54 protein-coding genes and 3 pseudogenes (2 of these 57 cut by a window edge) are annotated in these 57,671 nt (G+C 45.3%); 11 read left to right on the top strand and 46 right to left on the bottom strand.

The features are described from left to right. The 3 genes and pseudogenes from Vgang_RS03160 to gdhA all read left to right on the top strand — a co-directional run. A protein-coding gene (locus Vgang_RS03160) for a dihydrodipicolinate synthase family protein (RefSeq protein WP_108745532.1) crosses the window boundary here: on the top strand, nt 1-251 show its 3' portion. Its footprint begins 4 nt before the window's first position; the window shows 251 of its 255 coding nt (coding positions 5-255); the start codon falls outside the window, past its left edge; it ends in the stop codon at nt 249-251. Next, nucleotides 211-552, top strand: a pseudogene (locus tag Vgang_RS03155) (transposase); the annotation flags it as partial. The gene Vgang_RS03160 and the pseudogene Vgang_RS03155, both read left to right, overlap by 41 nt. A gap of 233 nt (nt 553-785) precedes the next feature. Then, entirely contained in the window at nt 786-2,138 is a 1,353-nt protein-coding gene (gene gdhA, locus Vgang_RS03150) for an NADP-specific glutamate dehydrogenase (RefSeq protein ID WP_105903743.1), read from the top strand. 63 nt (nt 2,139-2,201) lie between these two features. Here gdhA and Vgang_RS03145 read toward each other — a convergent pair. Continuing rightward, nucleotides 2,202-2,579, bottom strand: a pseudogene (locus Vgang_RS03145) (IS5 family transposase); the annotation flags it as partial. A gap of 3 nt (nt 2,580-2,582) precedes the next feature. Continuing rightward, a pseudogene (locus Vgang_RS03140) lies at nt 2,583-2,744 on the bottom strand (Arm DNA-binding domain-containing protein); the annotation flags it as partial. A 553-nt stretch (nt 2,745-3,297) separates the two neighbouring features. Here Vgang_RS03140 and sul2 point away from each other — a divergent pair. Beyond that, the gene (gene sul2, locus Vgang_RS03135) at nt 3,298-4,113 is read left to right on the top strand and encodes a sulfonamide-resistant dihydropteroate synthase Sul2 (RefSeq protein WP_001043260.1); all 816 of its coding nucleotides are present in this window, start codon (nt 3,298-3,300) and stop codon (nt 4,111-4,113) included. Between the two features lie 86 nt (nt 4,114-4,199). Beyond that, nucleotides 4,200-4,502 (top strand): phosphoglucosamine mutase, encoded by a 303-nt coding sequence (locus Vgang_RS03130; RefSeq protein WP_000251875.1) that lies wholly within the window; start codon nt 4,200-4,202, stop codon nt 4,500-4,502. Between the two features lie 175 nt (nt 4,503-4,677). On the opposite strand, the gene Vgang_RS03125 is transcribed toward Vgang_RS03130, so the two are convergent. From Vgang_RS03125 to tetR, 6 genes are all read right to left on the bottom strand, one after another. Then, the gene (locus Vgang_RS03125) at nt 4,678-6,171 is read right to left on the bottom strand and encodes an IS91-like element ISCR2 family transposase (RefSeq protein WP_001120888.1); all 1,494 of its coding nucleotides are present in this window, start codon (nt 6,169-6,171) and stop codon (nt 4,678-4,680) included. Between the two features lie 111 nt (nt 6,172-6,282). After that, nucleotides 6,283-6,588 carry a LysR family transcriptional regulator gene (locus tag Vgang_RS03120; RefSeq protein WP_001255015.1) on the bottom strand — a complete coding sequence of 102 codons (306 nt, stop codon included), beginning with the start codon at nt 6,586-6,588 and terminating at the stop codon, nt 6,283-6,285. Nucleotides 6,589-6,615: 27 nt separating this feature from the next. Then, nucleotides 6,616-7,830, bottom strand: coding sequence for a chloramphenicol/florfenicol efflux MFS transporter FloR (floR, locus tag Vgang_RS03115; protein WP_000214122.1), 1,215 nt, complete (start codon nt 7,828-7,830; stop codon nt 6,616-6,618). 216 nt (nt 7,831-8,046) lie between these two features. Further along, the gene (locus Vgang_RS03110) at nt 8,047-8,931 is read right to left on the bottom strand and encodes a DUF3363 domain-containing protein (protein WP_001447541.1); all 885 of its coding nucleotides are present in this window, start codon (nt 8,929-8,931) and stop codon (nt 8,047-8,049) included. A gap of 30 nt (nt 8,932-8,961) precedes the next feature. Next, entirely contained in the window at nt 8,962-10,455 is a 1,494-nt protein-coding gene (locus Vgang_RS03105) for an IS91-like element ISCR2 family transposase (protein ID WP_001120888.1), read from the bottom strand. Between the two features lie 178 nt (nt 10,456-10,633). Next, nucleotides 10,634-11,236: a tetracycline resistance transcriptional repressor TetR gene (gene tetR, locus Vgang_RS03100; protein WP_000113092.1), complete on the bottom strand. Its 603-nt coding sequence runs from the start codon at nt 11,234-11,236 to the stop codon at nt 10,634-10,636. Between the two features lie 80 nt (nt 11,237-11,316). On the opposite strand from tetR, the gene tet(59) reads away from it, so the two are divergent. After that, entirely contained in the window at nt 11,317-12,519 is a 1,203-nt protein-coding gene (tet(59), locus tag Vgang_RS03095; protein WP_001031679.1) for a tetracycline efflux MFS transporter Tet(59), read from the top strand. A gap of 378 nt (nt 12,520-12,897) precedes the next feature. Here the strand turns inward: tet(59) and Vgang_RS03090 are convergent, their stop codons facing one another. Then, a complete protein-coding gene (locus tag Vgang_RS03090; RefSeq protein ID WP_001120888.1) occupies nt 12,898-14,391 on the bottom strand; it encodes an IS91-like element ISCR2 family transposase in 1,494 nt (497 codons plus the stop codon). 931 nt (nt 14,392-15,322) lie between these two features. On the opposite strand from Vgang_RS03090, the gene Vgang_RS03085 reads away from it, so the two are divergent. Beyond that, entirely contained in the window at nt 15,323-16,306 is a 984-nt protein-coding gene (locus tag Vgang_RS03085) for a DUF4917 family protein (protein ID WP_031430547.1), read from the top strand. A 122-nt stretch (nt 16,307-16,428) separates the two neighbouring features. After that, a complete protein-coding gene (locus Vgang_RS03080; protein WP_031430545.1) occupies nt 16,429-16,896 on the top strand; it encodes a hypothetical protein in 468 nt (155 codons plus the stop codon). A 124-nt stretch (nt 16,897-17,020) separates the two neighbouring features. On the opposite strand, the gene Vgang_RS03075 is transcribed toward Vgang_RS03080, so the two are convergent. The 9 genes from Vgang_RS03075 to Vgang_RS03035 form a co-directional block, all read right to left on the bottom strand. Beyond that, nucleotides 17,021-18,541: a hypothetical protein gene (locus Vgang_RS03075; RefSeq protein WP_031430544.1), complete on the bottom strand. Its 1,521-nt coding sequence runs from the start codon at nt 18,539-18,541 to the stop codon at nt 17,021-17,023. 186 nt (nt 18,542-18,727) lie between these two features. Next, the gene (locus Vgang_RS03070) at nt 18,728-18,982 is read right to left on the bottom strand and encodes a hypothetical protein (protein WP_031430542.1); all 255 of its coding nucleotides are present in this window, start codon (nt 18,980-18,982) and stop codon (nt 18,728-18,730) included. Nucleotides 18,983-19,002: 20 nt separating this feature from the next. Further along, complete coding sequence (locus Vgang_RS03065) at nt 19,003-19,200, bottom strand: hypothetical protein (protein WP_031430540.1); 198 nt, start codon at nt 19,198-19,200, stop codon at nt 19,003-19,005. A 55-nt stretch (nt 19,201-19,255) separates the two neighbouring features. Next, the gene (trbL, locus tag Vgang_RS03060) at nt 19,256-20,548 is read right to left on the bottom strand and encodes a P-type conjugative transfer protein TrbL (RefSeq protein ID WP_102887441.1); all 1,293 of its coding nucleotides are present in this window, start codon (nt 20,546-20,548) and stop codon (nt 19,256-19,258) included. 202 nt (nt 20,549-20,750) lie between these two features. Beyond that, the gene (gene trbJ, locus Vgang_RS03055; RefSeq protein WP_102887443.1) at nt 20,751-21,524 is read right to left on the bottom strand and encodes a P-type conjugative transfer protein TrbJ; all 774 of its coding nucleotides are present in this window, start codon (nt 21,522-21,524) and stop codon (nt 20,751-20,753) included. A gap of 236 nt (nt 21,525-21,760) precedes the next feature. After that, nucleotides 21,761-23,521: a TraI/MobA(P) family conjugative relaxase gene (gene traI / locus Vgang_RS03050; RefSeq protein ID WP_105903380.1), complete on the bottom strand. Its 1,761-nt coding sequence runs from the start codon at nt 23,519-23,521 to the stop codon at nt 21,761-21,763. Beyond that, on the bottom strand, nt 23,518-23,892 hold the full coding sequence (gene traJ, locus Vgang_RS03045; protein WP_105903379.1) for a conjugal transfer transcriptional regulator TraJ: 375 nt from the start codon (nt 23,890-23,892) through the stop codon (nt 23,518-23,520). The genes traI and traJ overlap by 4 nt, the downstream gene beginning before the upstream one ends. An 815-nt stretch (nt 23,893-24,707) precedes the next feature. After that, complete coding sequence (locus tag Vgang_RS03040) at nt 24,708-25,703, bottom strand: replication protein RepA (protein ID WP_031430529.1); 996 nt, start codon at nt 25,701-25,703, stop codon at nt 24,708-24,710. Nucleotides 25,704-25,715: 12 nt separating this feature from the next. After that, entirely contained in the window at nt 25,716-25,943 is a 228-nt protein-coding gene (locus Vgang_RS03035; protein WP_001069954.1) for a helix-turn-helix transcriptional regulator, read from the bottom strand. A gap of 85 nt (nt 25,944-26,028) precedes the next feature. On the opposite strand from Vgang_RS03035, the gene Vgang_RS03030 reads away from it, so the two are divergent. After that, nucleotides 26,029-27,066, top strand: coding sequence for a transcriptional regulator (locus Vgang_RS03030; protein ID WP_105903378.1), 1,038 nt, complete (start codon nt 26,029-26,031; stop codon nt 27,064-27,066). Between the two features lie 92 nt (nt 27,067-27,158). Here Vgang_RS03030 and Vgang_RS03025 read toward each other — a convergent pair whose 3' ends face one another. The 6 genes from Vgang_RS03025 to guaB all read right to left on the bottom strand — a co-directional run bounded on the left by Vgang_RS03025 (nt 27,159) and on the right by guaB (nt 35,006). Further along, nucleotides 27,159-28,877, bottom strand: a complete 1,719-nt coding sequence (locus Vgang_RS03025; RefSeq protein WP_031430523.1) for a DUF2326 domain-containing protein — start codon at nt 28,875-28,877, stop codon at nt 27,159-27,161. Further along, nucleotides 28,868-29,092, bottom strand: a complete 225-nt coding sequence (locus tag Vgang_RS03020) for an ABC-three component system middle component 6 (protein WP_000926259.1) — start codon at nt 29,090-29,092, stop codon at nt 28,868-28,870. Before Vgang_RS03020 ends, Vgang_RS03025 begins: the two co-directional genes overlap by 10 nt. After that, complete coding sequence (locus Vgang_RS03015) at nt 29,079-30,050, bottom strand: ABC-three component system protein (RefSeq protein ID WP_031430519.1); 972 nt, start codon at nt 30,048-30,050, stop codon at nt 29,079-29,081. The genes Vgang_RS03020 and Vgang_RS03015 overlap by 14 nt, the downstream gene beginning before the upstream one ends. A gap of 147 nt (nt 30,051-30,197) precedes the next feature. Then, the gene (locus Vgang_RS03010) at nt 30,198-31,403 is read right to left on the bottom strand and encodes a tyrosine-type recombinase/integrase (protein WP_031430517.1); all 1,206 of its coding nucleotides are present in this window, start codon (nt 31,401-31,403) and stop codon (nt 30,198-30,200) included. Between the two features lie 307 nt (nt 31,404-31,710). Beyond that, on the bottom strand, nt 31,711-33,288 hold the full coding sequence (gene guaA, locus Vgang_RS03005) for a glutamine-hydrolyzing GMP synthase (protein ID WP_105903377.1): 1,578 nt from the start codon (nt 33,286-33,288) through the stop codon (nt 31,711-31,713). 254 nt (nt 33,289-33,542) lie between these two features. Next, complete coding sequence (gene guaB / locus Vgang_RS03000; RefSeq protein ID WP_105903376.1) at nt 33,543-35,006, bottom strand: IMP dehydrogenase; 1,464 nt, start codon at nt 35,004-35,006, stop codon at nt 33,543-33,545. A gap of 336 nt (nt 35,007-35,342) precedes the next feature. On the opposite strand from guaB, the gene xseA reads away from it, so the two are divergent. Continuing rightward, nucleotides 35,343-36,692 carry an exodeoxyribonuclease VII large subunit gene (xseA, locus tag Vgang_RS02995; protein WP_406708291.1) on the top strand — a complete coding sequence of 450 codons (1,350 nt, stop codon included), beginning with the start codon at nt 35,343-35,345 and terminating at the stop codon, nt 36,690-36,692. A 19-nt stretch (nt 36,693-36,711) separates the two neighbouring features. Here xseA and Vgang_RS02990 read toward each other — a convergent pair whose 3' ends face one another. The 20 genes from Vgang_RS02990 to trmJ all read right to left on the bottom strand — a co-directional run bounded on the left by Vgang_RS02990 (nt 36,712) and on the right by trmJ (nt 55,526). Next, nucleotides 36,712-36,954 carry a zinc ribbon domain-containing protein gene (locus Vgang_RS02990; RefSeq protein WP_105903374.1) on the bottom strand — a complete coding sequence of 81 codons (243 nt, stop codon included), beginning with the start codon at nt 36,952-36,954 and terminating at the stop codon, nt 36,712-36,714. A 355-nt stretch (nt 36,955-37,309) separates the two neighbouring features. Further along, nucleotides 37,310-38,806, bottom strand: a complete 1,497-nt coding sequence (gene der, locus Vgang_RS02985; RefSeq protein WP_105903373.1) for a ribosome biogenesis GTPase Der — start codon at nt 38,804-38,806, stop codon at nt 37,310-37,312. A gap of 235 nt (nt 38,807-39,041) precedes the next feature. Then, entirely contained in the window at nt 39,042-40,208 is a 1,167-nt protein-coding gene (gene bamB / locus Vgang_RS02980; RefSeq protein WP_105903372.1) for an outer membrane protein assembly factor BamB, read from the bottom strand. A 29-nt stretch (nt 40,209-40,237) separates the two neighbouring features. Beyond that, nucleotides 40,238-40,855: a YfgM family protein gene (locus tag Vgang_RS02975; RefSeq protein ID WP_105903371.1), complete on the bottom strand. Its 618-nt coding sequence runs from the start codon at nt 40,853-40,855 to the stop codon at nt 40,238-40,240. 24 nt (nt 40,856-40,879) lie between these two features. Next, nucleotides 40,880-42,148 carry a histidine--tRNA ligase gene (gene hisS / locus Vgang_RS02970; protein ID WP_105903370.1) on the bottom strand — a complete coding sequence of 423 codons (1,269 nt, stop codon included), beginning with the start codon at nt 42,146-42,148 and terminating at the stop codon, nt 40,880-40,882. 28 nt (nt 42,149-42,176) lie between these two features. Further along, nucleotides 42,177-43,298: a flavodoxin-dependent (E)-4-hydroxy-3-methylbut-2-enyl-diphosphate synthase gene (ispG, locus tag Vgang_RS02965; protein WP_105903369.1), complete on the bottom strand. Its 1,122-nt coding sequence runs from the start codon at nt 43,296-43,298 to the stop codon at nt 42,177-42,179. Between the two features lie 7 nt (nt 43,299-43,305). Then, entirely contained in the window at nt 43,306-44,274 is a 969-nt protein-coding gene (gene rodZ / locus Vgang_RS02960) for a cytoskeleton protein RodZ (protein ID WP_105903368.1), read from the bottom strand. Beyond that, nucleotides 44,264-45,025 carry a type IV pilus biogenesis/stability protein PilW gene (gene pilW / locus Vgang_RS02955; protein WP_105903367.1) on the bottom strand — a complete coding sequence of 254 codons (762 nt, stop codon included), beginning with the start codon at nt 45,023-45,025 and terminating at the stop codon, nt 44,264-44,266. The genes rodZ and pilW overlap by 11 nt, the downstream gene beginning before the upstream one ends. 45 nt (nt 45,026-45,070) lie before the next feature. Beyond that, entirely contained in the window at nt 45,071-46,189 is a 1,119-nt protein-coding gene (locus Vgang_RS02950; RefSeq protein WP_105903366.1) for a bifunctional tRNA (adenosine(37)-C2)-methyltransferase TrmG/ribosomal RNA large subunit methyltransferase RlmN, read from the bottom strand. A 165-nt stretch (nt 46,190-46,354) separates the two neighbouring features. Then, nucleotides 46,355-46,783, bottom strand: coding sequence for a nucleoside-diphosphate kinase (gene ndk, locus Vgang_RS02945; RefSeq protein ID WP_105903365.1), 429 nt, complete (start codon nt 46,781-46,783; stop codon nt 46,355-46,357). Nucleotides 46,784-46,858: 75 nt separating this feature from the next. Then, complete coding sequence (pepB, locus tag Vgang_RS02940; protein WP_105903364.1) at nt 46,859-48,157, bottom strand: aminopeptidase PepB; 1,299 nt, start codon at nt 48,155-48,157, stop codon at nt 46,859-46,861. 513 nt (nt 48,158-48,670) lie between these two features. Next, entirely contained in the window at nt 48,671-48,862 is a 192-nt protein-coding gene (gene iscX, locus Vgang_RS02935; RefSeq protein WP_105903381.1) for a Fe-S cluster assembly protein IscX, read from the bottom strand. Between the two features lie 32 nt (nt 48,863-48,894). Then, a complete protein-coding gene (fdx, locus tag Vgang_RS02930) occupies nt 48,895-49,233 on the bottom strand; it encodes an ISC system 2Fe-2S type ferredoxin (protein WP_105903363.1) in 339 nt (112 codons plus the stop codon). A 111-nt stretch (nt 49,234-49,344) separates the two neighbouring features. After that, nucleotides 49,345-51,195, bottom strand: coding sequence for a Fe-S protein assembly chaperone HscA (hscA, locus tag Vgang_RS02925; protein ID WP_105903362.1), 1,851 nt, complete (start codon nt 51,193-51,195; stop codon nt 49,345-49,347). Nucleotides 51,196-51,247: 52 nt separating this feature from the next. Then, complete coding sequence (gene hscB, locus Vgang_RS02920) at nt 51,248-51,763, bottom strand: co-chaperone HscB (RefSeq protein ID WP_105903361.1); 516 nt, start codon at nt 51,761-51,763, stop codon at nt 51,248-51,250. A 241-nt stretch (nt 51,764-52,004) separates the two neighbouring features. After that, on the bottom strand, nt 52,005-52,328 hold the full coding sequence (iscA, locus tag Vgang_RS02915) for an iron-sulfur cluster assembly protein IscA (RefSeq protein ID WP_105903360.1): 324 nt from the start codon (nt 52,326-52,328) through the stop codon (nt 52,005-52,007). 171 nt (nt 52,329-52,499) lie between these two features. Next, nucleotides 52,500-52,883, bottom strand: coding sequence for a Fe-S cluster assembly scaffold IscU (gene iscU / locus Vgang_RS02910; protein ID WP_105903359.1), 384 nt, complete (start codon nt 52,881-52,883; stop codon nt 52,500-52,502). 34 nt (nt 52,884-52,917) lie between these two features. Continuing rightward, complete coding sequence (locus Vgang_RS02905) at nt 52,918-54,132, bottom strand: IscS subfamily cysteine desulfurase (RefSeq protein WP_105903358.1); 1,215 nt, start codon at nt 54,130-54,132, stop codon at nt 52,918-52,920. Nucleotides 54,133-54,169: 37 nt separating this feature from the next. Further along, nucleotides 54,170-54,694, bottom strand: a complete 525-nt coding sequence (iscR, locus tag Vgang_RS02900) for a Fe-S cluster assembly transcriptional regulator IscR (RefSeq protein WP_105903357.1) — start codon at nt 54,692-54,694, stop codon at nt 54,170-54,172. Nucleotides 54,695-54,788: 94 nt separating this feature from the next. Then, entirely contained in the window at nt 54,789-55,526 is a 738-nt protein-coding gene (gene trmJ, locus Vgang_RS02895; RefSeq protein ID WP_105903356.1) for a tRNA (cytosine(32)/uridine(32)-2'-O)-methyltransferase TrmJ, read from the bottom strand. A gap of 177 nt (nt 55,527-55,703) precedes the next feature. On the opposite strand from trmJ, the gene suhB reads away from it, so the two are divergent. Beyond that, nucleotides 55,704-56,507, top strand: coding sequence for an inositol-1-monophosphatase (gene suhB / locus Vgang_RS02890; protein ID WP_105903355.1), 804 nt, complete (start codon nt 55,704-55,706; stop codon nt 56,505-56,507). A gap of 172 nt (nt 56,508-56,679) precedes the next feature. Here the strand turns inward: suhB and secF are convergent, their stop codons facing one another. Both secF and secD read right to left on the bottom strand, forming a co-directional pair. After that, a complete protein-coding gene (gene secF / locus Vgang_RS02885) occupies nt 56,680-57,630 on the bottom strand; it encodes a protein translocase subunit SecF (protein WP_105903354.1) in 951 nt (316 codons plus the stop codon). 9 nt (nt 57,631-57,639) lie between these two features. Continuing rightward, nucleotides 57,640-57,671, bottom strand: partial view of a protein translocase subunit SecD gene (gene secD, locus Vgang_RS02880; protein WP_105903353.1) — the end only. It continues 1,819 nt past the right edge of the window; the window shows 32 of its 1,851 coding nt (coding positions 1,820-1,851); its start codon lies beyond the right edge, outside the window; it ends in the stop codon at nt 57,640-57,642.

Genomic DNA, 57,671 nt, shown 5'->3' with positions numbered 1-57,671 from the left:
TTTTTGGACTCTCCGCATTTCCCTTGACACCGCTATACAATAACTCTGTTGATGAAGCAGCCTTTATTGGTCTTATTCAACGTTTAGTTGATACTAAGGTCAATTCTATTGATGTATTAGGTTCTACTGGTAACTATGCCTACCTCACAAGAGAAGAGCTAAAACGAGTTGCGCAGATTGCAGTTCAACACGCGGAAAATATACAGTTCAGTCTCTGGCGATGGTGCATACGATACGAAGGGTTGCCATAACGTGTTACAAAGAAAAGGCATTACTCCGTTAATACCGCCACGTAAAAATGCTAGCTTCTGGGATGATGGACACCCAAGAAACGAAGCAGTAAAAGCGTTAAAAAGTGATACGTTGGCTCAATGGAAAATTAACTCTGATTATCACGACCGTTCTCTATCTGAAACGGCAATGTCACGATACAAAGGGCTAACGAGTGGCCAATTGAGCTTAAGGAATTATAATGCTCAAGTAGGTGAAGCGCTTGCCAATGTCAAAGCCATGAACAAAGTAATAGGACTAGCTATGCCAGTTCGAAACTAATGCTGATAGAACGTAGGCAAGATATGTCCTTCACCGGATTTGTTCAACAACGCCATGCGACATTACCAAAAGTTGCAGGCTCACTCGTATCCAGAATTACGGATAATTTTCAGATATTGAAACCTGCATCTTCAAGTTGAATAGGTATAGCCATTGAGAATTGGTCAAAATCACTATTTAATGGGAATACATTCATATAAACTGATTGCTTATTCATATCAAGGAAGAGGACTATGTCACACATACACGATACTATTGTTGCTTTACAACACAGTAGCCCGGCTCAAAAAGAGTTTTACCAAGCCGTAGAAGAAGTATTAACTTCTCTCGCTCCAGTCATAGAAAGCAATAATAAATATAAAGAACAAGCGATTATCCAAAGAATCGTAGAACCAGAACGTCAAATCATGTTTCGAGTTCCTTGGGTCGATGACGCAGGGAATGTGCAAGTAAACAAAGGCTACCGCGTCGAGTTTAACTCCGCGTTAGGTCCATACAAAGGCGGACTGAGGTTCCATCATTCAGTGAACGCGAGCATCATAAAGTTCCTCGGCTTTGAACAGATTTTTAAAAACGCGCTTACTGGCCTTCCAATTGGTGGCGGAAAAGGCGGTTCAAATTTCGATCCTAAAGGAAAATCTGACGGTGAAATCATGCGATTTTGCCAATCATTTATGAACGAGTTATACCGCCACATTGGTCCCGTTACCGATGTTCCTGCTGGCGATATCGGCGTCGGTGCGCGTGAAATTGGTTATATGTTTGGTCAATATAAACGATTGACGGGCCGCTACGAAGGAGTACTTACAGGCAAGAGCCTTCTTTGGGGGGGCTCACTTGTTAGAAAAGAAGCAACGGGATACGGAACCGTATATTTTGCGGAATGCATGCTCAATGACCGTAATGATTCACTAAAAGGCAAAACTTGCCTCGTTTCTGGCGCAGGTAACGTCGCTATCTATACAATTGAAAAGCTATACCACATGGGAGCAACCCCAGTAACATGCAGCGATTCTAGAGGCACGATTTATCATGAACACGGTATTGATCTGCAGCTCCTCAAGCAACTAAAAGAAGTGAAAAGAGCAAGTTTAGAAGAGTATTTAGACACTTACCCTGAAGCAGAGTATACGCCGTTGGGTGACTATCCTAATGAAGGGCATGCTGTATGGCGATATAAAGCTGACGCCGCATTCCCTTGCGCGACCCAAAATGAACTGACGTCAAACGATGCTCTTGCTCTTATCGATAATGGGTGTGTTTTGATTAGTGAAGGCGCAAACATGCCAACCACTCGTGATGCGGCCAATATCATCGTGGATTCCGAAATGGCTTATGGGCCAGCGAAAGCAGCCAATGCAGGCGGCGTTGCAACCAGTCAGCTTGAAATGGCACAAAATGCCAGCATGCAAAACTGGACCTTCGAGCAAGTCGATAGCCAGTTGCAGACCATCATGAAAAACATCTTTATTAATGCAAATGAAACCAGTCGAGAGTTTGGTCAACCTGGTAATTTAGTTTTAGGCGCAAACATTGCCGGCTTTAGAAGAGTCGCTGATGCGATGATCGAGCAAGGCATCGTTTAGTTCACAATAGCCAGCAGCCGGACTGCTGGCTTAACACTATTCGGCGATACACTGCGCTTTGACAAAGAGCTTCTGACAACCTACTGCTAAATTGCGAGTGTGTCCTTGTTCCCAGAAGGTAGTCCCTTCTCGTGGCGGGATAAGCGGAACCGCTCGCTTGAACCGTATAGCATCATGGCAATTCCTTGTGTCATAAGCGCCATCGCCTGATATCTCAATGATTTTACGACGTGTCTGCTTGAGTAAGTTGGGGAGCACTTCGGCATCAGTTACGTTAGATAAGCTCAGCTCTGCTGCGACTATTTCGTGGGTGCTTGTATCTACCGCGATATGCAGCTTACGCCAGACTCTTCGCTTCCCATCAGTTCCATGCTTCTTGACCTTCCATTCACCTTCGCCATAAACCTTGAGGCCAGTGGCATCAATTGCCAGATGTTGTATCTAGCGACCAAAGGTAATGGTTTCTTGTCTGCCATTGATTGAGTAGTTGTAGCGAAAAGAAATAGAGCCCGCTGTGGTCACAGCAACATAGAGGCCATCACGGTCATTGACTTTGTAAAGCTTATCTTTGGGTTTGAGATTGCGTAGCTTGGTATCAGTGAGCATGTTTCGACCTATTACTCTTGTTTGATACCATGCTGAAAAACCTCTAAAAAACTAGAGATTAATCTATCGGGCGTAATCCATGGCATTACCGATGAATCATACCCATCAAAATACCACGGTCAAACCGTGCTTGGTGTTGCCAGACATTGCCAAAAATAACTAAGCCAAAAACAAAAAAAGTCCGCAATTACGCGGACTTAAGTATGATTTAGTGCTTGTTAATACCAGACCTTTCTTAAAGGAGCATTATTCCCACTCTATTGTAAACAAGACATTTTTATCTTTTATATTCAATGGCTTATTTTCCTGCTAATTGGTAATACCATGAAAAATACCATGCTCAGAAAAGGCTTAACAATATTTTGAAAAATTGCCTACTGAGCGCTGCCGCACAGCTCCATAGGCCGCTTTCCTGGCTTTGCTTCCAGATGTATGCTATTCTGCTCCTGCAGCTAATGGATCACCGCAAACAGGTTACTCGCCTGGGGATTCCCTTTCGACCCGAGCATCCGTATGAGACTCATGCTCGATTATTATTATTATAGAAGCCCCCATGAATAAATCGCTCATCATTTTCGGCATCGTCAACATAACCTCGGACAGTTTCTCCGATGGAGGCCGGTATCTGGCGCCAGACGCAGCCATTGCGCAGGCGCGTAAGCTGATGGCCGAGGGGGCAGATGTGATCGACCTCGGTCCGGCATCCAGCAATCCCGACGCCGCGCCTGTTTCGTCCGACACAGAAATCGCGCGTATCGCGCCGGTGCTGGACGCGCTCAAGGCAGATGGCATTCCCGTCTCGCTCGACAGTTATCAACCCGCGACGCAAGCCTATGCCTTGTCGCGTGGTGTGGCCTATCTCAATGATATTCGCGGTTTTCCAGACGCTGCGTTCTATCCGCAATTGGCGAAATCATCTGCCAAACTCGTCGTTATGCATTCGGTGCAAGACGGGCAGGCAGATCGGCGCGAGGCACCCGCTGGCGACATCATGGATCACATTGCGGCGTTCTTTGACGCGCGCATCGCGGCGCTGACGGGTGCCGGTATCAAACGCAACCGCCTTGTCCTTGATCCCGGCATGGGGTTTTTTCTGGGGGCTGCTCCCGAAACCTCGCTCTCGGTGCTGGCGCGGTTCGATGAATTGCGGCTGCGCTTCGATTTGCCGGTGCTTCTGTCTGTTTCGCGCAAATCCTTTCTGCGCGCGCTCACAGGCCGTGGTCCGGGGGATGTCGGGGCCGCGACACTCGCTGCAGAGCTTGCCGCCGCCGCAGGTGGAGCTGACTTCATCCGCACACACGAGCCGCGCCCCTTGCGCGACGGGCTGGCGGTATTGGCGGCGCTGAAAGAAACCGCAAGAATTCGTTAACTGCACATTCGGGATATTTCTCTATATTCGCGGTTCAGCAGGCATGTCCCCTTTGAGGGCGACCCGACGACAGGATAATCGACCTTATGGTGCGCAAATATTTCGGCACAGACGGTATTCGTGGCAAAGCCAACGAAGGCGCGATGACGGCGGAAACCGCCTTGCGCGTCGGCATGGCGGCTGGCCGTGTCTTTCGTCGCGGTGACCACCGCCATCGTGTCGTGATCGGCAAGGATACGCGCCTGTCGGGCTATATGCTTGAACCCGCGCTCACAGCCGGTTTCACCTCGATGGGCATGGACGTATTCCTTTTTGGCCCGCTGCCGACAACGTATAGGAAGAATAAACGCCCTTTTCACCCAAGTCCAACAGCTTTGGACCGCAGTTGACTCTTTCGACACCCCTGCGATGCAACCCAATCCGGCTGACGGGGAGCCAGCAACGCTGAAAATTTACCCTCCTCTTTCCCACTAGCGGCTCCTTTTCCGACAACCAGCACGGCGGATCCCTGCCGCGGCGCTGTGAACGCAGCATTTTGATTGGTATCGTTGGCCTTCAGGCTCGTCAGTCAAACAGACCCAGGAGCAGCTCAGCCGGTGGCGCCCGGCTTTCGGGTAACGCCCTGGTCCCGCTGGTTTCGGCTTTGTGCTTCAGGTGATCAAGGATCTGCTTGATCACTATAGGGTCTTCAATGCAGGCGATGACTTTCATGGCGCCGCCGCAGCCGCTGCAGGTCTCGATGTCGATATTGAAAACACGCTTGAGCCGTTGCGCCCATGTCATCGACGCTCGCCGTTGTGCTGGTGTTGCCGGTTCATCAGCCACCCTGACCTTGTTGCCCCTGCCCCGTTTTGCCGGCGTGACCAACGCCCGGTGCCGACTGTTGGGTGCGAACACCCCGTGGAAGCGGGTTAGGTTGACTCTGGGCTTCGGTACCAGGGCGGCCAGCCTTGCAATGAAATCCAATGGTTCGAAAATGACGTGCGTGGTGCCGTCCCGGTACGGCGTCTTGAGCTGGTAGCGCACGTTGCCGCCTCGTGTTAACGACAGCCGCTTCTCGGATACCGCCGGGCGGCTGATGTACCGGCACAGCCGTTCGAGCTTCTTGCGTTCATCGGCCCTGGCCGCCACGCCGGCGTGCAGGCTGGACCCGGCTACCTTGCCAATCCCGTCACCGAACGGATCACCACTGGTCGGCAGAGTTTGCAAAGTGAACACCTTTCGCCCCGCCTGTGAACCGACAGCGATACGGTAAGTGATCGAGTGCCCCAGCAGGGGTGTCATCGGGTCGTCATCCACCGCATCCGAGGCCAGATAGCTGTTTTCGACATCCCGTTCCAGCAGGCCTTGCCGTTCCAGATAGCGACCCACCCGGTGGGCGATGGTGTGCGTCAGCTGGGTGAGCTCTGGGCTGGTCGGCGCCTTGACCCAGCGGAAACGCGCTGAGCCGTGGGATTGCTCGACATACACACCGTCGAGAAACAGCATGTGGAAGTGAACATTCAGATTGAGCGCCGATCCAAAACGCTGGATCAGGGTGACCGCGCCCGTCTTGGCCACTTGGTGGGTATGGCCCGCTTTCTTGACCAGGTGCGTGGCAATGACGCGGTAAACGATGCCCAGCACCCACCCCATGATCTCGGGCCGGCTGGCAAACAGGAAACGCAGCTGAAACGGGAAGCTCAACACCCACTGACGCATGGGTTGTTCAGGCAGTACTTCATCAACCAGCAAGGCGGCACTTTCGGCCATCCGCCGCGCCCCACAGCTCGGGCAGAAACCGCGACGCTTACAGCTGAAAGCGACCAGGTGCTCGGCGTGGCAAGACTCGCAGCGAACCCGTAGAAAGCCATGCTCCAGCCGCCCGCATTGGAGAAATTCTTCAAATTCCCGTTGCACATAGCCCGGCAATTCCTTTCCCTGCTCTGCCATAAGCGCAGCGAATGCCGGGTAATACTCGTCAACGATCTGATAGAGAAGGGTTTGCTCGGGTCGGTGGCTCTGGTAACGACCAGTATCCCGATCCCGGCTGGCCGTCCTGGCCGCCACATGAGGCATGTTCCGCGTCCTTGCAATACTGTGTTTACATACAGTCTATCGCTTAGCGGAAAGTTCTTTTACCCTCAGCCGAAATGCCTGCCGTTGCTAGACATTGCCAGCCAGTGCCCGTCACTCCGCGGTCTTCACTGCGTGATCGAGTTGATCGACACCCGCCGTGACACGCTCCATGAAGTGCCTGCCTGCGTCTGTTAGCCGAACGCCCCGCGCATGGCGCTCAAATAGCAGGACACCAAGGTTATCCTCCAGCGCTTTCACACGCGCGCTGACGCTCGACTGGCTGATACCAAGTGCCTTGGCCGCATGCCGAAAATTCAGATGCTCGGCGACGGCGATGAACTGAACAAGGGAAATGAGCGGTATCCTGCCAGACAGGATACCGACATTCACGAGGTTTCGATGGTTAGTGCGCCGCATCGGAGCGGGCCTGCTACCAGTCGTCGGTTAGACGACTGGCGACTTCTCGGTGGCAGCCCCACGGAGCCGAAGGAGCACCAGCCCCAACGAAACCAGTACCGCCATCGCCGTGGCGTAACAGATCACGGGCCACGCTGTGTCACCGTTTAAAAGTGCCACCGCCAATGTCCCGACAATGCTGACTATCAGGCTTTGAACGCAGAAGTAGAACGCGACCGCTGATCCCGCGATGTCGTCGAACTCTGCCAAAGCGCCGTTCGCGGTAACGGACACCGTGAAGACAATACCGACCGCGACAACCCACATCGGTAGGATGAAGGTGAGGAATGACGGCGAGCCGTAAAGTTCGCCGATCCCCAACAGGACCGCTCCGCAAACAAGCAACGCCATCCCACGCGCCACGCATCCTGCGATGCCCCATCTGGCGACAAAGGACTTCGCGAAACGGGTTGTCACGATCATTACAAGCGCGACAGTGGCGAAGGCAAAGCTGAATCCGATCTCGGAATATTCCGCTTGGCCTATGAGCACACGGGGAGCCGTCGAGAAGAAGACGAAGTAGGTGCCCATACCGGCGCTAAAGCCGACAGTGTAAACCCAAAAAGCCGGACTCGCGAAGATCGGCAAGACAGATCGGCGCGTCTTGACTTGATCCAGAGGGCGGGTTTCGTGCCACCTGAAACCCGCATTTAGGAGTGCGAGCATCGCCAGTATAGCCAAAGTAATGAATATCGCCTGCCATCCCAAGAACTCGCCGATCAATACTCCGGCGATAGGGCCGAGCGCAGGCACGAACGCCAGCATCGAACTGAAAAGGCCGTAGATGACGACACCCTCAGGACGGTTGGCATAAACGTCGCGAACCGTCGCGAACGTCGCCACCAGCATGGCCGACGCGCCCACTGCTTGAAGTAGACGGAAAGCGACAAAGGCCGGTGCAGTTGAAGACCAAGCTGCTCCCAGAGACGCAATGACGAAAGCCGTTGCGCCCGCAAGTAGAATTGGCCGTCGCCCGATTCTGTCTGAGAGCGGACCAAAAATCACCTGGCCCACGCCGAGCATCACCATATAGAGGCTCAACGTGAGTTGGATCATAGCGGGCGTCGTGTTCAGGATGCCGGGCATCGCTGGAACGACAGGGAGATAAATATCCATCGCCAGTGAAGCGAGGATGTCGAAAGGAGCCATCAGCAGCAGTGCTGCCGGCAGCGTATAGGCCCACGCGGGGCGTGTGGTGGTCATGACGAATCAACCCTCGATTAAGGAATACCGGGCGACGTCTGCTCGTCAGCAATCAGATGAGACTAGCCTTACAGAGCGCCGCAACAACAATACTGGTTGTTGCGGCTTACTTGTCTGCTGACTTGGAATTTCCCATCTGATTACTCCACGCTTACGAATATGAATTGCTACATTTTATCCGATTATCTTTTGCTTCGCAATGCGGCATGGGCGCACTCAGCGTTCCAGCCCCCTCTGCCGCCCTAACTGCCACGACACCGACCCGCCCTGCACGATGCCCATAACCTCGCGGCCGAGTTGGCGGTCGATGATCGGCCGCCACGGGACAAGGGTGAACTCATGGGATTTCTCGACCACGGCGAACTTGCCGCTCGATAGATGCACGGTTCCGGTAAACTTGCCGCTGACGCTCTCGCCGTCCGTGGCGGCGCGGAACGGCAGGCCCTTACTCAAAGCCATATCCGATCCGACGCCGGCTACCTCGCGCTCCCGCAGGATGGCGAGAAGGTTGCGCCGGTAGAAGACGCGGCTGTCCCGGCTGCGGGTGGCGTCGCCCTGTTCGATATGGTGCTCGCGGCGCTGGTCCATGGCTTCGCGGACTTGTTGCCCGAAGCCGGTTGGCGCAAGGTCGGCCGTCTCGCCGTGGATCAGCCGCCGGTCCAGCCAGGTCGCGCCGTCCGATCCGATCTGTTTGTTCAGATCGACCGGGGAAAGGACGCGAACGCTGGCCTGACTGTCTCGGCCGGCGTCATGGGCGGCGGCACGGCTGACCAGATCATCGGGGATGCGCCATTGGTCGGCGTCGATCCGCTCGACGATACCGGCCCGGCGTAGCGCCTCCAGCCGGCGCACATGGGCATCGACATAGCCCTCATAGTCGCCGCCTGGAACGCGGCACGTATAGGAAGAATAAACGCCCTTTTCACCCAAGTCCAACAGCTTTGGACCGCAGTTGACTCTTTCGACACCCCTGCGATGCAACCCAATCCGGCTGACGGGGAGCCAGCAACGCTGAAAATTTACCCTCCTCTTTCCCACTAGCGGCTCCTTTTCCGACAACCAGCACGGCGGATCCCTGCCGCGGCGCTGTGAACGCAGCATTTTGATTGGTATCGTTGGCCTTCAGGCTCGTCAGTCAAACAGACCCAGGAGCAGCTCAGCCGGTGGCGCCCGGCTTTCGGGTAACGCCCTGGTCCCGCTGGTTTCGGCTTTGTGCTTCAGGTGATCAAGGATCTGCTTGATCACTATAGGGTCTTCAATGCAGGCGATGACTTTCATGGCGCCGCCGCAGCCGCTGCAGGTCTCGATGTCGATATTGAAAACACGCTTGAGCCGTTGCGCCCATGTCATCGACGCTCGCCGTTGTGCTGGTGTTGCCGGTTCATCAGCCACCCTGACCTTGTTGCCCCTGCCCCGTTTTGCCGGCGTGACCAACGCCCGGTGCCGACTGTTGGGTGCGAACACCCCGTGGAAGCGGGTTAGGTTGACTCTGGGCTTCGGTACCAGGGCGGCCAGCCTTGCAATGAAATCCAATGGTTCGAAAATGACGTGCGTGGTGCCGTCCCGGTACGGCGTCTTGAGCTGGTAGCGCACGTTGCCGCCTCGTGTTAACGACAGCCGCTTCTCGGATACCGCCGGGCGGCTGATGTACCGGCACAGCCGTTCGAGCTTCTTGCGTTCATCGGCCCTGGCCGCCACGCCGGCGTGCAGGCTGGACCCGGCTACCTTGCCAATCCCGTCACCGAACGGATCACCACTGGTCGGCAGAGTTTGCAAAGTGAACACCTTTCGCCCCGCCTGTGAACCGACAGCGATACGGTAAGTGATCGAGTGCCCCAGCAGGGGTGTCATCGGGTCGTCATCCACCGCATCCGAGGCCAGATAGCTGTTTTCGACATCCCGTTCCAGCAGGCCTTGCCGTTCCAGATAGCGACCCACCCGGTGGGCGATGGTGTGCGTCAGCTGGGTGAGCTCTGGGCTGGTCGGCGCCTTGACCCAGCGGAAACGCGCTGAGCCGTGGGATTGCTCGACATACACACCGTCGAGAAACAGCATGTGGAAGTGAACATTCAGATTGAGCGCCGATCCAAAACGCTGGATCAGGGTGACCGCGCCCGTCTTGGCCACTTGGTGGGTATGGCCCGCTTTCTTGACCAGGTGCGTGGCAATGACGCGGTAAACGATGCCCAGCACCCACCCCATGATCTCGGGCCGGCTGGCAAACAGGAAACGCAGCTGAAACGGGAAGCTCAACACCCACTGACGCATGGGTTGTTCAGGCAGTACTTCATCAACCAGCAAGGCGGCACTTTCGGCCATCCGCCGCGCCCCACAGCTCGGGCAGAAACCGCGACGCTTACAGCTGAAAGCGACCAGGTGCTCGGCGTGGCAAGACTCGCAGCGAACCCGTAGAAAGCCATGCTCCAGCCGCCCGCATTGGAGAAATTCTTCAAATTCCCGTTGCACATAGCCCGGCAATTCCTTTCCCTGCTCTGCCATAAGCGCAGCGAATGCCGGGTAATACTCGTCAACGATCTGATAGAGAAGGGTTTGCTCGGGTCGGTGGCTCTGGTAACGACCAGTATCCCGATCCCGGCTGGCCGTCCTGGCCGCCACATGAGGCATGTTCCGCGTCCTTGCAATACTGTGTTTAGCAAAAATGCAAGCCGATGAACAACTCGCGATGGCAACAGCTAAAAAATTGGTAGAACAAAAACGCCAAATTGAAAAACAATGTTCTAAATAAATCCACCACTCGCACAAATCCCCCCTATTGTGCGAGCCTAAAAACACAGACACCTTATCACTGCTTTTCGAAACCATTAATCAATGCTTCTAAACCAAATAAAAAAGCCTCTGTGCCATCATCTTGATCCATAATTTGCAAAGCATCTTTTAATAGTCGAGGCATCGTATCATCTGCTATTTGTTGCCTATCATTAAGTGCTGCGATATGTTCTTGCTGCTCTAACACAGAACCTAACGTAAAATGACCAACCGCGCTTATTGCATATAACCCACATTTTAATGAAAAACCATTGTCCACCATAAACTGCAACTGCATTTCTACGGTGTCATATTGGTCTGAACTCGGGCGAGTCCCTAAATGCACTTTTGCGCCATCACGGTAACTTAATAATGCATCACGAAAGCTCAATGCATTATTACGTAAAAATTGTTGCCACGTTTCCCCAACTGCGGGTAATGAATGACGATGATTACGCTTTAGCATTTCAACAGATAATGCATCCAACAATGTGCGCTTGTTCTTCACATGCCAATATAGTGTAGGCTGCTCTACGCCCAGTTTTTGAGCTAGTTTTCGCGTTGTCAGCCCTTCCATTCCCACTTCATTTAGCAACTCTAATGCCACTGTGATGATGGTTTCTTTATCTAATCGCGCCATACTGCCCTCTCTTTTTTTCTATTGACACTCTATCACTGATAGGGATATATTCCAACTCTATCAATGATAGAGAAAAAACGATGAATAAATTTGCGATCACCGCTTTAACGATCACCGCCCTAGATGCTATGGGGATCGGCTTGATCATGCCTGTATTGCCTACATTGTTACGTGAATACGTGTCGGCTGAAAATTTAGCAAATCATTACGGTATCCTGCTGGCACTGTATGCCATCATGCAGGTTTTTTTTGCTCCTCTACTTGGCAAATGGTCTGATAAATTCGGGCGCCGACCAATATTACTACTATCTCTTGCAGGCGCTGCTGTGGATTACACTTTGCTTGCATTATCTAGCTCACTTTGGATGCTATACGTTGGGCGATTAATTTCTGGAGTTACTGGCGCAACAGGTGCGGTCGCCGCTTCTGTTATTGCTGACAATACTGCTTCACAAGAGCGTACTAAGTGGTTTGGACGCTTAGGGGCGGCTTTTGGTGTCGGGTTAATCTCTGGCCCTGCAATTGGCGGCTTTACAGGGCAATTCTCAGCTCATCTTCCTTTTATTATTGCTGCCATTTTAAATGCGCTCTCTTTTTTAGTTATTATGTTGATATTTAAAGATAATAAAATCAAAAATACTGAAAAAAACACCACAGAAACAGCAGAAAATTCGCGACCTTTCCTGCAAGTGATCAAGCCAGTCATACTATTGTTATTTATCTTTTTTATGACTCAAATGATAGGGCAAATTCCAGCAACGACATGGGTGTTATTTACGGAACATCGTTTTCAATGGGGCAGTATGGAGATCGGCCTATCTTTAGCGGGGTTAGGCATCATGCATGCCTTGTTCCAAGCATTTGTAGCGGGCGCAATCGCCAAGAAATTCAATGAAAAAGTGACGATTATTGTGGGCTTTGTTGTTGATGGAGCAGCATTCATTATTTTGTCATTATTGACAAAGGGTTGGATGATTTACCCTACATTAATCTTACTCGCCGGCGGCAGTATTGCGCTACCAGCCTTACAGGGGTTAATGTCAGCTCAAGTCAATCAAACTAACCAAGGTAAGCTACAAGGCGTTCTAGTCAGCTTAACCAATACGACGGGGGTGATCGGCCCATTATTATTTAGCTTTATTTTTGGTCAAACACTGGCAAGTTGGGATGGCTGGATATGGATGATTGGTGCGATAATGTATGTTTTATTGATTGTATTTATTTTATCTTTTTATAGAAGCACCAAAAAGATAGTTAAAATAGCGAAGCTACCAGCGAGCTAAGTTTTAGCATATCAATATTAAGTGCTATGATACCCCTATCAGATTTGCTTTTAGCACAAGATATTAAGAGACAAACCCTATGACATTACCCCCTAAAAAACCAAGAACAAAACCTGCGGAAGAAAGGCTAGATGACCTAATGAACGTATAGGAAGAATAAACGCCCTTTTCACCCAAGTCCAACAGCTTTGGACCGCAGTTGACTCTTTCGACACCCCTGCGATGCAACCCAATCCGGCTGACGGGGAGCCAGCAACGCTGAAAATTTACCCTCCTCTTTCCCACTAGCGGCTCCTTTTCCGACAACCAGCACGGCGGATCCCTGCCGCGGCGCTGTGAACGCAGCATTTTGATTGGTATCGTTGGCCTTCAGGCTCGTCAGTCAAACAGACCCAGGAGCAGCTCAGCCGGTGGCGCCCGGCTTTCGGGTAACGCCCTGGTCCCGCTGGTTTCGGCTTTGTGCTTCAGGTGATCAAGGATCTGCTTGATCACTATAGGGTCTTCAATGCAGGCGATGACTTTCATGGCGCCGCCGCAGCCGCTGCAGGTCTCGATGTCGATATTGAAAACACGCTTGAGCCGTTGCGCCCATGTCATCGACGCTCGCCGTTGTGCTGGTGTTGCCGGTTCATCAGCCACCCTGACCTTGTTGCCCCTGCCCCGTTTTGCCGGCGTGACCAACGCCCGGTGCCGACTGTTGGGTGCGAACACCCCGTGGAAGCGGGTTAGGTTGACTCTGGGCTTCGGTACCAGGGCGGCCAGCCTTGCAATGAAATCCAATGGTTCGAAAATGACGTGCGTGGTGCCGTCCCGGTACGGCGTCTTGAGCTGGTAGCGCACGTTGCCGCCTCGTGTTAACGACAGCCGCTTCTCGGATACCGCCGGGCGGCTGATGTACCGGCACAGCCGTTCGAGCTTCTTGCGTTCATCGGCCCTGGCCGCCACGCCGGCGTGCAGGCTGGACCCGGCTACCTTGCCAATCCCGTCACCGAACGGATCACCACTGGTCGGCAGAGTTTGCAAAGTGAACACCTTTCGCCCCGCCTGTGAACCGACAGCGATACGGTAAGTGATCGAGTGCCCCAGCAGGGGTGTCATCGGGTCGTCATCCACCGCATCCGAGGCCAGATAGCTGTTTTCGACATCCCGTTCCAGCAGGCCTTGCCGTTCCAGATAGCGACCCACCCGGTGGGCGATGGTGTGCGTCAGCTGGGTGAGCTCTGGGCTGGTCGGCGCCTTGACCCAGCGGAAACGCGCTGAGCCGTGGGATTGCTCGACATACACACCGTCGAGAAACAGCATGTGGAAGTGAACATTCAGATTGAGCGCCGATCCAAAACGCTGGATCAGGGTGACCGCGCCCGTCTTGGCCACTTGGTGGGTATGGCCCGCTTTCTTGACCAGGTGCGTGGCAATGACGCGGTAAACGATGCCCAGCACCCACCCCATGATCTCGGGCCGGCTGGCAAACAGGAAACGCAGCTGAAACGGGAAGCTCAACACCCACTGACGCATGGGTTGTTCAGGCAGTACTTCATCAACCAGCAAGGCGGCACTTTCGGCCATCCGCCGCGCCCCACAGCTCGGGCAGAAACCGCGACGCTTACAGCTGAAAGCGACCAGGTGCTCGGCGTGGCAAGACTCGCAGCGAACCCGTAGAAAGCCATGCTCCAGCCGCCCGCATTGGAGAAATTCTTCAAATTCCCGTTGCACATAGCCCGGCAATTCCTTTCCCTGCTCTGCCATAAGCGCAGCGAATGCCGGGTAATACTCGTCAACGATCTGATAGAGAAGGGTTTGCTCGGGTCGGTGGCTCTGGTAACGACCAGTATCCCGATCCCGGCTGGCCGTCCTGGCCGCCACATGAGGCATGTTCCGCGTCCTTGCAATACTGTGTTTACATACAGTCTATCGCTTAGCGGAAAGTTCTTTTACCCTCAGCCGAAATGCCTGCCGTTGCTAGACATTGCCAGCCAGTGCCCGTCACTCCCACTCGAATATCAACGGACACAAAATACATCGGAATAACAGCTAGTTAGAAATGCAACCTTTCTCGATACCATCATCTATACCATGCGTAGAATTTTTTTGATTTTTTGCGTCTCGTCGGCGTTTTAGTTCTACTTTGGCCCAAGCTGAGGATTCTTGCATATCACGACGAAGCTCTTGTATCTCTTCAACACTAAGCCGTCGTGGACCCGAGGTAATTCTATCCATCTTGTGCCTCCAACTTGTCGCAGTACATTTTAAAACGCATCAAAACATGAGTTACCAGCAAGAAACCTTGGGGATATTTTTAGATTGTTTTTCATACACATCTTGAAAGCCATCAATACTGCCCAAAGATTATACAACGAGGAATAACCTCGTTAAATAAAAGGATCAAATCATGGGTTTGAAACCAGGACCAAAACCAATAGCCAAGTCGACTGGTAAACCAGATCAACGTCGACGTGACAACAAAAAAACTCCAGGAAACACTCCGGGCTTAAAGCCGAGTAAATCCTCGACCAAGTAAGGTGTCACCAATGCCGAGTCAGAGTAAGTGGTACTGACTCTTGTTGTTAAATTTCTAAATCGCAAGCACCCTTAGCCAATGTGAAACATTACATGCCCGTTCAACATATATACCCTAGAATGCCATCTAAATTATCAATCTACACGATCTGTTTGCTGAAACATACTAACTAAGTGCTCAGCATTATCATAAAACTTTACAGATGATTTTTTTATTTTGGTGTGGTTGCATTGTGTTGAGTTAATTGCTTGAAAAATATAATTACATAACAAAAAGGATGCATCGATGCCACTACAGACTTATGAAGATACTCTTCAGCAACTAGAAGAAAGGGAGCAGCCGTCAATACTGCTTGCTAATGGCTTTTCTCGGGCATGGAACAATAGAACATTCAATTATGAAAATTTGTTCGATGAAGCCAACTTTAGAGACAGCGACCGAGAGCTGAGAGAAATATTTGATCGTTTTGATACTTTTGATTTTGAAAAAATAATGCATGCTCTGCAATCAGCGGAAAAAGTTTGCGAAACCTATGACGTGAACATAGATATCATTGAACAGATTCAAGCTGACCAAGAGCAGTTAAAAGACTCACTTATTGAGGTAATTGCTAATACTCATCCTCACCGCCCCGGAGCCATTGCGGATGATAGTTTCACCTTAACTAGAAGATTCCTCACTCGTTTCAACAATATATTTTCTCTCAATTACGACTTACTTTTGTATTGGGCTGTAAACAAATGGAATCTACCTCCCTTTAGACCAGATCGATGGTGTGGTATGAAAGATGGTTTTAATGGCGATGAATGGCAACAACGTACTCAAAACTTGCACTTTCTACACGGGGGCCTCCATCTCTACAATACTGAGCAAGGTATTTATAAACGGGTTTATGACCAAGAAGATTGGGATGCGATCGTTGACCAAGTAAGACGATGGTTAGATGCAGGAGAGTTTCCCCTTTTTGTGTCTGAACCCACCTACCAAAAGAAGCTTGAGAAAATCAAACATAACCCATATCTAAATGCTTGCTACCAAGCGTTGGGTGAACTGAGAGGCACTCTCTACATTCATGGTCACTCAATAGCTCATAACGACAGACATATATTCGATCAGATTAATCGTAGTAGAGTAAACAAAGTCTTCATCAGTATCTTTGGAGATGAGAACCAGGACTTAAACCGAGAAGTAATGGCAAACGCAGATAGATTTCTTGACCGTCGCATAGATATAGAATTCTATGATGCCGCATCCACACCTATTTGGTAGCCGTTGATAAAGATGCATCTAAAACAATCCTGACAGCATCCAAAAATCACCAAATAAGAGCGACTATGTTTCAAGAGAGAAACTCATGTCATTCGTTATTTATCAATTAAGGGAGAAGAATATTGTCTTGGATAGAAGAATACCTAAGAGATTACACAAAGGAACGGGACAAGTTATTCAAAGAGCGTTGGTTTACAGCAAAAAGTTGGTTTGCTCGGTCTAAAGAATCTACTAAGTATCAAGAGCTAGAAATACTGCTAAGTATCGAGAAAGAATTTAACTCTAAGTGGTTGAAACATTTAAAGCATGCAGTGGTTAGATATAAATTGAAGGAGGATGATATAGCTGAAGCGAAGTTGCTTATAGACACTCATATATCCAAACATAAAGAGCGAGACTTTTTCCTCATTATTGTTGGTGTCCTGTTCGCTGCTTCTATAAAAGCCTTGGGGAATGACATCCTTTTTAGTTCAGCGGTTGTTCTCACAGCTCTTTTTCTTGGCTATGAACGCTTGTTTGGTAGTACGACAAAAAATAGCTTAGAAGAGTTTAAAGCGATACTGAATGTTGCATCGCAGCCTAAAACATAGCAAATTACCATGAATTAAATTTTATTAATCAAGTACCTATATAAAATACGATATATAATAAAAGCGGGCAGGTGTACCATTGCCAGCCCGTGAGCTTTATCACAAGACATTATGATACTTAACATCAAAAATATTTATCAATCATAGCTGATAGTTCAAAGTCATCCCTACTTATATTGTGTCTAAGACCTTTCACTATTCTCTCTAGTTTTTCATCTTTGACCCCATATTGATATCTAGCTAAGACAATATGAGAAATATATTCACATTGAGAAAAATAACCTTCTTTATCAAATTCTCTCATTGTTCTCAAAACTATACTCAAATAATAACTTTTCTTATCTTCATTAAACTTATCACTAGCTAAAACCTCATTCAGCATTAAAGCATATGACTCAATAATAAGATAAGAATCATACTTTAAAGTTTGTTTCATTCTGTCTTTAACCATTTCAAGCCAAGAACTTGTTACAGAAAATGATTCATAAATTAACCTGTCGTATCTAGTTGGAAATTCACAATCAATATCATCGACAAGGCTGTAATCAAGTTGTTCTACTATATTCTTAACAAATAGAAATATTTTATTTGGATATAAATGGTGCTCATATGCTTGTTCAACTGAAGCTCTTATCATAACGTCAAAAAAATGGATCGACATATAAATAGGGCAACTGAATGCTTTATCGGTATCGTAGTAATTTATGTGGGGAACATTGTAGGAATTATCCTTCCCAGTTAATTCAATAAAATCAGAGACATAATCATAAATTGATTGATAAACTTCCATATCATGGGCAACAGAAACATCAGAAAACAACTCTGTTAATAGTACATTCGTTGGATCTAATTCATAGCAGTCTGTTGTAGTAATGCATTGACATAAAGCTAACTCTCTATAAAGAGGACTAACCGAATTGCTAATCAAAAATTTAAAGAACTCGTGTCTGTACATTGACTCTGAACAAAAATCTTTAGTCAAAATTTTCACACCAAGAACTGGATTAGCAATTGCTAAATGATGCATATAAGATCTAGATTTATATAAGTAGAGAAAGTACTCTTTCACCTCATTTGAAAGCCAATAAGTTTTTGGAAAAAAATTGGAAACCTTGCTCCTTAATTCATTAATTTTAATTTCAATCCGTGATTTTTCATTCTGCCTAAATTCAAATATTATCAGTTCTGATTTTGGCTCTATTAAATTTCCAAAACGAACGAAAACTGATTTATATAAACAATATCTTCTTAATTGGAAATAATATTTATCGACGAAAAATGAAACATCCTTGAAATTATTATCTTTTAGTAATTGGCTAGTTGTTAAATTTAACTTACGAAAATTCTTTCTACTTATTCTAGAGCCATTTATCTTTAATATTGCGTACAATATGGCCACAATAGATACTAATAACAACGAGCTTTCTTTATCAAAACCGAATAACCAACTAAATGGTAAAGCCATGTTATTATTGATCAGGACATCAAGAAACAATAAATAAAGGCTAGAAACTGACAAGATAAAAACTATTATCCAATCAATAATTGTCATTCGAATAACTAAATCAAGGATAACTCTCCTTGGGAGAAGAGCAGCTCCCGTAAGTAGAACTGCGATAACCGTAAGTAAGCCTGATGCATCCATTTTTCTATTTTTCCATAAAGATCAAACTAATATAGTTTCCTTTAATTGAAATGTGAACTCAACAGCTACTTGATATATCACTTGCTCAACTTCGATATTATGTGTGGTTGCCATGTGTCACCTCTCGGTCAGGTGGTATGTGGAAATGCGGGCCGGTGCACCATCACCGGCCCGTGTGCTTTCTAACTACTTGCGTCGACCAACCGGCCAGCGTCTCATTTTGTCGATTTGATCGACCGATCTCGTCATGTCCTTGTAGGCACGCCCGGCCAGCTTGTTTTGGAATACCTCCATTTTGTCGGCAATGGCTTTCATCTTCGGCCCGTGCCTGATGTTGTGCAACCACTGCCCAAAAAAATAGAAGGCAAGCATCACAATGAACATCACGGCGAAGAAACCAAATAACTCCGCAAGGTTTTGAGGTGGAAAGCTAAACTCCATAATGAGTAATCCTTATCTAGTTAGGTCATGCGACCTTTTTTAACAAAACTGGCAACCTCTTCGTTGCGCTCCTGCTGGCGTTCCTGGGCATACGACACATAGTCCTCAACGTCGAAGGTGTGCTTTTCCAGATCGCGCTCTTGCCATTCTGCGTGTGCTTGTCGGGCTTCTTCCTGGTCCTCACTGGATAATCCATCAAAGCCGCCGGTTTGATTCATCCAGCCAGTGCTGCCACCGCCTAAGTTATCGTTGTCAAATGCAGGGGAAGCGTCGTCAGTCGCCCTCCTGGTCATCGCTATCCCCGTCATCTTTCGTGCTGTTTCGGATCGAGCTAGCTAGACGACCTCCTGTAGTGCCGCTGATTCTATCCCCGGCCATATCACCCATTCCCTTCATCAAATTCGCACCGGTATCCGCTGCAATACGCCCCGCTTTTACAGCGCTACCTTTAAAACCGCCAGAGGATTCGCCACCACTAGAAGATTGACCGGAAGCTTGGGTAAAGGAGCCAGCTTCATCAGAATCGCCGCCGCCGCTAAATGCACCGCCCAGGCTCGACATAACGTCAGTATTATTCGCTACGTTCTCGCCTGCTTTTGCAAATGCAGCCTGAATAGCAGACGCTCCGCCGGCGGTAGCCATTGCGGCACCGGCAGCCATACCACCAGTAGCAACAGCCGCTCCGGCCATCGCCCCAGCACTGATACTGCCAGCACCTGCCGCCGCGCCGCCTCCAGGGACTAGGCTGGCAATCACATTGGGAACAGAGTGAATGAGCATCACGAGAACCAGTGAAACGACAAAGATCACCAACAGTTCACGCATAGGGGCATCATTGGATAGATCGGTATAGAAACCGTCCATGATCGACATAGCAATGCCAATGAGCAACGTCATTGTCATCAACTTCAAAGCAACGCCCAATACGCTTTTGAAGTAGTTGATTGCTATATCTGAAGTCCAACGCGAACCACCAAACCCCAGCACGAAAACACCGGCATAGATCAATATCCAAGCCGTCACCAAGGCCAACAACACATTGGCCGCCACTACCGCCATACATGCCAAAATTGCCAGCGTGATTAAGAAGATAGACAGGTTATCTATAGGGCTTGTGATGCTGTAGGACTCACCAGCTTTCACAATAATGTCGAACGCAATACTAATAGGCTCTGACGGGGTTAGATCTCTCGGAAGGCCACCGGCTTGAGCACCGATCATTCTCAACGAGTCGATGATTGACGTCGCAAAGTCTGGGCCGTTTCTGAGCAACCAGAGAAAGAAACCAAACGTCAGGATGAAGCGGACGAACTCGGCAAAAAACTCCCTTATATCCGCTTGTTTAAGGATTAAGGTCCCACCAGTCCAAACAAGGGATATAGTGCCCAGCGTCCAGAATAACCAGGCGGCATAGTTTGTAATTACCGTGCCCCAAGTAGCACTGGCCGTCATGAAACGCACGGCCACTTCATCCAAGACACCATTAGGCTCAATGGCCGCTGACGCAGTTTGCGAAGTCAGTACAACTGCCAGGAGCATAACAAACCGAATGAATAGCTTGCTCATGATTAGAACCCCTTGTTCTTAGAGCGATCAGTGGGCTCGCCCATATCCCAAAAGCAATGTCCTTCTTCCCTCTGCTCTTTCGTTAGGTTTGGGTTGTCACAGTCGATCGTTACAGGCTTGGGCCCGTCATCTTCACCGCATCCCACCAGAACGAAGGAGGCCAACGCACTAACGATAAAAACTCGTGTGATATTTTTCATAATTAAAATCCCCTGTTTTCCGAACGGTCGGTTGGCTCGCCCATATCAAACAACCTTTCACGGGACGCTTGATATTGAGCTTCGCGATCAGCATCCGCCTGCATTCGAGTGCCAACGGCATTCTGCTGAGCGATCAGCAAGCTGCGGATTTGCAGGAGCTGGTTGGCCTGGTTGCTAGCGAGCTGGTTAGCATAACCAATCGCAGCCAGTTGGCCGTCCGCGCTCTGAGCACCAGATTGCAGGCGGTTAAGCTGACGGGCATCGGCTTCCAAGTTATCTTGCTGTTGTTCCAGACTCCTAAACAGTGCGTCATTGGCCTTTTTCTGCGATTCAGACGCAAGACGTCGGTTCTCGGTCATTGCGGCCCGTTCAGCATCACTGCACCCCACTGACGAGAAGCAAGGCGAACTGCGGTAATAGGCCACGTCCTGGAACTTACCCAAGTACGCATCGAGGCTGCCGATCTGGTTTTGGTAATAGGCGAGTGTGTTGGTCGCCTGGTTCAGATCGTTGATGGTGCGTTGCGCTTGGTCCCAAATATAAGAAGCCGGGGCCATCGAGTTTTGCAGCATATTTTCATACTGCTGCAACTGGGTTTGATACTGCTGAATTTGCTTAGTAGTCTGTGTAACAGCTTCCATTGCCGACATGATGTTCTGAACTAGATTCGTACCATCAGCAACCGGAATCCCCGCATATACAGGATTAGAAAGGTTTAACGCCAAGGAGATGGCGAGCACGGGAATTTTAGCCGCTAAAATTTTTCGTTTTAGCATGGTTAATTACTCTTAGTGGTTATGACTAAAAGTTGCATTCACCAACCTGTAGGGCTCGCTCCCTACTCCTGCCGTTACCAGCGGTGAATGTGGGCCTTTTCAGAGATAGATCGCCACTTACTATCCCGGCGCCCGACCTGCGCGACACCGTAAAACGCGCGGCCAAATAGGGTTAAACATCGGTGTTATTACCAACCGAAGCGGTTAGGGCTTCCGTCGATTCCTTTGCCATCACATCAACGTGATCGGCTCTTATGTTGTCGTTTCGCCTTTTTAGCTGCCTGCTCAGCTTGGAGCTTAGCTTTACGCTGCTCTAGTGCTGGCATGACCGCCGTTTTTTCAGGTACAGGACCTGACTGCATCGCTAAGACCTCTAACTGAGATAGGTTTTGCAACCAGCCACGGCGTGAAGGTGGCACTTTGCCAATTGGTAACACGCCAGGCTTATCAGACCGCTTGGCCCTTTTATTCTGGGCCATTAATGCCTGACGGCGGCGTTCTAGTCCTTGATCGGCAAATTTGATAGACAGATTGCCATCTGCTGCCGCCTTGATTACTCGCGCCTTGAACTCAGGCGAACCATTCACGGTAATACAATTACCGTAACGCTCCATTGCTACCTTTAGCGCAGCTAGAACACTGGTTTGATTGGAAGCCGTCGACACTTGTAGACGCTCACCATCATCACGCACGGCGCTGTTACCTGCTCGATAAATAATGGTGCCTTTTTTCGTAATCGTATCGACCATTGCTTTGGGCTCGGCCTGAACTGCATCCCCATTTAGTGTGTTGCCTTTAAGCTTTTGTGCAGCCTCTCGGCTACGTAGCGCTTTGAGGGCTTCGCTATCTCCCTGCAATGCCTGGCTCTTTAACCAATCCGCCCAGGCTTGGCGTTTATTGCTTTGATATATCGTTTGCCGTTGCTCTTGGTAACGCTTGTGAATGCGCTCAAGCTCGCTTTTCAATGCATTGCTGGCCTGTTTGTACAAAAGCTTCTTAGTAAGCTTATTGCTACCGGTTAACTTAATCGCTGCGCGACGGCCACGCCCTTTCCTCTTGGCGTTATCAACCTGTCGATCTTTATCACGACGAGCCTGTTCAAGGGCTTGCGTTTTACTCTCTGCGGCATGTTTCTGCTCTGCTTGATAACGGACATATAGCTCGGTGGTATTCACCTTCAAGCGAACAGGTCGGTGTGTATATTGGCGGCTCGGCTTAACAGAATCCGATGCAGTCGCTTCAAAGGGACCAAGGCGCGCTTCGAGTTTGGGTTTAGAAAACTCACGCCCCAAGGTGCTCGCTTTGATGATCGCTTCACCGTCGGCAACGATCACTAGACCATTTCCTCTGGTTCTTAACTGCAAACCATTGTCCTGCATGACCTGGTGCAACGCCTGCCAGCTATTGGCTGATTTAATCTCGTCCATGCATTCGCGCTTCACCCACCCCACTAAGCTTTCAATACCCGAATGCCGCTCCATATCCATCGCACGTGATTCCGCCCCGCACTTGCGCGGTATATGATTATCCGGCTGCAAACCAAAGTCCTGCTCGATGGACTCGCACATTTCCGCTAGCTTCTTATGCGGGTAGTACGGCTCATGGATTGTGTTGCGAGTAGGGTGAATCTTGTTAATTGCGATATGGATATGTTGATTGTCCGTATCGTTGTGCACAGCACTGACACGCTGATATTCTCCATAGCCCAAGCCTTGGCAAATGCGCTCTTCTATCGCGGCCAAAGTATGCGCTTCTAACTGTTCACCATTAGGGAAGCTCACTATCAGGTGGTAGGTTTTATCACTCTTCGCTCGCGTGTTCGCGAATTGAGTTGCTAACACTTCGCTGATCGCATCGCGCACGGTTTTCGCTTCACAGTTATTTAAACGAACGTTACCAAGTCGATGCTCTTTGCTCTGGTGATCGGTGATGTAATTCACCAAGCCCGCAAAGTCAGATTTCCCCTGCGAACGCATCGGTACGTGCTTGACTATCATTGATCGGCCCTCGGCCGAAGAATGGATTCCATAAGCGAGCTCATTTGATCTTGCGTCGCTTCAATACGATTAAGCACCGCTAAGATTGTATTGGCCCCAACATGTGCCACCTTGGCATCATTACTAAGCCATAACTTCAGCAATCCACCCAGACGTCCTAAGTCACCATTAACCCGCACTAACTCGCGTACATGCTCTGCATCGGTAATTCCCTGGATACGATAGCCTTGGCCGACTTCGCGCAAATAGGTCGAAGCACTGAGCCCTGCCTGTGCTGACATGGATTCGATCAACGCACGCTCCTCTGGCAGACAGTAAACCTTAATCGGTGGGCTGTTCTTTCTAGTGCTCTTGTTCGTATTGCTCGCCATGTTTGTCTCCTATTTCAGGCCCCGCAGGGCAGGATCAACGTTGAGTGCCGAAGGTGCGAATAAGTCATAAGTGAAGAGGCTTCGCCATGCTTGCATGGAGGGCCTACTTCACACATCCTGCCCGCATTTCAACTTTGGTTTTATCACGGAAAGTTATGCATGCCCTTGTGCATTTCTCTGCATTTAACTGTTTATTCCCGTGTAAACCATGTTTACCCGATAAGTCCGATACTTATAGCGATATGACAGCGCACTTATAATGATTCAATAGCGCTAAAATAGCGGTCTACAGCGATTTATGCGTGTTGGCTTTACTCCAATATCACGACACAGAAAAACACAGCTTTCCTAACACTTTCCGCTCTAGGCTAAATTCAAAGCCTTCGTGTTTAACTGCCCCTCAAGTGTCAATGAATGTTTAGACGCCAAGAAAAAAAGAATAAAAAACACTTTATTTTCATGTAGTTGAAAATACATAACTTCCCAAAAAATGATTTCATTGACAGTTTTAAGCAGTTTATTTTTATAAATCTTATCCACAATATTTGTTTGCTTAACTACAGGTTAATTTTTATATAGGTATACCTACAGGAAAGTACTATAGGGAGTTCTACAACCACCTGTTATTAAAAAACTTTTTGGCACTTTGCGGGACAGAACATGCGCACTCCGGGACAAAACATGCGTAAGCCGGGACAGAACATGCGCAAAATACCCCCTTTAAAGCGGGACAGAACATGCGTGGATAACTTTCTAAATACCCAGGCTTAATAACATCTAGAATGGTGCGTACATACTGTTTCATACCGTTCACTCTATCGCTTTGTCCGTCGAGGTACTTGTGGAGCACTTGGTTTCAAAAGCAATCCTTTTTCGGTTGAAGTAGCATCTAGCTCTGGCCATGCATACTGAACCTTTTTAAGCCCATCGAGAAACCGTTTTCTGAAATCTCGATGTCCCTGAGGAGTATTAGGGTAATTGGCTCCTATTTGGTCCATTAGTCCTTCCCAGGGAATGACTGTTGAACGTTTTAAATAGCTGACTCGGTATGTTGCCCAGCAATATATATCGAGAGCCATAGGAGAACGCTTAATCAACCGTAATACCCTCATATCTAGAGGAACTGGTTTATCTGTTATCAGTTGAAAAAACTTTGGCGACAGATCTACCCAAGAGCCCCATAATGAATTTTGATCTGGATGCTTTGTGCTCCACCATATATGTGAAACATCCGCTACTCTGGCACCAATCTCATCCTCAGAAATATATTCATCACCTTCATTATGTTCCGTAAACATAACGCTAATGGTGGTTTTAAAAAGTTTGCTCATCTGCTCACGCAAACGCGGAATAGAACCATCTTTCCCCCCAGTTCCCGATAACCCTAGTTCGGCCATAAAGCTTCTCTGAGAATTCCCTAATTCAAGCCTACGCGCCTCTGTCTCACCGATATAACCCTTATCCAATCTGGACTTGTTTCTTACTGCTTGAGTGGTCATCCAAACCAGAAGCAAACGTGCATAGCAACCGTAAGGCAAACCTACAGATGAGGGGGCCATCATGTGCATTGTGAAATTACCATTCTTCCGACTCCACTCATTCGATTCTGGCTTACTGTGCGGTATGGTTGCTTGAATCAGAAGCCGAGCAATAAAACCGAGTTCATTAGCCTCCTGAGCACTGCACTCCTGGATTGCTATGATGTTGTCTATATATTTCGTGCTTAGCTCTAGTTTACCGCTGGCACCCGAGGCACTTTTTTGCCGAATAGTTCCCCTAGCCTGAACATCCGTTACATCTTTAAGCGTCATGTGAACTCAGACTTACCAAATAAAACCAGGTCTTGCGGCTTTTAACGCAGACCTGCGCTTTTCTTCTATCCAGTTCTCCACTTCAGCCAGGTCCCAAGCAACACTTCGGCTGGTCAGAACAATACGACGAGGAAACTCACCGCGCTGTTCCAGGTTATAGATGGTTCGATCAGACAAAGGGATCATGCTGAGTAAGGTTTTGCGATTTATCAGCGTTTTGTTTGTCATTGATGGATTCATAACCTTCTCCTTTTCAACATTCTTGGGTTGATAATGCCAGGAGCTGCCTGTAGATTAGGCTAATCATTGGACAAAAAAGTTGGATATGAAAATATTTGAAACTGAGATGGATGCGTCAGAACGACTAGGTCCGTTTTATATTCCTGTATGGGAGAATTCTGACAACTCTGTGGCAAATGCCATTCGCATTTTTAGGGAGAAATGGCATTCATACTCGGAAGAGTCTAAAAGCCACAGCATCATAAACTTGATTAAACAGGTGATTGATCCCGTGGTATCGGAATACTTGAGTAGCCTTCCAAACCAGTATTTGTCCTATTGCCCTATCTCAAGAGAAAAGTGTAACTATAGTGCTCTCATCAAGTTGAGAGGTTTTCGTTATACGGCCGACCAAATTCACTTTTATTTACGCGACTTTGTTGATAAGAGCTCCCACACAGAGCAAGACATACTATTCATATCGACTCAGGATATGCTCAAATCATTGTTTATGATTTGTGAAGGAAAGAAACCTAATAGATCAAAACTAGCGCCTGATATCAGTTTAAAGTCGGATAAAAAAACACGACTGTGTGCCTTGTGTGGAAGCCCAACAGAGTTTTCACAGTTCATGCATACATGGACGAAACACGGATATATTGAGAGAGAAAACAATGATCGTGACAATGATGAAAAAGACGGAAAGAAAAAGCGACCAGATCTGAGTACGAATTACTGTCTAAACCATCGTCCCAAGCTTCATGGCCGATGGAACTCTCTATATAAGCAAGCCAAGCGCTCTGCAGAACAATTTGAGAAAGAAGTCTTGAGATTACGACGCCAAATCGCTCATCCAGACCGTCATAACGCTAAGTCCGGAGATAGATTAATTGATGAGTACTTTTATCACTTCATGCTGAACTCTTCACTGGCCCCAACTAATGTACCCGAACTGCGCAATTTAGCGCGCAAGATGGTAGATTCTCGGATAACGGACAATAAAAAACGCATGCTGGTTCTTCGCAAACAGAACAAATCTAATGAAGATATTGGTATATTGCTGGGTGAAATCACGGGTAAGCTTTTGTCAAACCAGGCAGTTTATAAAGCCTTGGGAACCATACGTGATGAGTTTAAACTATGAATATCCAAACCCTGTCAGAATCTTAGAAGGTAAGGTTAGGATAAGATCATCGACTAACCTTATCCTTAGTAACTATATCAATCGTTAAAAACTTAATCTTCTAAATACTCAATTCTAAATAATTTATCACTCTCAGATAGTTTAACCACAAAATAATCTTCATTATTTAGAGAATCTGGCAATTTATCTTTCAAAATTGACGCAACAAATTGAACGTTATTTTTATCAACTAAATCAGCTATTTTTACTAGTTGATTATCATGCATTAGCTCTTTTTTATCATTTAATAAAAAATGCATACACGGTATATTTTCTTCATCTGCAAAAAGAGTATAAGCAATGTCAAAACAAGAAATTTCACCCTGTTTTTTTCCTGAGCTAAAATTAGTATTAAACGCAGAGAACTTGTATAATCTCTGACCTTTTTTATTTATTATTTTATCATATTTTAAAGCGTACTTTTCACCATAGAGATTCTGGGACGTGGCTGAAAAATGCTTATTAAATCTGTTAACCTGCTGTTTAACCACTGCCTCAAATTCATCAGAAAACAATTCATTATCTATATCACTTAATTGTGACTCATAATTTTGTATATTTTCTTCAACCTCTATCAATTGACTTATAATACTTTCAAACTCGCCTTTATCACGATACTTATCATTAAGTTTCGATATTAGCACTTCAAGATCCTCAAAGGAGGAACTTTTCGACACCAGTTCTGCTAAATCTTTTTCCACTTTCAAAAAATTATTTAATTCATGATTTTTTGACTTTATTTTACTTTCTATTATTGGAAGTTCTTTTGTAATATAAGAAATTCGTTCATTCACCATTTTATTATGGTAACTTACTAACTCACCGAAAGTCTTATTTAATTTACCTAAATTATTAGAAGCTTGATTATAGATTGATTCCAATTGAGATAAATCAATATAAGAAGCAGTAGAAGATAACTCTGATTTTGTTTCTTCTATTAAATCTTTCCTTAAATTAAGGTTACCCAAATCATTACTTACGCGGTTAATTTCATATCTAACTTTGTTTAGTTTATTAAGATCTCTTTCAAAGTTCTCGTTAATGTTTAATGAAGATTTTTTTCTATCTAACTCATCAATTTCAGTCTCAACAATAGCAAGCGCAGCTTCGTACGCTGATTTTGTTTGTACTTTTTCCAATCGATTTTTAAACACATTTTCTTGATGTATATCTTGAAGAATCTTCTGTTTAGAGCTTCCCTGAGAAAAATCACACCCTAATAAATACAGATATAAAGTTTCATATTCTGCATCACTAGTATAATTATCGAGTGTTTTTAATGTATTAGATACACTGAGATCACTATAGCGAATATTATGTGATATAATTTGACGAAATGTTGGTTTTTTCCCAACTTGGCTAGGAAAAAATATTTCCGTGAGTTTATCTTCAAATTCGCTCTCGGTATATTTAATCCCATCTATTTTTCTTATAATTTTACTTCTAGCGAGAAAATTCCTTTCTATAACAACTGTTCTTGAGTTCTCATCGTCTAAATTTTCTGATAAATAGAGAAATATTGATACATTATTATCCACTAGGTAGCCTTTGACTAGTGAATAGATCTCTTTTTTATTCTCAGGGTCTTCATATATGATTTTTGGCTTGGCTCCAAGACAAAAATCAATCAACTTCAATACGGTAGTTTTTCCGACACTATTACCAGTTACCTGACCATCACTCTCATCAACAACAAGATTTAACCCCTTATGGAAAGGTATCTCACGAATAATATGAGATGGAGTGGCTATAATAATTTTTTTTATAAACATAATTCAACGTCACCCGAGTTTAAAACCGCCACATCAATCAAATATAACCAATCTAGACATAATATAAACAATGGAAATGATATAGTTTTTACTTCTCTTACTTTTTCATAAAGCTCTAATAACTCTACTTTCTTATATTCTTGAAGAATTTTAAGAACAATAGCTCCGTTGTAATAAACACTATTATCTGGATGAATATTATCAGGAAGCAGCATAACTATATCCTTCCGGGTTATCCATTATTTTACATCTAACAAATGCATCTACAACTAGTATATCTATACATAACTCAAGTTCATCTATAGGAATCTCACTGTAATTAGCACTTTCAATAACTTTATTCTTTAGCACTTCAATGACATTAAAGAATATTTCATCTGAATCAGAAGCTCCTTTCTTAGACTTAATATACTCTCTCTTAATTGTCGCCAAAACAGAACTACTTTTGTTACTACCTTGACTATCAAAAACAGAATATTTAGAATCAACTCTCCCATGGAACAGGCTATATTCTTCTATCAAATCTTTAGCGCTATCTAATTCATTATGAGATATTTTTCTTTCTATTTCAAACTGTTTGACAGTAGACTCACCCACATTACCATGCCAATTTTCTTTTGCTAGAATATTTATAATAATAGCAAGATTAGAGTCTAACTTCGCAACATCAACACCATTGCCTAACTCACCTTTAATGAAACTATAAACAGACATTTGTCCAGCTATATCTTTTTGTAAAATCTCATTCAATATTGATGTTATATCAATAATATCTCGTGATGGTGAAAAAGAAATTCCATGTGGATTTTTAAATTTACTCTTCCTTAAATTTGACGCATCTTTTGATATTGAAATAAACTTAAATTTATAACTTAAGTAATTTTTTATTATTTCTTTTTCTAAAGCAGACTCGACTTTGTTTTTTGTGCAAGTAGAAGACACTTGGATAATTATTTTGTTTTTATGATCAATTAAGTCAATAGCTTCAACATTCTGTAAAACCTTATTGAGGTTTTCAAGTTCATAACCGTATAATAAATTCAAAAGATGTAAGTAGAAGCTTTCTGAGTGCATATGCAAATGCAACATATTTAGCTTACCGTTGGTTTCGATTCTGTAAGCTAAGGTATGAATTTTTTCATCAATATAGTTATAATATGCTGTTCTATTCATTTATTTTTCTAGCCGAAGTCTGTTTTAAGAACATATGCGTTTAAACAATGGTTAAGTTATAAAAACTTAGTACTCAATATAACAGTTTTCACCTTGAATTTATACGGCAAAGTAACTCATCTTAGCAAAGAGTAAGTGACATACAAATCAATGAGATAAATATGTTTTCATTGTCCACTCATCAATCATATCTGCCCAGTCCTGTAGCATTGATGCACGTTGCTCTCGATATTCAGCTTTGTTGTAAACTGCCCTCACCCCTTTCTGTTCGTGCGCCAGGCATTTTTCTATCCAATCCGTGTTGTATCCAGCTTCATGCAGCAGTGTACTCGCTGTTCTACGTAGGTCATGCGGTCCAAACTTACTTAAGGACTGACCATCTTTCTGAGCAGCTTTATACGTCAATGCCAATACTCGATTCATCGTTGCACTACTCATTGGGGCATCTGAGTCATAACGGGAAGGAAGAATGTAATCAGATCCACCGGCAAATGTCTTCAAGGCGATCAAAATATCCATCACCTGGCGTGACAAAAACACCAGATGCGGGTTACGTCGTTTCATCCTTTCTTTAGGGATTGTCCACAACGCTTCGCTAAAGTTAATTTCACTCCAAGTTGCATTGGTTAACTCGCTTTTACGTACCATAGTCAGCAAAAGCAACTTTACCGCAGCACGAATCGAAGGCGTGGTTCCTACCTTTTCCATATAGCGGTACATCAAACCGATCTCAGCAGGTGTTAATGTTCGGTCTCTTGGCTCAAACCGAGCGATACTTGCAGGCCTCACCAAATCTGCCGGGTTCTCAACTTTCTGCCCTCTCTCAATTGCCCACCGATACACCTGGAGTACAATATCACGCGTGTGTACAGCCGTTGCGGGCGCGCCACGCTCTACTATCGCATCAGTCAGTGCTCGCAGATCTTCATGGGTGATTTCGGTCAGCTTCTGATTGCCAAATTTGCCCTCTAACTCTCGTGCATAGACTGAGCGACGCATATCCCGGGTAGATTCGGCCATCTGATAGCCACGCAGCCATTTCTGAGCCCAGGCACCAAAGGTTTCAGCATCTTTCGTTCTCGCCTTAGCACGTGCTTTCTCTTTGGCCGGTGACTTTCCATCAGTAACCATTCGCTTCGCTTCATTGAGACGCTCACGCGCTTCAGCTAACGTGATGCCTCCTACTCCGTAACGACCAAAGGTAATAGTTTCTTGTCTGCCATTGATCGAGTAGTTGTAGCGAAAAGAGATAGAGCCTGCGGTAGTGACAGCAACATAGAGGCCATCACGGTCATTGACTTTGTAAAGTTTATCTTTGGGTTTGAGATTGCGTAGCTTGGTATCAGTCAGCATGTTTCGACCTTTTATTCTTGTTTGATACCATGCTGAAAAACCTCTAAAAAAATAGAGATTAATATTTATAAAACAGATAGATATGTAAATTTAATACCATGTCCCATCAAAAACACTCAGCATGGTATCGGGCGTAATCCATGGCATTACCGATGAATCATACCCATCAAAATACCACGGTCAAACCGTGCTTGGCGTTGCCAGACATTGCCAAAAATGACTAAGCCAAAAGCAAAAAAAGTCCGCAATTACGCGGACTTAAGTATGATTTGGTGCCTGTTAATGCCAGACCTTTCTTAAAGGAGCATTATTCCCACTCAATCGTTGCTGGTGGCTTACCAGAAATATCGTATACCACACGTGAAATGCCATCGATTTCGTTGATGATGCGGTTCGAGACTTTACCTAGGAAGTCGTAAGGTAGGTGTGCCCAATGCGCAGTCATAAAGTCGATGGTTTCTACCGCACGTAGCGATACAACCCAATCGTATTTACGGCCATCGCCCATTACGCCAACTGAACGTACTGGTAGGAATACAGTAAATGCTTGCGATACTTTGTGGTAAAGATCCGCAGCATGTAGCTCTTCAATGAAGATCGCATCAGCGCGGCGCAGTAAGTCACAGTATTCTTTCTTCACTTCACCCAGAACACGTACGCCTAGGCCAGGACCTGGGAATGGGTGACGGTAAAGCATGTTGTATGGCAAACCTAGCTCCAAACCAATTTTACGCACTTCGTCTTTAAACAATTCACGTAGAGGCTCAACCAAGCCCATTGCCATATCGTCTGGCAAGCCGCCTACGTTATGGTGAGATTTGATCACGTGAGCTTTACCGGTTTTCGATGCCGCTGACTCAATCACATCTGGGTAGATTGTACCTTGTGCCAACCATTTCGCGTTTGATAATTTCTTCGATTCTTCATCAAAGATTTCAACGAAAACGCGGCCAATGATCTTACGTTTGGCTTCTGGCTCAGCTTCACCGCCTAATGCATCTAGGAAACGGTTTTCAGCATCAACGTGAACAATGTTTAGTCCAAAGTGATCACCAAACATTTCCATCACTTGCTCTGCTTCGTTCAAACGTAGTAAGCCGTTATCAACAAATACACAAGTCAGTTTGTCGCCAATCGCGCGGTGGATAAGCATTGCCACTACCGATGAATCCACACCGCCAGATAGACCTAGGATCACTTCGTCATCGCCCACTTGCTCTTTAATGCGAGCCACTGCGTCTTCGATGATAGAAGATGGGGTCCATAATTTTTCACAGCCACAGATGTTCAGAACAAAGTTCTCAAGCATACGTAGACCTTGGCGAGTATGAGTTACTTCTGGGTGGAATTGTACACCGTAAAAACGTTGTTCTTCATTCGCCATTGCCGCGTATGGGCATGTATCAGTTTGAGCAACTTTGGTAAATGTAGAAGGAATCTCAACCACTTTGTCACCGTGGCTCATCCAAACATCAAGCAATGGTTTGCCGTCTTCAGCAATCGCATCTTCAATGTTTTTGAATAGCTCACACTCTTCAACCATTTTTACTTGCGCGTAGCCAAATTCACGCTCGTTTGAACCCGCGACTTTACCGCCCAATTGCTCAGACATGGTTTGCATGCCGTAACAAATACCAAATACAGGTACGCCAGCGTTAAAGACATATTCAGGTGCACGAGGAGAGCCGGCTTCCGTTACGCTCTCAGGGCCACCAGAAAGAATAATACCGTTTGGATTGAACTCACGGATATCCGCTTCATCCACATCCCAGCTCCATAGTTCACAGTACACACCGATTTCGCGGATACGGCGAGCAATCAATTGAGTGTATTGAGAGCCAAAGTCTAAAATTAAAATACGCTGAGCATGAATATTGGTCGTCATTCGTTTTCTCTAATAATCATTTCAAGGTTGAAAATGGTGTGAGTTTCGAGTTTCGAGTTTCGAAAAGCATACCTTTGCATTTCTAGCTCAACACTCAACAGCTCACACCTTTATAAATTCTTTTACTATGCAAATTTTTAATTTATCACGCCGGAATTAAGTTCAAGAACAAGGTGAATGCGCGGAGTTGACGAGAGTCAATGAGCACATTCGACACAGCTATTGAACTTAATAACCAGTAAAAAATAAAAATTTTAACCTAAGCGGTAATTCGGTGCCTCTTTAGTAATCTGCACGTCATGTACATGCGATTCTTGCATGCCTGCGCCAGAAATACGGACAAATTCGGCTTTAGTACGCATATCTTCAATCGTTGCACTGCCGGTTAAGCCCATGCTTGAACGCAAACCACCCATTTGCTGGTGGATGATTTCTTTTAGGCGACCTTTATAAGCGATACGACCTTCGATACCTTCTGGAACCAGTTTATCCGCAGCGTTATCTGACTGGAAGTAACGATCTGATGAACCTTGAGACATTGCGCCCAAAGAGCCCATGCCACGGTACGCTTTGTAAGAACGACCTTGATACAAGATCACTTCACCCGGCGCTTCTTCTGTACCTGCAAACATTGAGCCAACCATCACACAAGATGCGCCAGCCGCGATTGCTTTACAGATATCGCCTGAGAAACGGATACCGCCATCAGCGATAACTGGAATGCCAAACTCAGCCGCCGCGCTGGCTGCTTCTGAAATCGCCGTAATTTGAGGAACACCGACACCCGTTACGATACGAGTGGTACAAATAGAACCAGGGCCGATACCCACTTTAACCGCATCCACACCCGCTTCAATTAACGCGCGCGCACCCGCTGCAGTCGCCACATTACCACCGATAATTTGTAGATCAGGGTATTTAGCGCGGGTTTCTTTAATGCGATCCAATACGCCTTGAGAGTGGCCGTGAGATGAATCGATAAGTAGAACGTCAACACCCGCTTCAACGAGGGCTTTAACTCGCTCTTCGTTGCCTGCGCCAGCACCAACAGCGGCACCAACACGTAGGCGACCACGCTCATCTTTACAAGCGTTTGGTTTACGTTCTGCTTTTTGGAAATCTTTTGCTGTGATCATGCCAGAAAGCTGGAATGCGTCGTTAACAACAAGGACTTTTTCAACACGATGCTCTTGCATGCATTGTTGAACTTCACTCATTGAAGCCCCTTCTTTAACCGAAGCTAGACGCTCTTTTGGTGTCATCACTTGCTCAACCGTTTTGCTTAAGTCGGTCACAAATCGAACATCACGGCCAGTAATGATACCCACGAGTTCATTACTTTCAGTGACGACAGGGAAACCGGCAAAACCGTGTTTTTGAGTCAAGGCTTTAACATCAGCAATGCTATCGGTAGGGCGAACCGTTACTGGGTTGCTTACTACGCCCGCTTCATAAATTTTTACTAGGCGAACTTCTTCAGCTTGTTGCTCAATCGACATATTCTTATGAATAAAGCCGATTCCCCCTTCCTGGGCAAGCGCAATCGCAAGACGCGCTTCGGTTACCGTATCCATAGCGGCAGAGATCATTGGTACATTAAGTGTGATCTTTTTGGTCAACTGAGTGCGAAGATCAGCTGTATTTGGAAGAACAGTGGAGTGTGCTGGGACGAGCAGTACGTCATCAAACGTTAAAGCTTCTTTAGCGATTCGTAACATTGCAATATCTCACATAAGAGTGTTAGAAGAATAAACCCCGCATTAAGTTTGGAAATCAAACCGTCCGCGATAAATTCACTTCATCGTTTCGCATAACAAAATGAATTTGGGATTTGATATTGCAGCGGGATTATACGCCTCACGCAATCGTTTGACTAGCCGTTTTTCTCTCTTTCTTTATGAAAATTTAGTGAATCAAACAAATTTCAACTCAACTGTCTGAATTACGGCTAGAATCATTGCTCAAATCTTATTCTTTCTAAGGTTAAACAATCGGTTTTCACAGTTTAAACATAATAAACATGGTAACCTTACCCGGTTAAATGTTTTCAAACGATGAGATTGACCATGCCAATATCCACAAATGCTAACAGCAACATTTTTACGGTTTCCCGCCTCAATGCCGAAGTACGCATGTTGCTGGAAAATGAAATGGGCATTGTGTGGTTAGTGGGGGAATTATCCAACTTCTCCGCACCGGTTTCCGGTCACTGGTACTTTTCTTTAAAAGATGCGCGCGCTCAAGTGAAATGTGCGATGTTTAAGGGTAACAATCGTCGTGTTAGCTTTAAACCAATGAACGGTAACCAAGTGTTAGTGAAAGCACGTTTATCTTTGTATGAACCGCGTGGTGATTACCAATTGATCATCGAAAGTATGCAGCCAGAGGGGGATGGCCGCTTACAACAAATGTTCGATGAACTAAAAATGAAACTGGCGGGCGAAGGTTTGTTTGCTCAACATCTAAAGAAACCGTTACCAGAAAACCCAAAACGCATTGGCATCATAACGTCTAAAACAGGCGCGGCACTGTACGATATTTTGGATGTACTGAAACGTCGTGATCCGAGTTTGCCGATTGTGGTCTACCCGACCATGGTTCAAGGTGAAGAAGCCGCGTTTAAAATAGCGCAAGCCATTGGACGGGCAAACAGCCGTAATGAATGTGACATTTTGATTGTGGGTCGAGGTGGTGGCTCATTAGAAGATTTGTGGTGTTTTAACCATGAGATTGTGGCCAGAACCATTGCGGCAAGCCAGATCCCTATCGTCAGCGCAGTGGGTCATGAAATTGATGTCACCATTGCTGACTTTGTTGCTGATGTGCGCGCCCCTACTCCATCCGCGGCCGCAGAATTAGTCAGTCGAGATAACAGCCATAAAGCTCAAACCATTATTGCTAAGCAACGTGATTTGCTCAATGCGTGGCGTCATTATAACCACCAGCAAAAAAACACTTTGAACCGACTGCAATTTGCGCTTGAAAAGCAGCACCCACGTTATCAACTTAACAAGCAAAGCCAGCGCTTAGACGAACTGCAAGCGCGCCTGTCACGCTCTATTTCGAGTAAATTACAACTGTTGCAAGTTCAATTGCATCGCAGCCAGCAATCACTCAGTTTTCATTCACCGAATAAAACGATTGAACGCAGCCAATATCGCTTAAGTAATAACAAAGCTCGATTGATTCAAGCGATTCAACAAACTTTGCGTGATCACAGATACAAACTGGCTCTGCAAGCTGAAAAGCTCGATACGGTTAGCCCACTGTCGACCTTGAAGCGAGGCTATTCGATCACTTGCGATCAACAGGGCAAAGTGCTCACAACATCAAACCAAGTCAAAACGGGCGATACCATTGTTACCCGCTTAATCGATGGTGAGATAAAATCGACAGTTGTATAACACTTAAAGAAGATTTAACTTAAACCGCCACAAATTGGCTTTGCACTCTGGTTTTCGACTTCAGCTCATTACAACTTGGGCAAAAATAGCTGATTGAGCCACAGGCCTGAATTTGCTCAAGTTGTGCTTGGCAATCAGGACAAGTGACTAAACGTGTGAAAGCACTCGCACACTCACGGCATTGGTATTGTTCTTTACCTTCTGCATTTTTTTGCTGCCACTCTAATTCACTGTGGCAACCAGGACAGATTTCATTTCCCATATCACACCTTTCATGGTTAAGAGTATTAATACGATCTTTATCTGATCTTATGCTTTCTACCTCGTGATCAGCGATCTACCCCATTAAGAATATTTATATCACCATATACCGAAAGCATAAGTTACATGTTCTGCATTTCAATTTTAAAGAGCATAAAAAACTAAAATAACGATCTTAAATCTCATGATCCGATATTTTCAATATTTTAAAATGGCCATTTTAGGCTATAAAACCAAAAGATCAGACAGCAACAGAGGAAGTGTCTGTTGAGCGAGGTGTAGCGCCTCATTCTTCTGAAACATACAAAAATGCCACTCCAGTATAGAGTGGCATTATCAAGTTGGCTGCAAGCGTATTACTTTTTACGGCCACGCTTAATTAAGCTCATCATTTTCTTACGTTTTTGTTCTTCCGAGTAACCCGATTTTTTCGTTGGTGCTTGATTATCAAACGGGTTTTCACTGTTTTGGAACTGGATACGAATTGGCGTGCCCATGATTTCCAATGAACGGCGGAAGTAGTTCATCAAATAACGCTTGTAAGAATCTGGCAACTCTTTCACTTGGTTACCATGCACCACAATGATTGGTGGGTTATAACCACCAGCATGCGCATATTTCATCTTCACACGGCGACCACGAATCAATGGCGGTTGGTGATCATCTTGTGCCATCTTCATGATACGAGTTAGAACAGAAGTCCCCACACGAGTAGTGGCTGATTTGTACGCTTCTTGTACCGATTCAAATAAATGACCAACGCCTGTGCCATGTAGCGCAGAAATGAAGTGAATACGTGCAAAATCAACAAAACCTAAACGACGGTCAAGTTCTTTCTTAACGCGCTCTTTCACGTCTGTATCTAGACCATCCCACTTATTCACCGCGATCACAATAGAACGTCCGGCATTCAAAGCAAAGCCAAGTAAACTTAGGTCTTGATCAGAAATATTTTCACGCGCATCAATAACCAGAAGTACCACGTTAGCATCTTCAATGGCTTTCAACGTTTTGATGACAGAGAATTTCTCTACCACTTCATTAACACGTTTACGGCGACGAACACCTGCGGTATCAATCAAGACGTATTCACGCTCATCACGCTTCATTGGAATATAAATAGAATCACGAGTCGTGCCTGGCATATCGTAAACCACGACCCGCTCTTCACCTAAAATACGGTTAGTGAGCGTTGATTTACCTACATTAGGACGACCGATAATGGCTAGTTTAATTGGCTGATCTTGCAGACGCTTAAACTCTTGTTCCGCTTCTTCTTCGGTGTAATCGAGTTTTTCTTCTTCCTGATCTTCAAATTCAGTGAGATCTTCAATTTCAGCGGCCGCTTCTTTTTCCATTTGTTCTGCAAACGGATTTAAAGCGCGGTCAATCAATGCGGCGACACCACGGCCATGTGCTGCGGCAATTTGGTAGATCTTATCCATACCAAGTTGCCAGAATTCAGCGCTCGCAGCATCCGCATCAATACCATCGACTTTGTTTACCACCAGCATGCTTGGTTTATCGCGCATACGCAGGTGCTTGGCAATCGCTTCATCAGACACGGTCAAACCTGCACGACCATCCACCATAAATAGCACCACATCCGCTTCTTCAATCGCAGCGAGTGATTGCTCAGCCATTTTGGTTTCTACACCTTCTTCGGTGCCATCGATACCACCGGTGTCGATCACGATGAATTCATGTTCGCCCAGTTTAGCTTGGCCATATTTACGATCGCGCGTTAAGCCAGGAAAGTCAGCCACAAGTGCATCGCGAGTGCGGGTTAGACGGTTAAATAACGTCGATTTACCCACGTTTGGGCGTCCAACAAGAGCCACTACAGGAATCATATCTACCTCAATCAAATCTAAATAACTTCAAGCAGTTATAGGTAAATTGAACTTACCTATAACTACTCATACACTATCTGTTGTTATCATTATACGTCTTCTGCGGCGCTTTATATTCAAATGATAGGTTTTTGACCAATCAAAATAACCGCAGCAGAATAACAAAAGCTCCTATTCACAGGTATGGATAGGAGCTATTCACTTCTACACTGAAAAAATCAGGGCGCGAATTGTATCACGATCCTTCAGGGATCTGCATTTTCTTTATTTCGCCGTCACGGGTTACCACGACAAAACCGTCTTCAACTTCAATCGGAGCGACCGCAATCCCCTCATCGTCAATCAATTGCTGAGCAACAAATTTGCCGCTCGAACGATCGATCCAGTGCAAATAACCTTCACCATCAGCAACGACTAAATATTGCTCAATAATAACCGGTGACGTTAATTGGCGATATTCGAGCGAATCATTGCTCCAAAGCTGAGTACCACTACGTACGTCTACAGCAGCAATGTGATCTTTATCTGTTACCACAAAAATATGGCTACCATCGCTTGCCAAATCCGTCGCGGATGAATAAGTACGTTTCCACATTGGTGAACCAGAACGTAAATCAATGGCTACCAACTGACCGTTAATCCCAACGGCGTACAAGTTCGGGCCAATAATCAATGGGGTAGCATCCACATCAACTAAACGGTCGATTTCTGTTGAACCTTTTGGGCTACCAATCGGCTGTTGCCATAGAAGCTGGCCACGTTGAATCAAAGCGGCGGCCAATCGACCATTGGCCATTCCCCAGAATACCCCACCTGAAATAGACACAGGAGAACTGTCCCCACGCAAGGTTAAGTTCGGAACTTCATTACTGATATCCCAAACCTGCTCACCAGAGTCTTGTTGTAATGCCACCAAAGTCCCTTTGCTGGTATGTAGCATAATCAAACTTTCATCGGCGAGAGGCTTAGAGAGAATTTCACCATCGACTTTTTTCTGCCAAATGATCGAACCGTCATCCACCGATAACGCAAATGCTTGACCATTTTCATCACCAATAAATAATTTATCGTAAGAAGCCGTCAGGCCACCAGATAATCGGGCCGGTCCATCTTGTTCAAGGTCGACTTCCCACAGGGTATCCCCGGTGTCAGGATCTAAGGCTTTCACTTCCCCATCACGGCTTGCCACAAAAACTTTGTCATAAGCATAGACAGGAGAAAGTTTTGAAAAATAATGTCCAACCCCATCACCAACTGAAGCGGTCCATTCTACTTTCGGTGTGAATTGACTATCAACGACAGGCAATGGTGCCATCACAATGGTGTCTTCTTCACTAGAACAGCCAAGCAAACCAAGTGCGATTGCTGAAATAGCCAGTGTGCGGTTGAACATTTTTTTCATGCAAGACTTCCTTTACTTTGCAACACTATCTACTTTGCAAGATCATCAAGTTTTAGTTGCAAGACTTGGCTATTAGAACCATCTTGCTGGGCTTGGGTGTAAGCAGATTTCGCTGCGTCTTTATCACCTTTAAGCAGGTAAATATCACCGATTAACTCTTGATTACGAGCTTTCCACGCATCAGATTTCACATCAGAAATCGCTTTGATAGCCTCGTCATATTGTGCTTTCTCTGCCAATACTCGCGCTGTACGATATGCGAACATTGGTGTTAATGTCTCATCACTGCTATGGGATTGAGCCCACTTTAATTGTGCTAATGCATCATCCAGTTTATTCGCATCAATTTGTACTTGAGCCAGTTGCAAAGCGGTTAGTACGGCATAAGACGTTTTGTCATTACTATCAATAAAGGCTTGCGCTGAACTAGCAGCATCAATACCTTTTGCTTCAAGATTAGAAATCACTTCGGTATAGCCATGTGAAGCCTCTTCTTGAGCGCTGGCAACCGAATCTTGGTAAGTGTGCCATCCAAAAATACCACCAATACCCATGACGATACCAATCACCACGGCTTTACCGTTGTCACGCCACCAATCTTTAATTGCTTCTACTTGTTGTTCTTCATCAGCGTCGTAGATACTCACGTCCTGTCCTCTTAATAAATCGACTTAAATCTTATTTGCTAAATATGCGGCGACATCGGTTTGAGCCATCGTTTGTTGCTCACCACCAGCTAAATCTTTCACCACCACAGTTTGCTCTGCTACTTCATTTTCACCTAATACTAAGGCGATAGCAGCACCGACTTTATCAGCACGTTTGAACTGCTTCTTGAAATTGCCGCCACCGAAGTGTGTCATTAAACGTAAACCTGAGACGGATTCACGTAATTGCTCGGCAAGCTTCATACCATTAATTAAAGTGCCTTCACCCGCTGTGACTAAATACACATCCACAGCATTTCGAACATCATTCAGCTCTAAAGTTTCAAGCATTAACACTAAACGCTCTAATCCCATAGCAAAACCTACGGCTGGAGCAGGTTTACCACCTAATTGCTCAACCAAGCCATCGTAGCGACCACCACCACAAACGGTACCTTGAGAGCCTAGGCTTTCAGTGATCCATTCAAAAACCGTTTTGTTGTAATAATCCAAACCACGAACAAGACGCTGATTAACGGTATATTCAATACCTGCCGCATCTAATAATTCACAAAGACCAGCAAAGTGCGCTTTAGAATCCTCATCAAGATAATCCGCCAATTGTGGCGCATCGCCTAAGATAGCTTGAATTTCTGGATTCTTAGTATCCAATACGCGCAATGGATTGGTGTACATACGACGTTTTGCATCTTCATCAAGTACATCCATATGCTGTTCTAAAAATTCGATCAGTACTGCACGGTAATTTTGACGCGCTTCCAGTGAACCGATTGAATTCAACTCTAAGCGTACGTGCTTATCGATGCCGAGTTCACGCCATAAACGCGCGGTCATCATAATCAGTTCAGCATCAACATCAGGGCCTTGAAGACCAAACACTTCCACGCCTACTTGGTGAAATTGGCGGTAACGGCCTTTTTGTGGGCGTTCATGACGAAACATGGGACCGACATACCATAAACGTTGTTCTTGGTTGTAGATCAGGCCATTTTCAATCCCTGCACGAACACAGCCAGCTGTCCCTTCTGGACGTAGCGTTAGGCTGTCACCATTACGATCTTCAAAGGTGTACATTTCTTTTTCAACCACATCGGTCACTTCACCGATAGCGCGCTTGAATAAATTCGTCATCTCCACAATCGGCATGCGAATTTCACTGTAACCATAAGAACGAACCACGCGTTTTACCGCGTCTTCAACTTTATGCCAAAGTGGAGATTGTGTCGGTAGGCAATCGTTCATGCCTCGAATTGCTTGAATAGTTTTACTCACAGTCTATACCGTTGAAATTGGGAATGAATTATTTATCAATATGGCTGATATCAATACGATTTTTGCTATCTAACATAGCGGCTTTCGCGCGAATTTTTGCTTCCAGTTGGTCGATAACTTGCTCATTATCAAAACGTTCTTTTTGGCGTTTACCATCTTCATAGAAGGCACTTTTCTTGTTTCCGCCAGCAATCCCCATATGGGACACTTCAGCTTCACCAGGGCCATTCACTACGCAGCCAATAATCGAAACGTCCATTGGGGTAATGATGTCTTCTAAACGCTCTTCTAGCGCATTCACTGTACCAATAACGTCAAATTCTTGACGAGAACACGTTGGACAAGCAATAAAGTTAATCCCGCGAGAGCGGATACGCAGTGATTTTAAAATATCGAAACCGACTTTGATCTCTTCTACTGGATTAGCGGCAAGAGAAATACGCAGCGTGTCACCGATACCTTCGGCTAACAGCATGCCTAAGCCTACCGCAGATTTTACGGCTCCAGCTCGTGCGCCACCCGCTTCGGTGATGCCTAAGTGCAAAGGTTGATCAATTTTTTGTGCAAGTAAACGGTACGAGTCTACCGCTAAAAATACATCCGAAGCTTTTACGCTGACTTTGAATTGTTCGAAATTCAAACGGTCTAAAATATCAACGTGACGCATGGCTGATTCCACCAAAGCCGCAGCCGTTGGTTCGCCATATTTTTGTTGGATGTCTTTTTCTAAAGAGCCACCATTCACGCCAATGCGAATTGGGATGTTTTTGTCACGCGCACAATCGACCACGGAACGAATTCGATTTTCGTTACCAATATTGCCAGGGTTGATGCGTAAACAATCGACACCATACTCAGCCACTTTCAGTGCGATACGGTAATCAAAGTGAATATCAGCCACGAGGGGAATATTCACTTGTTGTTTGATTTCCTTGAATGCCTCTGCGGCATCCATAGTGGGAACAGATACACGAACAATATCCGCGCCTACTTTTTCAAGCGATTTGATTTGCGCCACTGTGGCTTCAATATCTGTAGTACGCGTGTTGGTCATAGACTGAACAGCAATTGGCGCACCATCACCAATAGGCACATTGCCTACATAGATACGAGTCGATTTACGGCGTTTAATAGGAGATTCGTGTTGCATAATAATTCTACGGTAATGTCATTCGAGCCACTTTACCTGCAGTATACTTAGAAAGGTCTACAGGTTCATCGGCTAAAGTAATAGAAACACCTTGAGGCGCCCCTAAAATAATGGAATAAGGCGTTTTTCCAGTCAAAGTCAATGACTCGCCCGCTTTTTTCAACCCAGTCGCCAATACAGCTCCGCTGCTATCTTTCACTTGGATCCAGCAATCTTCCTTAAACTGCATGGCTAATACATTGTTCGCTTGTTCAGATGACGTGATCTGCGCGATTTCGGTTGACTCGTTCGACGCTGGTGCTTCCACTGCGTCTTCAGTCGTTGAGGATGCTGGTTCCGATTCGCTGCTTGTCTCTGGTGCTAAGCTATCTTGCTCTAAAGTCAGATCCATATTTTCTTGTGGTGCAGTCTCTTCTGCTACGGCTTCATCTGAGCTTGAGGCTTCGTCTGAACTCACTTCAGAATTCGCAGTGGCATCAATAGATTGAAAATCATCGGTATTTGATTCGTCATCACTCGATGATTGAGAAAAAGAAGACGGCGACAGGGTATCTTGCTGATGATTTTGCCACCACCAAACCGAAGATATTCCAAGAATAATAATTAAGATGCCCCAAGTTAACCCCATGATACGGCTATCGTGTTGCTGCTTTTCTGTTTTCTTAGAAAAACTGTGCATTGGCTGCTCTTTCTGCTGACCACGTCCTGATTTCTCTAATGCGGCAAGAATCTCTTTTTCTTTGATGCCAACCATCTTGGCGTAAGATCGAAAATAGCCACGAATAAAAGTGGCTACATGATGGTTATCAAATTGGTTGGTTTCAATGCTTTCAATCACTGAAACTTTAAGACGCAGCTTCTCAGAAATGTCTTTCTGACTTAAACCCAGTTCTTCCCGACGCTTGCGTAACATCTCACCTGGAAGAATGTTGTGAACTTCTGCTGTTGACTCTAATTCTTTGTTTTCAGTACTCATTCTGTCTGTACTTCTGATATTGGACAGAGTATGGATATTTCGTTTTCAGTATGTCGCCATACTTAGACACAAGTTCAGGATTATTGGCTTTATGTTCTAGTTTTATTAATAAGCCTAAACTTACAGGACGGTATCCATATCTCTGATTAAACTTTAATAGTCGGACCCTAGCATTCGAAAATTCGTCCTTTTCAATTTCTAACTCAGCTAACTGTAATAACGACTGAGCTCTGCTTGGATCATGATCAAGAGCGCGAGAAAAATAGTTTTCTGCTTTTTCGTTATTACCACTTTTCAGTGCACATAAGCCCGCATTTTCATAACTGGCTGCTACTAAGTAGTAATAAGGTTGCTCTATCGCGCGGTTAAAAAATTCATCCGCTTTTTTATACTCGCCTTGACGACATAAAAATGCACCGTAGTTATTTAAGACATCCCCATTTTTAGGAGAACTATCCAATGCATCTTCGTAGGCGTCTTCAGCTAAATCGTATTCACCAACTCGTTGATAATAATACGCTATGGAATTCAAAGCTCGGTAATAAGATGGTGCATATTTGACCGCCATCTCAAGATTTTCACGCGCTTTGACCATATTACCTTCTTCCATATATCCCAACCCAAGGGAGATTCTGGCTTCAGAGGCTTTTATATTATCAAATTTAGCAGTATTTGGCTTGTCGGTCACTGTAACACAACCCACTAAGAAACTAACTACTAAAATAAAAACTAACTTTTTTATCAAGTGCATTGGATACCGCCTATTGAAATGCGGAAACCAATGCCATTGCAACTATCAGATAGCTTTTACTGGAATTGGTTCCCCTTGCTGCTTTTGTTTTGTACGTTTAGTGCGGTCAATCACATCGCCGACAAGCTGTCCACATGCCGCATCAATATCATCACCACGCGTTTTACGAACCGTGACCGTATAGTCGTACTGCATCAATGTTTTCATAAAACGATCGATACGCGAGTTACTCGGTTTTTTATATGGTGACCCAGGATAAGGGTTAAATGGAATTAAATTAATTTTTGCAGGGGTATCTTTTAACAACTCTGCGAGCTGCCTAGCATGTTCCATATCATCATTGACGTGATCCAGTAGAACATACTCTACTGTCACCTTACCGCGGTTCGCATTTGAAGACGCAATATAACGACGAACCGACGCTAAGAAATCTTGAATATCCCAACGGTCATTGATTGGCATGATTTGGCTACGCAGCTCATCGTTTGGTGCATGCAATGAAATCGCTAACGCCACATCAATATTGCCTGTCATTTGATCTAAACCTGACACGACACCTGAAGTTGACACAGTGACACGGCGCTTTGACAAACCAAAACCAAGATCATCCAGCATGATTTCTAACGCTGGGATCAAATTTTTCATATTGAGCAGAGGTTCACCCATACCCATCATCACGACGTTAGTAATTGGACGACGGCCCGTTTCTTTTTCTAAGCCGATTTCACGAGCAGCACGCCATACTTGACCAATGATTTCCGACACTTTTAGGTTACGGTTAAAACCTTGTTGAGCGGTTGAACAGAATTTACATTCCAACGCACAGCCTACTTGAGATGAAACACATAAAGTCGCACGGTCTTCATCAGGAATATAAACCGTCTCAACATCTTGGTCGCCAACACGCATTGCCCATTTGATGGTGCCATCGCTTGAATGTTGAGCTTCCGAGACATAAGGAGCACGAATTTCACAACGAGCTTCTAATTTGGCGCGCAGAGCTTTATTAATATTGTTCATTTGTGAGAAGTCATCACAGCCAAAATGGTAGATCCATTTCATGATCTGATCAGCACGGAAAGCTTTCTCGTTCAGTTCTTCGGTAAAAAACTGGCGCAGACCTTTGCGGTCGAAGTCCAGCAGATTTACTTTTGTCATGGTCATGGTTTTCTCACTAATGGAACAATAAATAAGGGCGCGAATTGTACAGCCTTTGTACACTGACAACAAGGTTTGTCACAGATTCACACAAATAAAAAAAGAGACCTCGTGGGCCTCTTAATTATAGAGTACAGGGGGAAATTGGATGTTTTATCCACCTGTGCTGCATTATGCGCGTGGGAAGATCTCTGATTCTGGAAAAAAGAATTCAATTTCACGAGCGGCAGATTCAGGGCTATCTGAACCATGTACTGAGTTATGACGCATACTTAACGCGTAATCCGCACGCAGTGTGCCACAGGCTGCTTCTTCTGGGTTGGTTTTGCCCATTAATTCACGGTAGCGAGTAATCGCCTCTTCCCCTTCCAAAACTTGAACCATGATAGGCCCTGAAGTCATGAACTCTTTCAACGGTTCAAAGAACGGTTTTCCTTCATGCTCAGCATAAAATCCACGTGCTTGATCTTCAGTCAAATGCACCATTTTAGCTGCCACAATGGTCAATCCAGCTTGTTCCATACGTTGATAAATCGCACCGATCAAATTGCGCTTTACCGCATCAGGCTTAATGATTGAGAAGGTTCTTTGTAAGGCCATATTCTATCCTTTGGTCTTTTTGTTATGGTTTATAGGGAAGCCATCACTTCCCTAAATTTACTCATTGGTTTGTAATTATTTGGCTTGCTCAATCAGAATACGCGCTAACATTCTCACGCCCATGCCAGTCGCACCAGCTGACCATTTATCACTCGGCGTTTTACGGTATGTGCCAGAACAATCAAAGTGCAACCAACCTTTTTTATAATCTTCAACAAAGTAAGACAGGAAAGCGGCTGCGGTACTGGCACCTGGTGTATAGCTACCACTAGAAATGTTCGACATATCAGCAAAGTTAGATGGCAACATATTACGGTGGAATTCCGCTAAAGGTAACTGCCATAAGCCTTCTGATTCTAGTTCGGCACTCTTCAATGCTTTTTGCGCAAGTTTATTATCAAACGTCAATAAGGCGTGATAATCATTACCCAGCGCATTTTTTGCCGCCCCCGTTAAGGTCGCACAATCAATGATCAGTTTTGGTTTGTGCTCACTGGCGTACATTAAGCCATCAGCCAATACTAAGCGACCTTCCGCATCGGTGTTCATGACTTCAACCGTTTTACCGTTTTTATAAGTAATAATGTCACCCAGCTTTAAAGCACGGCCAGAAATCATGTTTTCAGCGCAGCATAAAATCAATTTCACGCGCTTATCAAGGCCACGAGCAATCGCAAGCGCTAGGCCACCGGTGATCGTACCTGAACCGCCCATATCCGCTTTCATTGAGTCCATAAAGCCAGATGGTTTGATACTATAGCCACCTGAATCAAACGTAATGCCTTTACCCACTAAGCACGCATACACGGGTGCATCGTCATCACCCGTTGGGTTAAAGTCCAGCTGTAGCATGGCTGAAGTGCGATCTGAACCGCGACCGACAGCATAAATGCCTTCCCAACCTTCGGTTAGCAGATCTTTATCTTTCACAATTTTGTAGTTTACAGTGCCTTCAGGCGCGATGGATTTGATGAACTCACCGGCCATCGTCGCCAATTGACGCGGAGCCACTTCTTCGGCACTTTTATTGATGATGTCACGAACCCAATCCGTTACCTGAATACGCGCTTCAAGTTCTGATTGTTCAGCGTCTTCTAATTGTGGCCAAGTCACTGTGTTGCCAGGTTTAGAGGAGCGGAACCCCTGAATGAATGCCCAAACCAATTCCAAATCCCAACCTTCGCCTGTTAGTTGAGCCGATTTGATGCCTTGAGAGTCTAATTTACGCGCCGCGCGCTGAATCGAGTCTACAGCGATAGATTTAGGATTTAGGTGCACAACCGCACCATCGGTTGAGAAAGAAAGCAGTGCATTTTCTCCCCATTGAGACGGGGCTGATTCACGAGAAATGATCACTGACATTGATGTTGACATTATTACTCCTTACCTAAATGTCGGGCATAGTCACCCTGCAAACACTTTAGGCTGTCATTATTTGATAAAGAAAGCTGAAGAAAAAATTCACATCAACTTTCTATGAAACCCTTTTATACCCAAGTAACCTCAAGATGCGAGTTTCAGCAAGATTAAAACAAGTTTTAGGCAAGGCAAATTGAAAATGATCATAGTGATTCTATCTCTGTTCAATTTAACGCAGCATAAAGCTTGTTTTAACTTGCCCTTTGGGAGCTTCATCCAAGCCCTTAGACTACGTTAGATTTAATTGAAAGGTGTTTACATTCCGCATAAATCTTCCTTGCCTAAGAGCTTGGATGATAACTCTGAATTCTGCATATTGAGGTCACTTGGGTATACAAACTAAGCTATATCATAATGGCTTGTGTCACAAGTATCATGACATTCTCAAGAAGTTGTGAACTTGTGCTTGTTTGCCGCAACCCAGATAAGACAAAAGCCCCCGCAGAGGCTTAAGTATTGAAGCAATCATTAGATTTCATCTAACCAACACAGCAGTATGGCTTCTAAAATCTTTTCATTAGAACGATTGGGTTCATCGTCAAAATCTTCGAGTTCAGTAATCCACTGGTGCATATCAGTAAAACGCACTGTCTGCGGATCTAAATCAGGAAATTTTTCCGCTAATTCAATCGCAATATCCTGAGAATCGGTCCATTTCAAGCCCATAACCTGCTCCTTGTTGATGACAAAAATTAATGATTTTCCGAAGCCAAATTAATGGTATAGCGTGGAATTTCAACCACAAGATCTTCATCGGCCACTCTTGCTTGGCAACCTAAGCGAGACTCTGGCTCAAGCCCCCATGCTTTATCCAACATGTCATCTTCTAGTTCTTCGCTTTCTTCTAATGAATCAAAACCTTCACGAATGATCACGTGGCAAGTCGTACAAGCACAAGATTTTTCACAAGCATGCTCGATTCCAATACCATTTTTCAGTGCCACATCCAATACTGATTCACCGCTTTCAGCCTCAAGCACTGCGCCTTCTGGGCATAATTCATCATGAGGTAATACAATAATTTTTGGCATATTCCATCCTACTTAACTAGAGCTACGATTTAATCCTATCGCTCATTTGATACCAATCAAACTTATTAATTTAATTGATATAACTTATGTATTTTCAGCCAGGCTGAGTTATTAAAGGTTATCGACTGACTGACCAGCCAATGCAGCACGAATGGAAACATCCATACGACGTGAAGCAAATTCTTGGCTCGCTTTATCGGTATCTTTGATCCCTTGTTCAATTGCATCCGCATCAGTGCCGTTACGCAATTCAATCAAGGTTCTTAATGAATCTTCAATCGCTTTATATTCTTCGACACTGAGCAGTTGCTCGCCATTTTCTTGCAGTGCCACTAATAGGCCTTCGATCACACGGTCTGCTTCTACTTTTTGTTCTGCTAATGCGCGAGCCTGCATATCTTCTTTGGCATGTGTCATGGATGATTTCAACATGTCAGCAATTTCGGTATCACTTAAACCGTAAGAAGGCTTCACTTGAATATCAGCTTGAACACCAGTGCTTTTTTCCATTGCAGTCACAGACAGCAAACCATCAGCATCGACTTGATAAGTGACTCGAATATGCGCTGCGCCTGCTTTCATTGGCGGAATACCTTGCAGGGTAAACTTAGCCAATGAACGGCAATCGTCCACCATTTCACGCTCACCTTGCACAACATGAACCAGCATCGCGGTTTGACCATCTTTAAAGGTGGTAAATTCTTGTGCGCGGGCAACGGGAATGGTGGTATTACGAGGAATGATTTTTTCCACCAAATTCCCCATGGTTTCAATACCCAGAGACAGCGGGATCACATCAAGCAATAACATGTCAGAATCAGGCTTGTTACCCACCAAGATATCTGCCTGAATACCGGCGCCAACCGCCACCACTTCATCAGGGTTAATGCTGGTTAAAGGCGTACGACCAAAAAAGTCACCCACCATAGTACGAACTAAAGGTGTTCGAGTAGAGCCGCCGACCATGACGACTTCATTCACGTCATCCGCAGAAACATCCGCATCTTTTAATGCACGGCGACACGACAATAATGTTTTCTTCACCAGAGGTTGAATTAAATCATCAAATTGCTGACGAGTTAATGTCACCGTCTGCCCAAGGACATCAACCGCGACTTGCTCATGATCAGATAGCGCAATTTTAGCTTGCGTCGCCGCGTCCAATAACACACGATGCTGCTCGGCAGTCAGTTTGTCAGTTTGCCCAACTTGTTGTTTAAAATGATCCACTAACAAATCATCAAAATCATCACCGCCTAGTGCCGAATCTCCACCAGTCGCAAGTACCTCAAAGACACCTTTCGATAGACGCAATAATGAAATGTCGAATGTTCCGCCACCTAAGTCATAGACGGCTATCACGCCCTCTTGACCTGAATCTAAACCGTAGGCGATCGCAGCTGCTGTCGGCTCATTCAACAAACGCAGTACTTTCAATCCCGCTAGCTCCGCAGCATCTTTCGTTCCCGCACGTTGCGCATCGTCAAAATACGCCGGCACCGTGATCACAACGCCTTCCAATTCGTGATCTAAGGTTTTCTCAGCGCGCGCGGCAAGGCTCTTTAAAATCTCACTCGACACTTGAATTGGATTCACTAAGCCGGTTGGCGTTTCAATGAGAGGCAAACCATTTTCACTGGCTTGGAATTGGTAAGGTAAATCAAGATAACGGCTTTGCACATCTTGTAATGAACGACCAATCAGGCGTTTCACAGAGCTGATGGTATTCTTTGGATCTTGCTGCGCGCGACGCTTTGCTTCATGCCCTACAGTAATCGCATCGCGAGAATAGTGCACAACAGAAGGTAAGATAACGCGCTGCTCTTCATCAACAAGCGGAGTGCAAGAACCACTTCTTACCGCAGCAACCAGTGAGTTGGTTGTCCCTAAATCAATACCTACGGCAAACTTATGTTGATGCGGCGCGGCGCTTTGGCCTGGTTCTGCAATTTGAAGTAGCATAGTCGGAACTGTCCTTTTTAAATTCTTTTTCTGGCGTGAAATACCAAATACATTAACCCAACAACTTATCTTCTAGTTGTTCGATTTCATGTTTTAATTTGTCGATAAATTTGAGCTTTCTGACACTGTCAGCGGCATCCATCCATTCTTGAGCGTTTAACTGCGCCGTTAAGCTCGCAAGTTGCTGCTTATGCATTTTTTGTACTTTGATATCAAAATCAAACAAGGCGCTTTCTGGATCTGACGATTGGGCAATTTCTTCGATTTCTTCACGAAGCTCCATTTGCTCCATTAAGAACATGGGATCGCTCATGGTTTGTTGCTCAGCGCGAATATCCACATCATGTAAGGCTAAAATGTACTCGGCACGAGACGTCGGCGATTTTAACGTTTGATAAGCATCATTAATCTCCGCGGCTTTTTGCACCGCTAATAAACGATCTCGCTCGGAAGCTGAAGCGAATTTGTCTGGATGAAAGCGACGTTGCAAATCGCGGAAAGTGTCAGACAATACAGCATTATCCAGCTCAAACTGGTTCTCTAGGCCAAATAATTCAAAATGATTCATAATGAAACTCTACTTAATTCTGACGACTCTATACCAAATTAACTTCAAGATGCTTTAAAAGACGAATGGCACCCTAAACTGAAAAGCTTGGATGCCATTGACTTAGAGGCTGTATATTGTACGCCACATCTATTTGCCAAACGCTTTAAATTCACCAAAGGCTTTAATCTACCAAGAACTTTATTTAGCAAGAACGTTGATTTACCAAGCACTCTAAACTTTGGCCCCTCAATGGCGCTGATTATACGTTGAAGCTCTCACCACAACCACATTCGCCTTTCACGTTTGGGTTATTAAATTTAAAACCTTCGTTTAGCCCTTCTTTGGCGAAATCGAGTTCCGTACCATCAAGATAAACTAAACTTTTTGGATCAATGATGACTTTTACGCCATCATGCTCAAAAATCTGATCTTCTTCATTTAATTGATCTACAAACTCAAGTACATACGCCATACCCGAACAACCGGTCGTTCTTACCCCTAAGCGCAAGCCAATGCCTTTGCCTCGGTTTTCTAAGAATGTTCTCACGCGACTTGCTGCCGCGTCTGTCATGGTGATGGCCATACTTCAACCTTGTGTTTGTCTATTAATCTTATGTTTATCTATTAAACTTGGTCTATCTATTAATAAGAAGAAAACGGTCAATTAAGATGAAAGCGCTGCTATTAAGACAAGAAATCAAATTCTCGAACTTAACGAGCTAAGGGAAGGTTTCCCCTCCCTTATCATTCAACTTTATTGTTGATGTTTTTTCTTGTAGTCAGACACTGCTGCTTTAATTGCGTCTTCCGCAAGAATTGAACAGTGAACTTTAACCGGTGGAAGCGCTAACTCTTCAGCAATTTGAGAGTTTTTGATTGAAGCAGCTTCGTCTAGGCTCTTACCTTTTACCCACTCAGTAACCAGTGAGCTTGATGCAATCGCAGAACCACAACCGTAAGTTTTGAATTTTGCATCTTCAATAATGCCTTCTGAAGACACTTTGATTTGCAATTTCATTACGTCACCACACGCAGGTGCGCCGACCATACCACTACCGATACTTGGATCTTCTTTGTCGAAAGAACCTACATTACGTGGGTTCTCATAGTGGTCAATTACTTTTTCGCTATATGCCATAATCTATTACCTCGAATCCTCTACTTCCTTGAGATTAGTGATGTGCCCACTCAACGGTGTTCAAATCAATCCCTTCTTTGAACATGTCCCACAGTGGTGACATGTCACGTAGCTTATCTACTGCGACGCGGATTTGCTCAACGGCATAATCCACTTCTTCTTCGGTTGTAAAACGGCCGAATGAGAAACGAATTGAGCTGTGGGCTAATTCGTCGTCTAATCCTAATGCACGTAATACGTAAGATGGTTCAAGGCTTGCTGATGTACATGCAGAGCCAGAAGAAACCGCTAAATCTTTTAATGCCATCAATAACGATTCACCTTCAACGAAAGCGAAGCTGACATTTAGATTATTTGGTAAACGTTGCTCAAGATCGCCGTTGATCGTCACCGCTTCCATGTCTTTGATACCATCTAATAGACGGTTACGAAGCATTAATGCGTGATCATAATCTTTTTGCATATCTTGCTTAGCAATTGCAAACGCTTCACCCATACCCACGATTTGGTGAGTCGCTAGAGTACCTGAACGGAAACCACGCTCATGGCCGCCACCGTGCATTTGCGCTTCTAAACGAATGCGAGGTTTACGGCGGACATACAGAGCACCGATACCTTTTGGACCATAAATTTTATGCGCAGAAAGTGAAATCAAATCGACTTTTAATGCTTGAGTATCAATCGGTAGTTTACCGGCTGATTGAGCAGCATCGACATGGAAAACCGTTTTGTTTGCACGGCAAAGCTCACCAATAGCGGCAATATCTTGAATCACACCGATTTCGTTATTTACGTGCATGATCGACACCAATACCGTGTCTTCACGTAAAGCTGCCTTGAACTTTTCAAGGTCAATCAAACCATTGCTTTCAGGCTCAAGATAAGTCACTTCGTAACCTTCACGCTCTAATTGACGGCATGGATCCAGTACGGCTTTGTGCTCAGTTTTACAGGTAATAATGTGCTTACCTTGTTTACCGTAGAAGTGTGCCACACCTTTAATAGCAAGGTTATCAGATTCAGTTGCACCTGAAGTAAATACGATTTCACGAGGATCGGCATTAAGAAGATCTGCAATTTGTTCACGAGCGTGATCAACAGCCTCTTCTGCCTGCCAACCAAAACGGTGTGAACGTGACGCTGGGTTACCAAAGGTGCCGTCCATCGTCATAAATTGAACCATTTTTTCAGCAACACGCGGATCAACCGGGCAGGTAGCTGAATAGTCAAAATAAATAGGCAGTTTCATTCTTTACTCCACAATGTGAAAACTTTGTCACTCACCGTTAAGAGCGAGCATTCATACTAACAGTGTCAGCTTTGTCTTTATTATCAGAAGCATAATTATGATTACCAAAGCTGTTATTCACTACTAGTTCAATATTCTGACGCTCAGAAATATCGAGAACATCGTTATTTAACATCAGTTCTCCAAGCGTAATTCCATCGAGGAACTCGCTAATACGAGCGCTTAAATCATGCCACAGTGTATGCGTCAAGCAGCGTACGCCGCCTTGGCAATCACCTTTACCTTGACATTTAGTGGCATCGACCGATTCATCAACAGCAGCAATCACTGTGCCTACTGCGATTTCATTGGCATCAATACCAAGACGGTAGCCACCGCCAGGACCACGTACACTTGCCACTAATCCGGCTTTACGTAGTCGTGAAAAAAGTTGTTCCAAGTAAGATAATGAAATCCCTTGGCGTTCAGAAATATCGGCTAGCGGAACAGGTCCTTGATTGGAATGTAAAGCCACATCCAACATTGCTGTTACCGCATATCTTCCTTTTGATGTCAGTCTCATATTGCCCGTACCCACAGTAAGTATGTGGACACTATCATCCCATACCAGAGTAAAATGGTCAAGTATTTATTTGACTAATTTAGTCAAGTATTAATCAATCCGCTTTTTTATCGTTCAGAGACTTTTCAACAGAGGTCAAAATACCGCGCAACATATTTAATTCCTGTACTTCTGGTCGAGCTCGACTGAACAGGCGGCGTAATTTATTCATCACCAAATTGGGCTTATCTTTAGAGATAAACTGGGTCTTTAGAATGACGTTTTCAAGGTGTTGGTAGAATAATTCCAATTCTTTGTGTCTTGGGTACTCTTCCGGTTGCACTTCAGGATACTGAGCAGCTTGTTTTTCTAACCATGCCATACGAATCTCATAACCTAGCGTTTGTACAGCCATGGCTAAATTAAGCGAGCTGTATTCAGGGTTCGCAGGAATACAGACGTGATAATGGCACTTTTGTAGTTCTTCATTAGTGAGACCGGTTCTTTCTCGGCCAAACACTAATGCCACTTTTCCTTGCTCTGCTTGTTGAATAAATTTGCGGCCACATTCGCGTGGCTCTAGCATTGGCCATTCAAGCGTTCGCGAACGAGCACTGGATCCAACAACTAATACGCAATCAGAAATAGCATCATCTAGGTTATCGACAATCAAGGCATTTTGCGCAACATCTCCAGCCCCTGAAGCCAGAGATAGGGTTTGTTCATCCACTTCACATTGCGGAGAAACCAAGACTAATTCTGTTAATCCCATAACTTTCATTGCTCTTGCTGCCGAGCCTATATTGCCTGAGTGAGAGGTACCAACGAGAATTACTTTGATATTGTCTAACATTGTCGTGATTACCATAGTGAAAAATTGGCTCGATGATACCATACTCTGTTTTTAAAAAGTGCCGACTTAATCGAGAGCCTCTCCGAGCGAACAAAAAATAGACGCTTTTCATTTAATAAAACTCTGTTATACTGCGCGTCGCTTTTTTCGTTCTTTAACATCCGTTGGGAAAATCATATGCATCCTATGCTAAATATCGCTATTCGTGCTGCACGTGTAGCTGGCAACCATATTGCAAAATCATTAGAAAACACTGACAAGATTGAATCTACTCAAAAAGGTCAGAACGACTTTGTCACTAACATCGACAAAGAAGCAGAATTACTGATTATCGATACCATCAAAAAGTCTTACCCTGACCACTGCATCGTTGGTGAAGAAGGTGGCGCAGTTGACGGTAAAGATACTGACGTACAATGGATCATTGACCCACTGGATGGCACGACTAACTTCATGAAAGGCTTCCCTCATTTTTCTGTTTCTATCGCGGTTCGTATGCGCGGTAAAACTGAGGTAGCTTGTGTTTACGACCCAATCCGTAACGAACTCTTCACTGCACAACGTGGTTCTGGCGCACAGCTGAACAACGCTCGTCTACGTGTAAACCCAATTAAAGATTTGAATGGTGCAATTTTAGCGACTGGCTTCCCGTTCAAGCAAAAACAACACTCTGAAAGCTACATCAAAATTGTCGGTGGTTTATTCACTGAGTGTGCTGACTTCCGTCGCAGCGGCTCTGCAGCTCTTGATCTATGTTACCTAGCCGCTGGCCGTGTTGATGGTTACTTCGAACTTGGTCTAAAACCTTGGGATATCGCAGCGGGTGAATTGATCGCTCGTGAAGCTGGCGCTATCCTAACTGACTTTGCAGGCGGTACGAACTACCTAGCGTCTGGTAACATCGTGGGTTCAAGTGCACGTGGTGTTAAGAGCATTCTTAAGCACGTTCGTGAACACGCAAACGAAGGCATGATGAAGTAATCTTTCATCTCCTATAATCGAATAACAAGACGCCCGCTGATATTTCAGCGGGCGTTTTTTTTTCGAGTTTCGAGTTTCGAGTTTCGAGTTTCGAGTTTCGAGTTTCGAGAGATATTAAAAAGGCTTTGGACCGTAATCCAAAGCCTTTGTTTTGAAAACTATGATGCTTTTATTATGGCAACATATCTTCTTGATCTGCACCTTCTTTTTCAACTTGTGTTGGCATCAAGTGCTCACGGTTCAAGCCAAGGCGTAGTGCCAATGCTGAAGCCACATAAATTGAAGAGTAAGTACCTACCGTGATACCTAGCAGTAACGCTAATGCAAAGCCGTGAATGTTAGCCCCACCTTGAGTAAACAAGGCAATAACCACAAACAGCGTTGTACCAGAAGTAATCAAGGTACGGCTTAATGTTTGAGTAATTGAGTTGTTCATGATACCGCTTGGCGTGCCATTACGCATCTTGCGGAAGTTTTCACGAATACGGTCAAATACAACAATGGTATCGTTCAATGAGTACCCCACCACCGTCAGCAATGCCGCCACGATAGTAAGATCAATCTCAATTTGTAAGAACGAGAAGATGCCTAGTGTAATGGTCACATCGTGCGCCAATGATAATACCGCACCAGCAGAAAGACGCCATTCAAAACGCATAGAGACATACATCAAGATACACAATAGCGAGATTAGAATCGCAAGACCACCCGCTTCAGCCAGCTCGCCCCCCACATTAGGACCAACAAATTCAATACGTTTTAGTTGAACTTGATCGCCAGAGGCTTGCTTTAAAGATTGAAGAACTTGGTTACCAATCACTTCACCTTTCGCATCTTCGCGAGGACGCATGCGAACCATCACATCTTGCGCAGAACCAAAATTCTGTACTGTTGCATCTGCAAATCCATCTTTCGCCAATGCTTCACGCAGTACAGGCAAATTCGCAGGATGCTCAAACGATACTTCAATTAAGGTACCGCCAGTAAAGTCTAAGCCCCAGTTAAACCATTTGGTAGAAATAGAGAACAAAGACGCGGCAATCATAAGACCAGAAAGTACGAAGGCAAACTTTGACCAATGCATAAAGTCGATCGCTTTGTCTGCTTTCAATAATTGAAACATAACTTTTCCTTAGATCGACAATTTCTTGATATTACGCTTAC

The organism is Vibrio gangliei, assembly GCF_026001925.1.
In the GTDB taxonomy this organism is placed as follows: domain Bacteria; phylum Pseudomonadota; class Gammaproteobacteria; order Enterobacterales; family Vibrionaceae; genus Vibrio; species Vibrio gangliei.
This window is presented reverse-complemented; position numbering and strand designations above follow the sequence as displayed.

Excerpts from the sequence above, each read along its gene's own strand:
- Vgang_RS02990 (WP_105903374.1), bottom strand. The coding sequence starts at position 36,954 with ATGGGAAATGAAATCTGTCCTGGTTGCCACAGTGAATTAGAGTGGCAG.
- guaB (WP_105903376.1), bottom strand. The coding sequence starts at position 35,006 with ATGTTACGAATCGCTAAAGAAGCTTTAACGTTTGATGACGTACTGCTC.
- xseA (WP_406708291.1), top strand. The coding sequence starts at position 35,343 with ATGAGATTGACCATGCCAATATCCACAAATGCTAACAGCAACATTTTT.
- tetR (WP_000113092.1), bottom strand. The coding sequence starts at position 11,236 with ATGGCGCGATTAGATAAAGAAACCATCATCACAGTGGCATTAGAGTTG.
- Vgang_RS03030 (WP_105903378.1), top strand. The coding sequence starts at position 26,029 with ATGAAAATATTTGAAACTGAGATGGATGCGTCAGAACGACTAGGTCCG.
- bamB (WP_105903372.1), bottom strand. The coding sequence starts at position 40,208 with ATGAAAAAAATGTTCAACCGCACACTGGCTATTTCAGCAATCGCACTT.
- Vgang_RS02905 (WP_105903358.1), bottom strand. The coding sequence starts at position 54,132 with ATGAAACTGCCTATTTATTTTGACTATTCAGCTACCTGCCCGGTTGAT.
- Vgang_RS03120 (WP_001255015.1), bottom strand. The coding sequence starts at position 6,588 with ATGCGGCGCACTAACCATCGAAACCTCGTGAATGTCGGTATCCTGTCT.
- rodZ (WP_105903368.1), bottom strand. The coding sequence starts at position 44,274 with ATGAGTACTGAAAACAAAGAATTAGAGTCAACAGCAGAAGTTCACAAC.
- Vgang_RS03070 (WP_031430542.1), bottom strand. The coding sequence starts at position 18,982 with ATGGAGTTTAGCTTTCCACCTCAAAACCTTGCGGAGTTATTTGGTTTC.
- trbJ (WP_102887443.1), bottom strand. The coding sequence starts at position 21,524 with ATGCTAAAACGAAAAATTTTAGCGGCTAAAATTCCCGTGCTCGCCATC.
- Vgang_RS03010 (WP_031430517.1), bottom strand. The coding sequence starts at position 31,403 with ATGCTGACTGATACCAAGCTACGCAATCTCAAACCCAAAGATAAACTT.
- Vgang_RS03035 (WP_001069954.1), bottom strand. The coding sequence starts at position 25,943 with ATGAATCCATCAATGACAAACAAAACGCTGATAAATCGCAAAACCTTA.
- Vgang_RS03075 (WP_031430544.1), bottom strand. The coding sequence starts at position 18,541 with ATGGATGCATCAGGCTTACTTACGGTTATCGCAGTTCTACTTACGGGA.
- Vgang_RS03015 (WP_031430519.1), bottom strand. The coding sequence starts at position 30,050 with ATGAATAGAACAGCATATTATAACTATATTGATGAAAAAATTCATACC.
- fdx (WP_105903363.1), bottom strand. The coding sequence starts at position 49,233 with ATGCCAAAAATTATTGTATTACCTCATGATGAATTATGCCCAGAAGGC.
- Vgang_RS02950 (WP_105903366.1), bottom strand. The coding sequence starts at position 46,189 with ATGACCATGACAAAAGTAAATCTGCTGGACTTCGACCGCAAAGGTCTG.
- Vgang_RS03130 (WP_000251875.1), top strand. The coding sequence starts at position 4,200 with ATGGTGCGCAAATATTTCGGCACAGACGGTATTCGTGGCAAAGCCAAC.
- der (WP_105903373.1), bottom strand. The coding sequence starts at position 38,806 with ATGATTCCTGTAGTGGCTCTTGTTGGACGCCCAAACGTGGGTAAATCG.
- Vgang_RS03025 (WP_031430523.1), bottom strand. The coding sequence starts at position 28,877 with ATGTTTATAAAAAAAATTATTATAGCCACTCCATCTCATATTATTCGT.
- trbL (WP_102887441.1), bottom strand. The coding sequence starts at position 20,548 with ATGAGCAAGCTATTCATTCGGTTTGTTATGCTCCTGGCAGTTGTACTG.
- Vgang_RS03125 (WP_001120888.1), bottom strand. The coding sequence starts at position 6,171 with ATGCCTCATGTGGCGGCCAGGACGGCCAGCCGGGATCGGGATACTGGT.
- iscR (WP_105903357.1), bottom strand. The coding sequence starts at position 54,694 with ATGAGACTGACATCAAAAGGAAGATATGCGGTAACAGCAATGTTGGAT.
- guaA (WP_105903377.1), bottom strand. The coding sequence starts at position 33,288 with ATGACGACCAATATTCATGCTCAGCGTATTTTAATTTTAGACTTTGGC.
- pepB (WP_105903364.1), bottom strand. The coding sequence starts at position 48,157 with ATGTCAACATCAATGTCAGTGATCATTTCTCGTGAATCAGCCCCGTCT.
- Vgang_RS03105 (WP_001120888.1), bottom strand. The coding sequence starts at position 10,455 with ATGCCTCATGTGGCGGCCAGGACGGCCAGCCGGGATCGGGATACTGGT.
- suhB (WP_105903355.1), top strand. The coding sequence starts at position 55,704 with ATGCATCCTATGCTAAATATCGCTATTCGTGCTGCACGTGTAGCTGGC.
- ndk (WP_105903365.1), bottom strand. The coding sequence starts at position 46,783 with ATGGCCTTACAAAGAACCTTCTCAATCATTAAGCCTGATGCGGTAAAG.
- Vgang_RS03040 (WP_031430529.1), bottom strand. The coding sequence starts at position 25,703 with ATGACGCTTAAAGATGTAACGGATGTTCAGGCTAGGGGAACTATTCGG.
- Vgang_RS03085 (WP_031430547.1), top strand. The coding sequence starts at position 15,323 with ATGCCACTACAGACTTATGAAGATACTCTTCAGCAACTAGAAGAAAGG.
- ispG (WP_105903369.1), bottom strand. The coding sequence starts at position 43,298 with ATGCAACACGAATCTCCTATTAAACGCCGTAAATCGACTCGTATCTAT.
- traI (WP_105903380.1), bottom strand. The coding sequence starts at position 23,521 with ATGATAGTCAAGCACGTACCGATGCGTTCGCAGGGGAAATCTGACTTT.
- sul2 (WP_001043260.1), top strand. The coding sequence starts at position 3,298 with ATGAATAAATCGCTCATCATTTTCGGCATCGTCAACATAACCTCGGAC.
- trmJ (WP_105903356.1), bottom strand. The coding sequence starts at position 55,526 with ATGTTAGACAATATCAAAGTAATTCTCGTTGGTACCTCTCACTCAGGC.
- hscB (WP_105903361.1), bottom strand. The coding sequence starts at position 51,763 with ATGAATCATTTTGAATTATTTGGCCTAGAGAACCAGTTTGAGCTGGAT.
- Vgang_RS03020 (WP_000926259.1), bottom strand. The coding sequence starts at position 29,092 with ATGCTGCTTCCTGATAATATTCATCCAGATAATAGTGTTTATTACAAC.
- Vgang_RS03110 (WP_001447541.1), bottom strand. The coding sequence starts at position 8,931 with ATGCTGCGTTCACAGCGCCGCGGCAGGGATCCGCCGTGCTGGTTGTCG.
- iscA (WP_105903360.1), bottom strand. The coding sequence starts at position 52,328 with ATGGCCATCACCATGACAGACGCGGCAGCAAGTCGCGTGAGAACATTC.
- Vgang_RS03090 (WP_001120888.1), bottom strand. The coding sequence starts at position 14,391 with ATGCCTCATGTGGCGGCCAGGACGGCCAGCCGGGATCGGGATACTGGT.
- pilW (WP_105903367.1), bottom strand. The coding sequence starts at position 45,025 with ATGCACTTGATAAAAAAGTTAGTTTTTATTTTAGTAGTTAGTTTCTTA.
- gdhA (WP_105903743.1), top strand. The coding sequence starts at position 786 with ATGTCACACATACACGATACTATTGTTGCTTTACAACACAGTAGCCCG.
- floR (WP_000214122.1), bottom strand. The coding sequence starts at position 7,830 with ATGACCACCACACGCCCCGCGTGGGCCTATACGCTGCCGGCAGCACTG.
- traJ (WP_105903379.1), bottom strand. The coding sequence starts at position 23,892 with ATGGCGAGCAATACGAACAAGAGCACTAGAAAGAACAGCCCACCGATT.
- secF (WP_105903354.1), bottom strand. The coding sequence starts at position 57,630 with ATGTTTCAATTATTGAAAGCAGACAAAGCGATCGACTTTATGCATTGG.
- Vgang_RS03065 (WP_031430540.1), bottom strand. The coding sequence starts at position 19,200 with ATGAATCAAACCGGCGGCTTTGATGGATTATCCAGTGAGGACCAGGAA.
- iscU (WP_105903359.1), bottom strand. The coding sequence starts at position 52,883 with ATGGCATATAGCGAAAAAGTAATTGACCACTATGAGAACCCACGTAAT.
- hscA (WP_105903362.1), bottom strand. The coding sequence starts at position 51,195 with ATGCTACTTCAAATTGCAGAACCAGGCCAAAGCGCCGCGCCGCATCAA.